The 57,671-nt window shown below is 55.8% G+C and carries 45 protein-coding genes (2 of these 45 running past the window's edge); 8 read left to right on the plus strand and 37 right to left on the minus strand.

Annotated elements, in window-relative coordinates; all coding sequences use genetic code 11:
- The 19 genes from ACWGKN_RS06910 to ACWGKN_RS07000 form a co-directional block, all read right to left on the minus strand.
- Nucleotides 1-541: the 5' portion of a glycosyltransferase family 2 protein gene (locus ACWGKN_RS06910; RefSeq protein WP_452094924.1), read on the minus strand. It extends 506 nt beyond the left edge of the window; only the first 541 of its 1,047 coding nucleotides appear in the window; the start codon lies at nucleotides 539-541; its stop codon lies beyond the left edge, outside the window.
- Nucleotides 528-1,517 (minus strand): glycosyltransferase family 2 protein, encoded by a 990-nt coding sequence (locus tag ACWGKN_RS06915; RefSeq protein WP_035227543.1) that lies wholly within the window; start codon nucleotides 1,515-1,517, stop codon nucleotides 528-530. The genes ACWGKN_RS06910 and ACWGKN_RS06915 overlap by 14 nt, the downstream gene beginning before the upstream one ends.
- Nucleotides 1,518-1,796: 279 nt before the next feature.
- On the minus strand, nucleotides 1,797-2,441 hold the full coding sequence (locus ACWGKN_RS06920) for a hypothetical protein (RefSeq protein ID WP_452094925.1): 645 nt from the start codon (nucleotides 2,439-2,441) through the stop codon (nucleotides 1,797-1,799).
- Nucleotides 2,442-2,517: 76 nt separating this feature from the next.
- Nucleotides 2,518-3,759 carry an ABC transporter permease gene (locus ACWGKN_RS06925; RefSeq protein ID WP_452094926.1) on the minus strand — a complete coding sequence of 414 codons (1,242 nt, stop codon included), beginning with the start codon at nucleotides 3,757-3,759 and terminating at the stop codon, nucleotides 2,518-2,520.
- Between the two features lies 1 nt (nucleotide 3,760).
- Nucleotides 3,761-4,438 carry an ABC transporter ATP-binding protein gene (locus tag ACWGKN_RS06930; RefSeq protein ID WP_035227537.1) on the minus strand — a complete coding sequence of 226 codons (678 nt, stop codon included), beginning with the start codon at nucleotides 4,436-4,438 and terminating at the stop codon, nucleotides 3,761-3,763.
- A gap of 14 nt (nucleotides 4,439-4,452) precedes the next feature.
- Nucleotides 4,453-5,889, minus strand: coding sequence for an efflux RND transporter periplasmic adaptor subunit (locus tag ACWGKN_RS06935; RefSeq protein ID WP_424254064.1), 1,437 nt, complete (start codon nucleotides 5,887-5,889; stop codon nucleotides 4,453-4,455).
- A complete protein-coding gene (locus tag ACWGKN_RS06940) occupies nucleotides 5,886-7,367 on the minus strand; it encodes a TolC family protein (RefSeq protein WP_035227533.1) in 1,482 nt (493 codons plus the stop codon). The genes ACWGKN_RS06935 and ACWGKN_RS06940 overlap by 4 nt, the downstream gene beginning before the upstream one ends.
- Nucleotides 7,360-8,700 carry a Coenzyme F420 hydrogenase/dehydrogenase, beta subunit C-terminal domain gene (locus ACWGKN_RS06945; protein WP_035227531.1) on the minus strand — a complete coding sequence of 447 codons (1,341 nt, stop codon included), beginning with the start codon at nucleotides 8,698-8,700 and terminating at the stop codon, nucleotides 7,360-7,362. Before ACWGKN_RS06945 ends, ACWGKN_RS06940 begins: the two co-directional genes overlap by 8 nt.
- A gap of 40 nt (nucleotides 8,701-8,740) precedes the next feature.
- Nucleotides 8,741-9,820 (minus strand): lysylphosphatidylglycerol synthase transmembrane domain-containing protein, encoded by a 1,080-nt coding sequence (locus ACWGKN_RS06950; protein WP_035227529.1) that lies wholly within the window; start codon nucleotides 9,818-9,820, stop codon nucleotides 8,741-8,743.
- Between the two features lie 443 nt (nucleotides 9,821-10,263).
- On the minus strand, nucleotides 10,264-12,138 hold the full coding sequence (locus ACWGKN_RS06955) for a DUF2142 domain-containing protein (RefSeq protein ID WP_452094927.1): 1,875 nt from the start codon (nucleotides 12,136-12,138) through the stop codon (nucleotides 10,264-10,266).
- Entirely contained in the window at nucleotides 12,138-12,404 is a 267-nt protein-coding gene (locus ACWGKN_RS06960; protein WP_424254071.1) for a hypothetical protein, read from the minus strand. Before ACWGKN_RS06960 ends, ACWGKN_RS06955 begins: the two co-directional genes overlap by 1 nt.
- On the minus strand, nucleotides 12,385-14,439 hold the full coding sequence (locus ACWGKN_RS06965) for an HAD family hydrolase (protein ID WP_035227526.1): 2,055 nt from the start codon (nucleotides 14,437-14,439) through the stop codon (nucleotides 12,385-12,387). Before ACWGKN_RS06965 ends, ACWGKN_RS06960 begins: the two co-directional genes overlap by 20 nt.
- Before the next feature lie 37 nt (nucleotides 14,440-14,476).
- Complete coding sequence (locus ACWGKN_RS06970) at nucleotides 14,477-15,388, minus strand: glycosyltransferase family 2 protein (protein ID WP_424254075.1); 912 nt, start codon at nucleotides 15,386-15,388, stop codon at nucleotides 14,477-14,479.
- A gap of 181 nt (nucleotides 15,389-15,569) precedes the next feature.
- The gene (locus tag ACWGKN_RS06975) at nucleotides 15,570-17,954 is read right to left on the minus strand and encodes a glycosyltransferase family 2 protein (protein WP_424254077.1); all 2,385 of its coding nucleotides are present in this window, start codon (nucleotides 17,952-17,954) and stop codon (nucleotides 15,570-15,572) included.
- A gap of 201 nt (nucleotides 17,955-18,155) precedes the next feature.
- Nucleotides 18,156-19,043: a hypothetical protein gene (locus tag ACWGKN_RS06980; protein WP_452094928.1), complete on the minus strand. Its 888-nt coding sequence runs from the start codon at nucleotides 19,041-19,043 to the stop codon at nucleotides 18,156-18,158.
- Nucleotides 19,044-19,783: 740 nt separating this feature from the next.
- The gene (locus ACWGKN_RS06985) at nucleotides 19,784-20,761 is read right to left on the minus strand and encodes an adhesin (RefSeq protein WP_452094929.1); all 978 of its coding nucleotides are present in this window, start codon (nucleotides 20,759-20,761) and stop codon (nucleotides 19,784-19,786) included.
- A gap of 13 nt (nucleotides 20,762-20,774) precedes the next feature.
- Nucleotides 20,775-21,116 carry a hypothetical protein gene (locus ACWGKN_RS06990; RefSeq protein ID WP_424254083.1) on the minus strand — a complete coding sequence of 114 codons (342 nt, stop codon included), beginning with the start codon at nucleotides 21,114-21,116 and terminating at the stop codon, nucleotides 20,775-20,777.
- A 497-nt stretch (nucleotides 21,117-21,613) separates the two neighbouring features.
- Nucleotides 21,614-22,969 carry an HlyD family type I secretion periplasmic adaptor subunit gene (locus ACWGKN_RS06995; protein ID WP_424254085.1) on the minus strand — a complete coding sequence of 452 codons (1,356 nt, stop codon included), beginning with the start codon at nucleotides 22,967-22,969 and terminating at the stop codon, nucleotides 21,614-21,616.
- Between the two features lies 1 nt (nucleotide 22,970).
- A complete protein-coding gene (locus tag ACWGKN_RS07000) occupies nucleotides 22,971-25,295 on the minus strand; it encodes a peptidase domain-containing ABC transporter (RefSeq protein ID WP_424254087.1) in 2,325 nt (774 codons plus the stop codon).
- 48 nt (nucleotides 25,296-25,343) lie between these two features.
- Between ACWGKN_RS07000 and ACWGKN_RS07005 the strand changes: the two genes are divergently transcribed.
- On the plus strand, nucleotides 25,344-25,640 hold the full coding sequence (locus ACWGKN_RS07005; protein ID WP_452094930.1) for a hypothetical protein: 297 nt from the start codon (nucleotides 25,344-25,346) through the stop codon (nucleotides 25,638-25,640).
- Nucleotides 25,641-26,137: 497 nt separating this feature from the next.
- On the opposite strand, the gene ACWGKN_RS07010 is transcribed toward ACWGKN_RS07005, so the two are convergent.
- Entirely contained in the window at nucleotides 26,138-27,826 is a 1,689-nt protein-coding gene (locus ACWGKN_RS07010) for a glycosyltransferase family 4 protein (protein ID WP_452094931.1), read from the minus strand.
- Nucleotides 27,827-28,368: 542 nt separating this feature from the next.
- Between ACWGKN_RS07010 and ACWGKN_RS07015 the strand changes: the two genes are divergently transcribed.
- The 5 genes from ACWGKN_RS07015 to ACWGKN_RS07035 all read left to right on the plus strand — a co-directional run bounded on the left by ACWGKN_RS07015 (nucleotide 28,369) and on the right by ACWGKN_RS07035 (nucleotide 33,770).
- Nucleotides 28,369-30,003 (plus strand): calcium-binding protein, encoded by a 1,635-nt coding sequence (locus tag ACWGKN_RS07015; protein ID WP_424254094.1) that lies wholly within the window; start codon nucleotides 28,369-28,371, stop codon nucleotides 30,001-30,003.
- 159 nt (nucleotides 30,004-30,162) lie between these two features.
- Nucleotides 30,163-30,345: a hypothetical protein gene (locus ACWGKN_RS07020; protein ID WP_424254096.1), complete on the plus strand. Its 183-nt coding sequence runs from the start codon at nucleotides 30,163-30,165 to the stop codon at nucleotides 30,343-30,345.
- Nucleotides 30,346-30,849: 504 nt separating this feature from the next.
- Nucleotides 30,850-32,091, plus strand: coding sequence for a calcium-binding protein (locus tag ACWGKN_RS07025; RefSeq protein WP_452094932.1), 1,242 nt, complete (start codon nucleotides 30,850-30,852; stop codon nucleotides 32,089-32,091).
- A 531-nt stretch (nucleotides 32,092-32,622) separates the two neighbouring features.
- The gene (locus tag ACWGKN_RS07030; protein ID WP_424254100.1) at nucleotides 32,623-32,790 is read left to right on the plus strand and encodes a hypothetical protein; all 168 of its coding nucleotides are present in this window, start codon (nucleotides 32,623-32,625) and stop codon (nucleotides 32,788-32,790) included.
- Entirely contained in the window at nucleotides 32,784-33,770 is a 987-nt protein-coding gene (locus ACWGKN_RS07035; protein ID WP_424254102.1) for a calcium-binding protein, read from the plus strand. Before ACWGKN_RS07030 ends, ACWGKN_RS07035 begins: the two co-directional genes overlap by 7 nt.
- A gap of 119 nt (nucleotides 33,771-33,889) precedes the next feature.
- Here the strand turns inward: ACWGKN_RS07035 and ACWGKN_RS07040 are convergent, their stop codons facing one another.
- The 16 genes from ACWGKN_RS07040 to ACWGKN_RS07115 all read right to left on the minus strand — a co-directional run bounded on the left by ACWGKN_RS07040 (nucleotide 33,890) and on the right by ACWGKN_RS07115 (nucleotide 55,327).
- Entirely contained in the window at nucleotides 33,890-34,675 is a 786-nt protein-coding gene (locus tag ACWGKN_RS07040) for a class I SAM-dependent methyltransferase (RefSeq protein ID WP_452094933.1), read from the minus strand.
- Between the two features lie 31 nt (nucleotides 34,676-34,706).
- A complete protein-coding gene (locus ACWGKN_RS07045) occupies nucleotides 34,707-36,944 on the minus strand; it encodes a hypothetical protein (protein WP_452094934.1) in 2,238 nt (745 codons plus the stop codon).
- The gene (locus ACWGKN_RS07050; RefSeq protein ID WP_452094935.1) at nucleotides 36,944-38,227 is read right to left on the minus strand and encodes a glycosyltransferase family 2 protein; all 1,284 of its coding nucleotides are present in this window, start codon (nucleotides 38,225-38,227) and stop codon (nucleotides 36,944-36,946) included. The genes ACWGKN_RS07045 and ACWGKN_RS07050 overlap by 1 nt, the downstream gene beginning before the upstream one ends.
- A gap of 495 nt (nucleotides 38,228-38,722) precedes the next feature.
- Nucleotides 38,723-39,100 (minus strand): hypothetical protein, encoded by a 378-nt coding sequence (locus tag ACWGKN_RS07055; protein ID WP_452094936.1) that lies wholly within the window; start codon nucleotides 39,098-39,100, stop codon nucleotides 38,723-38,725.
- Nucleotides 39,101-39,152: 52 nt separating this feature from the next.
- Nucleotides 39,153-39,830: a hypothetical protein gene (locus tag ACWGKN_RS07060; protein ID WP_452094937.1), complete on the minus strand. Its 678-nt coding sequence runs from the start codon at nucleotides 39,828-39,830 to the stop codon at nucleotides 39,153-39,155.
- Between the two features lie 403 nt (nucleotides 39,831-40,233).
- Nucleotides 40,234-41,106 (minus strand): acyltransferase family protein, encoded by an 873-nt coding sequence (locus ACWGKN_RS07065; RefSeq protein WP_452094938.1) that lies wholly within the window; start codon nucleotides 41,104-41,106, stop codon nucleotides 40,234-40,236.
- Between the two features lie 178 nt (nucleotides 41,107-41,284).
- Nucleotides 41,285-42,406 (minus strand): hypothetical protein, encoded by a 1,122-nt coding sequence (locus ACWGKN_RS07070; RefSeq protein ID WP_452094939.1) that lies wholly within the window; start codon nucleotides 42,404-42,406, stop codon nucleotides 41,285-41,287.
- A gap of 64 nt (nucleotides 42,407-42,470) precedes the next feature.
- Nucleotides 42,471-43,385 carry an NAD-dependent epimerase/dehydratase family protein gene (locus tag ACWGKN_RS07075; RefSeq protein ID WP_035232252.1) on the minus strand — a complete coding sequence of 305 codons (915 nt, stop codon included), beginning with the start codon at nucleotides 43,383-43,385 and terminating at the stop codon, nucleotides 42,471-42,473.
- Between the two features lie 4 nt (nucleotides 43,386-43,389).
- Nucleotides 43,390-47,031, minus strand: coding sequence for a rhamnan synthesis F family protein (locus ACWGKN_RS07080; protein WP_452094940.1), 3,642 nt, complete (start codon nucleotides 47,029-47,031; stop codon nucleotides 43,390-43,392).
- A 14-nt stretch (nucleotides 47,032-47,045) separates the two neighbouring features.
- Nucleotides 47,046-47,333 (minus strand): hypothetical protein, encoded by a 288-nt coding sequence (locus tag ACWGKN_RS07085; RefSeq protein ID WP_035232253.1) that lies wholly within the window; start codon nucleotides 47,331-47,333, stop codon nucleotides 47,046-47,048.
- A 60-nt stretch (nucleotides 47,334-47,393) separates the two neighbouring features.
- Nucleotides 47,394-48,662: an ABC transporter ATP-binding protein gene (locus ACWGKN_RS07090; protein ID WP_452094941.1), complete on the minus strand. Its 1,269-nt coding sequence runs from the start codon at nucleotides 48,660-48,662 to the stop codon at nucleotides 47,394-47,396.
- Nucleotides 48,663-48,741: 79 nt separating this feature from the next.
- Nucleotides 48,742-49,935 carry an ABC transporter permease gene (locus ACWGKN_RS07095; protein ID WP_452094942.1) on the minus strand — a complete coding sequence of 398 codons (1,194 nt, stop codon included), beginning with the start codon at nucleotides 49,933-49,935 and terminating at the stop codon, nucleotides 48,742-48,744.
- A 437-nt stretch (nucleotides 49,936-50,372) separates the two neighbouring features.
- Nucleotides 50,373-51,794 carry a beta-barrel assembly-enhancing protease gene (locus tag ACWGKN_RS07100; RefSeq protein ID WP_035232256.1) on the minus strand — a complete coding sequence of 474 codons (1,422 nt, stop codon included), beginning with the start codon at nucleotides 51,792-51,794 and terminating at the stop codon, nucleotides 50,373-50,375.
- Nucleotides 51,778-52,782, minus strand: a complete 1,005-nt coding sequence (locus ACWGKN_RS07105) for an NAD-dependent epimerase/dehydratase family protein (RefSeq protein ID WP_035232257.1) — start codon at nucleotides 52,780-52,782, stop codon at nucleotides 51,778-51,780. Before ACWGKN_RS07105 ends, ACWGKN_RS07100 begins: the two co-directional genes overlap by 17 nt.
- A complete protein-coding gene (locus ACWGKN_RS07110; RefSeq protein ID WP_452094943.1) occupies nucleotides 52,779-54,407 on the minus strand; it encodes a fatty acid CoA ligase family protein in 1,629 nt (542 codons plus the stop codon). The genes ACWGKN_RS07105 and ACWGKN_RS07110 overlap by 4 nt, the downstream gene beginning before the upstream one ends.
- Complete coding sequence (locus ACWGKN_RS07115; RefSeq protein WP_452094944.1) at nucleotides 54,404-55,327, minus strand: alpha/beta fold hydrolase; 924 nt, start codon at nucleotides 55,325-55,327, stop codon at nucleotides 54,404-54,406. The genes ACWGKN_RS07110 and ACWGKN_RS07115 overlap by 4 nt, the downstream gene beginning before the upstream one ends.
- A gap of 369 nt (nucleotides 55,328-55,696) precedes the next feature.
- On the opposite strand from ACWGKN_RS07115, the gene ACWGKN_RS07120 reads away from it, so the two are divergent.
- Nucleotides 55,697-55,897 carry a cold-shock protein gene (locus ACWGKN_RS07120; RefSeq protein WP_035230307.1) on the plus strand — a complete coding sequence of 67 codons (201 nt, stop codon included), beginning with the start codon at nucleotides 55,697-55,699 and terminating at the stop codon, nucleotides 55,895-55,897.
- A 162-nt stretch (nucleotides 55,898-56,059) separates the two neighbouring features.
- Nucleotides 56,060-57,109, plus strand: coding sequence for a KamA family radical SAM protein (locus ACWGKN_RS07125; RefSeq protein WP_452094945.1), 1,050 nt, complete (start codon nucleotides 56,060-56,062; stop codon nucleotides 57,107-57,109).
- Between the two features lie 102 nt (nucleotides 57,110-57,211).
- Here the strand turns inward: ACWGKN_RS07125 and priA are convergent, their stop codons facing one another.
- Nucleotides 57,212-57,671 carry the end of a replication restart helicase PriA gene (gene priA / locus ACWGKN_RS07130; RefSeq protein ID WP_452094946.1) on the minus strand. It continues 2,063 nt past the right edge of the window, so the window shows 460 of its 2,523 coding nt (coding positions 2,064-2,523); its start codon lies off the right edge, out of view; it ends in the stop codon at nucleotides 57,212-57,214.

The following is a 57,671-nucleotide window of genomic DNA, read 5'->3' on the forward strand; positions in this document are numbered from 1 at the left end:
CGACCCGGTCGAACAGGTCGCGGCGGTAGAGCGCAGCACCGGCACAGGCCCCGAAGACGTCGCGATCCCGGTCGTAGGGCGGCCCGTCCACCTCCATCGTCCCCAGGCGATAGCCGGCCCCGCCCCGTAAAATTCCGTCGCCGGCCCCGTCGACGTAGGACCGCTGATGGAAGTTCATCATCTTCAGGGCGAAGAAATCATAGCCGCTGTCTCTCTCGATCGCCTGCTGCAAGGCGGCAAGGCAGTCCGCCTCCACCTCCATGTCATTGTTGAGCAGGAGGATCCATGGCGCCGCCGCCTGCTCTATCCCGGCATTGACCGCCGCGCTGAAGCCCCTGTTCTCCGGCAGGGCGATACACCGCACCTGCGGATAGTTCGCGGCGAGGAATGCCACGGAGCCGTCGGTCGAGCCGTTATCGATGACGGTGACGGCAAAATCATCAACGGTTTGACGGTGCAGCGAATCGAGACAGTCTTGCAGCAGCTGCCTGCCGTTCCAGTTCGGGATCAGGATCTCGATGGTCGGCTCATTGCGGGGCATCGTTCTCCTGGGCTGAATCCTGCCCCCGGGCCGGTTCCTTCCGGTACACCGATCTGACGTAGTAGACGGCCTTGCTCTGTGACTCGTGATAGGTGCGGGCCTGCAATTCGGCGATCAGACCCAGCGACACGAATTGAAATCCGATGAAGATCAACACGATGGCCAGAAACAGCAAGGGCCGGTCGGCCAGCGGCACGCCGAAGAACTGACGCTGCACGGTCATGATCAGGGCCAGCAGGAAACCGATGCCGCCGGTTGCGACGCCCATCAGGCCGAAGACCTGGATCGGCCGGGTGGAATAGCTGAGTAGAAACTTGACGGTCAGGAGATCGAGGATGACCCGGATCGTCCTTGATATCCCGTACTTGGATGAACCGAAACGCCGTGGTCGATGGTTGACCTTGACCTCGGTGAAATCAATGCCCATGCCGCTGGCGATGGCCGGGATGAAGCGGTGCATCTCGCCGTAGAGCTTGACGTTCTTGATCACGTCGTGGCGGAAGGCCTTCAGGGTGCAGCCATAGTCATGGAGATTGACGCCGGTGGTGAACGAAATCAGCTTGTTGGCAATGATCGACGGCAGGCGGCGGTTGATGAAGGTGTCCTTGCGGTTGAACCGCCAGCCGGTAACGACATCGTTGCCGGCACGGATCTGGTCGAGCAGCAGCGGGATATCGTGGGGATCGTTCTGGAGATCGGCATCCATCGTGATGATGACGTCGCCGCGGGCATAATCGAATCCCGCCGCCATCGCCGCCGTCTGGCCGAAGTTGCGGCGGAAACTGACGACGACGACCTTGTCGTCGGCGGTCTGAAGGCCCTGAAGGATCGACAGACTGCTATCCTTGCTGCCGTCATCGATAAAAATTATCTCGTGATCGTCTTCCAGGGTGGTGAGGACGCCTTTCAATTCCTCGTAGAGGAAGCCGATATTTTCTTCTTCATTGAGAAGTGGAATAACTACGGATACAAGCAAGTGATGATCTCCATTCATTCAAAAAGACATTTGGCGGAAGAGCCGATTGCGAAATGACAAAATAACACCGTACGTCCAGAGTGCATCTCGGAGGGCGGGCATGCTTCATGCTGTCATTTCGAGCGATAGCGAGAAATCTCGGTTTTCAGGACGATGAGATTTCTCCCTCCGGCCGAAATGACAGAAGCTGCAGCTGTTCATTTTGCATGAGGCTCAGCAACTAACCGGTATTCAAAGGATACTTCATTTACTGGTGGAAATGGCGTTGCCATCGCGACTCTACTCTTTTGAATAGCGCTCCAGATACAACCTGTCTAGGTCTTTATAATTATTAACAAAATCATATAAATCAATCATATTCCACCGCGCTAAATCATAATGGGTCGTCCAGATTTCCCCCGTGTCCTGGTCTTCGACTTCTATGTAGGCGTCTTCATCGATCGTCCCGATAAATTTTCTTCCATAGCCCTTCGAAGTTGAGGTGGTAATCTCCAGGTCGGAACCATTCTGCCTGACCGTGGCGGTTATCGATTCCCTGATGCCATCATCAGCCAGGGTGAGGCTGCCGACCCAGTTGGTGCCATTGAGGTCAGCCCCGACCGGTTCCTCCGTCGGTTCTGCCGGTACTGACTCTTCCTCCTCCGCCGCCGAACTGGAACCCCCGCCGCCCGAACCGGCCGCCAGGGCAACCGCACCAACGACCGCCGCGGCGGCAATCCCGCCGTAGATCAGGGTTTTCCTGGCCGAACCGCTGGTGGTCGTCTGCGGCTCCGATCCCTGGGCTTTTTTGGTAATGTTTTCGACCTGATACTCCGCCGCCACATCCCTGGCTTCCTGGGGCGTTGCTGTCTCCGTATCATCAGCGGCCGGCGTAGCCTCACCTGAGGCCGCTCTCGCCGCCAGTCCGGTGTTGAAGATCGTCATGCTGACAATCAGCAGAAAAATACCCCATCCATGTACATACCGCCGAACCATACTGTTCCTCTCTTCGATCTCAAATCTATAGTGTTCGCAAGGCCTTGATCGGATCAAGCCGTGCCGCCTGCAACGCAGGATACAGTCCGAAAAAGACCCCGGTCATCACCGCCAGAATAAACGGAATAAGCATCGATCCGATCGTGATCCTGATCGACCAGCCGGTCAACATCTCCATGACCACCACAAAAACGATGCCGCTGACGATGCCGAGAATCCCGCCGGTGACCGTGAGCAGAATCGACTCGGTCAGAAACTGGATAATGATGTCTTTCCGGGTGGCGCCGACCGCCCGTCGTATTCCAATCTCCCGCTTGCGCTCCGACACCGTCGCGAGCATGATATTCATAATACCAATTCCGCCGACAAGCAAAGAAATTCCACCAATTACGGCGAGAACGATATTGAAAATGCGTTGCGTCTGCAGCGACTGCCGCAGCAACTCGAGCGGGACGACGACCTGATAGTCCTTGACCGTGTTATGGGCGACGTCCATGATCCTGTCGATCAGCCGGGCGGCAGGGAATACGTGCGCCTGGGAATCGACCTGAACGATGATCCTGGTCAGATGCGCCTGCGTCGTCTCTTCGGTGGAGAGGACCTCCGCACCGGTTTGAGAAAAGGGGAGGAAGATCATTTCGTTGAGATTGTCCCGCGCGATCTTGATCTTTTCCGGCCTGCCGATGTCCTGTTCGGCGAGGATCCCGACGACCTTGTACAGGGCGTCACCGATGCGCAGGGTACTGCCGGTTCTCCCTTCCCTGCCGAGGGACCGGGCGATCCGGGCCCCGAGAACGCAGACCATGGACCGTGCGGTCATGTCCCGATCGTGGAGGAACCTGCCCTCGGCCAGGGTCAGCCCCATCACCTTGGCATAGCCGGCGGTACAGAGGACGATCTTCGGCAGGATGGTCCGTCCGGTGCCGAGCGGGGTGGCCGTCACCTCCCGCAGGGCGGCAACCTCCCTGAAGAACAGGCCGCTCTCCTGCAGCCGGCCGACGTCGAACCAGGACAGGCCATAGGATCGTTTCTCCCGAGCCGATTTCAGCTGTTCTTCGGTCAGGGCCAACCGGTTGATATAGATATTGGTAATCCCCATCTCCTCGATCTGTTGCAGCACCTCCTCCCTGGCCCCTTCCCCGGTCGAGATCATCGACATGACGGCCATGACGCCGCAGACGACGCCGAGGACGCTGAGGAACGACCGCAGCTTGTGGACGAAGAGCGATCGCCGGGCGACATCGATGAGCAGCAGGATCTTCGACATTTCAGGAGGCCAGCAGGAGGCCATCCTCCATGGTCATGATCTTTTTCGAGTACGAGGCGACCCGGTGGTCATGGGTGACCATCACGATCGTGGTCCCCGACTCGTTCAGTTCCTGGAACAGATCGAGTATTTCGTTGCTGTTGCGGGTGTCGAGATTTCCAGTCGGTTCATCGGCGAGGATCAGCTTGGGGGCGATGACCAGCGCCCGGGCGATGGCGACCCGCTGCATCTCGCCGCCGGAGAGCTCCATCGGTCGATGCCTTTTGCGATGCCCGAGCCCGACCCGTTCGATCGCCTCGTCGACCCTCCCCTCGCGATCGGGAGGCAGGGCGTGGTGGTAGAGGAACGGCAGGGCGACATTGTCGCGGACATCGAGTTCGGGCAGCAGGTCGAAGGTCTGGAAGACGAAGCCGACCCAATGGGCCCTGATCCAGGACAGCTCGTCATCGGAGAGGGTCAGCATATCCCTGTCACCAAAGAGATACGAACCGCTGTCAGGTCGCGCCAGTCCTCCCAGGATGTGGAGCAGGGTCGATTTGCCGGAGCCGGAGGTCCCCATGATGGTGACGAAGTCCCCAGCCGACACGTCGAGATCGATGCCGCGGACAACCTCGATCTCGCCGCCCCCGAGCATATAGCTCTTCCTGATCTTCCTGGCCTGCAGCAGCATCGTGTTCATGGTGTGCCCAGCCTTCAATCCGCCTGGGGCAGGACCAGACTGACCTTCTCCCCCGGTTCGAGGCCTTCGGTCACCTGTACCACATCCTCGTTCTCCACCCCGGTCTTGATGCTCCTCTTCTCATATGCCCCCCAACCGGTGCGGACGTAGCAGAAGTCGCCGCCCTCGGCGGTGAAGATCGCCTGGTTCGGGATGACCACCGCCTGCTTCACCGCCTGGGCAATGATCGATACCCGGCAGGTCATACCGGGACGCAGCCGGCGATCGCCGTCGATAATGGTGAAGACGACCTGAAAATATTTTTCCTGCCCCGATCCCGGGGCCTCGGAGGTGGCCAGGGCGCCGATGAAGGTCAGGTCGCCTTTGAAGGCCGTGTCGGGATAGGCATCCACCCGCACCACCCCTTTCTGCCCCAGGGAAAGCTTGAACAGATCGACCTCGCGTACCCTGGTCTTGACGATCATCTTCGAAATATCGGGGAGATAGAGAATAGGCTGGCCCATGAAGACCGAGTCGCCCTCCCGTGGCTTGCGCTTCTCGCCGTCCCGGAACGTCTCGTAATGAATCACGATCCCATCCTGCGGCGCCTTGATCACCGTTTTTTCCAGTTCGATCCGGGACTGATCCAGCGCCGCCTCCCGGGCCGCGACCTTGCCGGCGATCTGGCCCAGCGTCGCTTGAGCCTTGGCTACCTTGTGCACTCCGCCCTGGCGATTCTGCTCGAGCATCAGCAGGGCGTTCTGCTTTTTCGCCCGGGCGCTCTCCAGTAAGGCCGGGTAGACGTGTTCTTTGTAACTCTCGAACCGGCCGTTCGCCTCCTTGTGCTGTTCCCGCAGCACCGCCACCTTCTCCTCGGCGGCCGAGATCTCCGACTTGTTGTCGAACCCCTCCTTCTTCAGTTGCAGGAGATCGTTGTAGAAGGCCTCGTAGCGCTGGAGCTCGAGCTTCGCCTTCTGCCGCTCCTCCTGGAGCATCGAGATCTTCAACGGGCCGTCTCCCTCCTCGAACTGCCTGAGTTCCAGGCCGGCGACATTGAGGCTGTATTCGGCGTTGGCAATTTCCTGGCCGACCTGATTCTCCTCGAAGGCCACCATCTGCCTGGCCGCCTCGACTGCCGCTTTCAGTTCCGCGACCTCGGCCTGCAGCCCTTCGACCTGTTTCTGGTACGGCAGCGGATCGAGTTTGACCAGAGTATCGCCCTTTTTGACCCTGGCCCCGTCTTCGATCAGGTAGATGATCTTGCCTTCCGTGCCCTTGATCTCGGAGGACAGCATGTGCGACCGGGCGGCGTCGAGTTCGCCGACGACGTTGATCTCGACCTGAAAATCCCGGCGCTGCACCTCGAACTCGACCGGGGCGGCCTCCTGTTTCTTCTCCCTCCCGCCCAGATAGGCGGCAGCGAGCGCCAGACAGACAAGGGCAAGGACGATGGCAACTGATTTCTTCATCATTTCACCGCTGCCCCGCTTTTCGTATCAAGGAGCGTTCCCAGTGAAGATCGCAGCCGATAGGTGCCGATAATGTAATTGATGGTTTCCACCATATGGTCGGTTGCGGCCTGCTGCATCTCGGTCTGGGCCTCGAGCAGGTCGAAGTTGTTGGCCAGGCTGTGCCGGAATTTGCTCTCGGCCAGGCGGAGTTTGCCCATCGCCTGCCTGGCCTGCTCATCGCGGATACGGATTCTCTCCTGCAGCTTCTCCAGGCTGTTCAACCGGAAACGGACATCCTGGATGATCCGCTCCTCCTCGCCCTGCTGATTGAGCTGGACCTGCTGCAGCTCAATTTTGCTCCTGGCATACTCATTGCGCTCGGTGGTGCGCAAGAGATCGGTATCGCTCGACAGGGCCACCGTCCAGCGCTCTTCGGACAGGACGTCATAATCGTCATCCCGGTAATTATTGTAGCCCAGGCGCAGGTCCAGCTCCGGCAGCAGTCGGTTCTTCGCCACCGCCACCCGTCGCTCCGTCTCCCGCACCTGCATGGCGCTCAGGACCAATTCGATCCGGTTGGACACCGCGATCCGCTGCGCTTCTTCGAGGCCGATCTCGACCGGGGTATAGGCGACCGGAGCGGTGACGATGATCGCCTGCTGCTGCGACACGGCGAGCAGGTCCTTGACCTCGTCGGCGTTATTGGCCAGTTGCTCCCGGGTCGAGGTCAGTTCCTCCTCGACATTCTGGATCCGGATCTCGGCCCGGTACAGGTCCATCGCGCCGATGATGCCGCTTTTTTCCTTGATCCGGGCCAGCGACAGATGGCGTTTGAGTTCGACCAGCTGCTTTTCGAGAAAGGTGATCTGCTGCTGGGTCTGGATGCAGCCGTAGACCGCCGACACCGTCTTCAGGATGGTGTCCGTCTGTTGCTGGACAAAGGAGAGTTTCTCCCGCTTGTTCGAGTAGAGACTGCTGTACAGGCCATCGAGGGCGTAATCGGATCCGGCCCCCTGCAGCAACGGTACGGTCAGGGCCACATCGACCTCGCTGTTGCCGCTCCCCCCGGATTCGCCGAACAGCGGCGTCACCGACAAGGTCGAGCCCTGGGCCAGCTTTTTCGACACCCTGGCCCCTGCCTGCCAGTAGCTGTTATCAGTAGCGGAGGAATATCTGGTCGCCCCCTGCGGGGTGATTTTGACGTCGAATTCGGATTCCCTGGTTTGCAGCGACAGGTCGCTCGAGGTCACATCAAGTGCCGCATTCCTCAGGGTACGATTGTTCTCCATGGCGATCCGGATCGCCTGTTCGAGGGAGATGGTCAGGGGCGCCGGAGGCTGCTTCTCCCCTTTTCGATCTTCGACCGCAGCGGAAAGACCGCCGGGCATCATCGAGGACAGGGCGGCGACCCCCAGAAGGACGAACAGTATCCAGCACGCACCCGCCCGGTTCAGCCGATGCGGGGCCACACGTTTTTTGCGGGCAGGCCAATCAGGCATGGTAATCGATCAGGATCTTTTTCCTCAACGTGTTGACTCTGTAGGCGAGAACACCCAGAGGGGAGAACAGCAACTTCAGCACCACCATTCGGAACCATCGGTGTTTGATCCGTTGAAACAACCTGAACGACCACACCTGCCACCTCTGTCCGGCGGACGGCCGGGGGATCGCAAAGTGATAGGCCGGATGCGGCCTGTCGCCGGCCATCGCCGCGTGGAGACCGACATAGGCCCTGTTTTTTTTCCCCCGGGCCATTCTCAGGGTTCTTTTCGGGTTGCGGGATCCCGGAAGGGGGTGGACGACGAACCGGCCGCTCCGCTGCACCTGTCCCATCAACTCCCGGCCGGCGGCGGTGCGTTGGGACACCAGGGTGCAGCGCTCAAGACCCGCCATATCCCCGGCGAAATCGAAGGCCCAGAAATCGCCGAAACTGAGATCGGCATATTCGGACAGGGCATCGACGCAGAGCAGGCATCGTTTCGGTCCGTAAAGCCGGAACATCACATTCATCACATCCTTGTGCTGTATCCTTTTCTGCAACGGGATCTCGGTGCCATCCTTCTTGATGACAAAAAAGCTTCCCGGCCATCCCCCGCCGCGAAACTGGAAGGCGGCGACCTCCGCCAGCGGGATGCCGGAGGCCTCGATCGCCTCCTCAGGGCCGTTGACCTCCATATTGCAGTGGCAATAGAGTCCGAGGATATACCTGATCCTGGAGGCCAGCCCCCGGTCGACGAGCTGCATCTTGCGCAGGGCATGGACCTGGCACGGGAGGGCGACGACGGCGTAGCGGCCCTTGAGACGGCGGAGCTGCCGCAGGACCGCCAGCGAGGGGGTGACGCAGTACTTCGATTGGGCACAGGCCTGGATCTCGGCGCCGGTTGTCGCCAAGACCCCCCTGGTTTTATACGGCAGCAGGCTGTCCATCCCGACGATGACCGCGCCGTCGATCTCCCCTGCAGTCAGGAGATGGTCGAGGATGCCGGTGACCATCCCGCCGCTGGCGCCGGCGTCGCGGATCGTGCTGTCGTTCGGGTGGGCGACATAGAGCTGCTCGACATGCCCCTGCAGCTCCGCCGGGTCATAGGTTGCATCGAAGACCTGCCGGGAGAGCGCCGGGTAATCGACATCCAGCCCGGGGCAGCAGGCAGTGCAGAACCCGCAGCTGACGCATTCGCCGACGAGGACGGGATAGGCGGCCGCAGCGATATCCAGGACCCCGTGCGGACAAACGCCGACGCACATCCCGCAGCGGGTGCACATTTCCGGCCGGATGACATTTTCCAGCAGGAAGGTGAAGGATTCTTTCCGAGGTTGCAGTGTTTCACTCATGGTTGTGGCGACAGAGGCGGCGGCCCGCCGTCAACTTTCATCATTGTCTGGTAAAATTTTCAAGGCCTTCCAATTCTTCTTTTCGGTTGTGAGTGTAGAACAGATAAACAATATACCCGAGAACCCCCATGGTCAGCATCTTCAATCGCAACAGCAGCCCCATGGCCAGGGTTTCCTCCATGGGAATGCCGACCAGCAGGAAATAGACAACGAATACCGACTCGAAATACCCGGCATTACCCAGCAGCGTCACCGGCACGTGGGCGGCGAAGAGGATCGCCGGCACCAGGGCGCAGACATGCAGGAAATCGGGGGTAACACCAAAGGCGCGAAACGAGACATAGACGTTGACCCAGGTCAGAAAATAGAATACCACGGTCAGCAGGAACACCCGCAGGAGATAGATCCGGTCCTTGCGGAAGGCGTTCACGGCATTGTCCAGTTCGATCCGGACCCGCTGCAGCTTGTGCAGGATGAAACCGCACCCCTCTTCCAGCAACCCGACCCCCTTCCCGACCAGCCGCGATCCCGTCCAGGCGCTGAAGCCATGGAGCAGGGCGAAGGTCAGCTCGAGCATCCTCTTCGGCAACGCCAGCGGGTCCCTGACGCGCAACAGGAACCAGGTGATCGCGAGGAGGACCAGCCCGGCGGCGGCCGGGACCTGGATATACGGCGACCGGTACAGTTCGGGGGCCAGCAGCGGGGCGAAGGCGACAAGGAAAAACAACAGCAGGATGCCGGTAAACCGCTCGACGAAGATACTGACCGCGGCCAGGGCCTGATTGTCGAGCAGCCGGCCGGCATAGTAGGACCGGACCACGTCGCCGCCGACCGTCGAGGGCAGGAGGTTGGAAAAGAAATAGCCGACCGCGTAGATGCGCAGCAACCGGATGAAGGAGATATGACTCCCCTTATCCCCGAGGATCACCTTCCATTTCAGGCAACTCGCCGACAGCATGACCGGGAGGAGCGCAAACGACAGGGCAAGATACCACCAGTCGATTCGCCTGAACATCGCCAGCAGCTTCTCTCCCTGCACAAAGGAAAACAGAACGGTGATAAACGCGCAGCTGATCACGACCTTGACCGCCCTGACATACTGTTTGCGGGTGAATTTCATACCTGAACGTCCCGGACTCCGATTTCTTCCCGGCAACCGTCTGCAGTTGCCGACTGTTTGATTTTTCTGCCTGGCCGTACTGCCAAGCCCGGCGCCGATCCTTGATGTATTCCTGCATCTCCGCCGGGCGCCGGCCGTCGGAGTCGATGCGGGTCCGGATCTCGACGTCGATCAGACCCCGGCTCCTCATTGTGTGGTTCAATTGCTGTGACGCAGGCTGGTATCGAGCGCCATCTGGATAGAGTCATGAAAAGAAATGCCGCCGCCGCAGACGGAGTCCGCTTTATACTCGAATGGAGAAGACGATGCACCCAGCAATATCAGCCAATCGCTGCGGTGCGGACAGCGACGCGAAACCGTCGATCGAACTCATCCATGAAGATATTCACATAGTACAATGAGCCGGGATACCAATGGGCTGCCGGCGAATGCGGCAATGTTCGTCAGACCCGGAGCAGGCGCGGGATTTCAAGAAGCCCCAGACAGATGAAGGAGTAACTGGAAAGCAGAAACATGCATAGTGTGAAAATAGTCATGATCTTCACGCTCAGATACTCCTTCCCCTGGGCACACAGAACTCCCAGCATCGGCAGAATGGGTATCAGATACCGTCCCTGCGGCTGAAAATCCTTTGTCCACGAGTGGTACAGGGCAACGGCTATGAGCGCGACCGACAGGCCGACCACCGCCAGGGTCTGGAGATTGACATACACCCCGGCCCGGACCAGCAGGGAAACAAGGACCAGGGCAAGAAAGGACAACCCGGTCCAGCGGACGAGATCGTAGTACCCGAATCCGGCCGAGATCGTCGTATAGCCATAGACGCCGAAGGCGCTGCGGAAGGTCTTCTCGAACCACCTGTCCTGATGGATTATCCGCGCCAGGGTGATCCCCCGTTGTTTCATGGAGAGATTGGCGTGCTGCTTCTCCAGAGGCGTATGTGGACTGTAGAGAGGCAGGGCCAGTTTGTCGCGCATCTCCAGGATCTTCTCTCTTCGATCCAGGCCGTTGACATGGTAATCGGCCCCAATCTTGACGGCCATCAGGGACAGACCGACGAGGCAAACGGCGACGGCCCGGCGCAGGAGGACGCCACGGTTTTCCTTCTCGGTCCTCAGCCAGATCTTGAGCAGGATCACCCACAACAATAACGCGGTAAAGACCAGAAAATTCTTCTTCAGCAAAAACAGCAGGCCGAAGCTGAAAGCGGCGATGAGCAGGTAGCCCAACTGCCTGAACCCTTGCCGCATCAACAGGAACCGGTTGAGGGCGCTGCTGCGGATCACGACCTGGCAGCCGGCGAAAAACGCCACCGTGATGGCAAAGGCGTCGGAGTTGCAGTAACTGAACAGGTACCACACCTGGGGACTTATCAGCAGAGGCACGGCGACCAGACGGGAATCCGGTTCCCGCAGAGTGAAGAGCAGGATCAGGCCAAGCAGCAATAGATTAAAAACACGACAGGCAACATATTCGGAGAGTTCCAGGGGGGCTATGATCTTCGCTGTCTTGCCGCACAGCAGGTAGTAAATCTCGTTGGTATTCAACCGGGAAAACCCATAGACGCTATACGTCTCGGTCACCGCCGGATCGCCGATCTCCGGAGGAAACCAGTGATCCTGATAATAGCGTGCAGCGGCGATATGAACATATTCATCCGGGTGAACGTTCCGCTCGCTGATCAGCGCCATGATGACGACGAAGAGAAAGACCGCAAACAGCAGGACCGGAACGTAGCGGTAGGCGAAGCCGAGATGGTGCGTGGAACTGTAGACCACAAGGATGACCGTCCAGATGAAGATGCAGCCGGCAATGACGCTGCCCCAGTCGAATGGCTCGGCGACGGCATGAACTTCGAGGAGAAAATTCGGATCTATGCCGGTGGAGACAGTCACCAGCTTGTCCTGGGCGGTCGAATAGCCCTCGATCTGTTCAAGCGGTTTGAGCTGGTCGAAATCTTTGCTCGAGGTCAGAACGATTTCCTTGACGCCGTTCTGCCTGATCCGGATCTCCTCGATCTCGCTCTTGCCCACATATTCCTGCGGATCGATGCGAAGCCGGTCGATCTGCTTGAGATTGGTCAGGTGAAAGCCGTACTGCTGGATCTCGGGCTTGACCAGAACCCGGGTCATGTTGTTCTCGGAGAAGTTTTCCCCCGCTTTCGCCCAGTAGATCTTGAAGACCGTCCGTTTGTCGACGTGGATGGTCAGGTCGACATGGGCCTTGCTGATGAAGAAGCTGTAGAACGCGGCACAGGCCGCAAGACAGACGACAAAGATGAATATGTGCCGCCAGGGCGAGGTGATGATTTTATCCATCAACGTCTATTTTTCTGATTTTTCAGAAACATATAGAGCGAATGCAATCGTTGTTCGTAACGGATCAAGATCGTGAACAGCGGCCGGCCAAGCAGATGCAGGACGGCCAGCACCACCAGACAACGCACCCCTCCCCCGCCGCCGAAATTGCCGATGGGGATGATCCGGTTGAGCATCAGCAGCCTCGTCACCCGGAGGCAATCAAACCCGGCGAGGTCGAAACGCCTCGACATGACGGATGATTCGTTATTCTTTGATGCGTTCACGCAGGTGCCTCAGAAAGAATCTCAACCGCAGGAAGGGGTCGATGGCCAACCGCCACAGGGGGGAATCCCAGAGATGCCGGCTCCCTTTGACATGTACCTTTTTTGGCACGTGTCGGCCATAGAAATCATCGAGATGGTGCCGGTGCCGGATCCTGGCCACTTCTCTTCGGCGTGGAAAGGCAAGTTTCCCGGCGAGCAGGCAGTTCAACCACGACTTGTAATCCGGCAACGAGTAACCGAGCAGGGCCGAGGCCGCCCCATATCGTGCGGCGGCATCGAACACTCCCTGCTGCAGCGGTGAAAAATACCGGTCCTGCTGCTGTTCGGCCTGGCCGGTTTCGTCGTCGGTACCGCGAAACTGCAGGGCATACCCCTCCGCGGTGAGTCGGTAGCCGTTGAGCGTCGGATGCGGGGCGCGGCAGGCCTCTTCGAACAGGTCGCGGGCATAGAGGATGGTGCTGCCGGCCATATCGAAGCGGTGGCGGTCGTAGATCACCCCCTCGATCGTGTTCCCCGTCACGGTCGGATAAGGGATGCCGCGGGTCGCGGCAAAGAGGAATCCATGACAGAGCGGGCAATCACTCCGATGCTGCACCGCCTCGTAGAGGAAGCGCTGGATCGTCCCGAGCCAGCCGATATCGACCAGGGCCACATTGCGGTGGCTGAAAAAGCCGACATCGGCCAGATAGCGCTGCAGGGCCTCCCCGGCGTCGGCGACCTGCCTCTTGATCTCCTCCTGAAAGGCCTGATCCTCCAGCAGTTCGTAAAACCGCACCTTGTCCCAGGGGTCGAACCCCTCATGGAGGTGGCTGAGGCAGGTGTCGATCGCCAGGTCATGGCGATGGAGGTGCGGCGCCAGCGCGGTGACATCGAAATTGAAGATCCGGCAGAGATCGCGGAAATCGCGGTTGCCGGGAGGGAGAAAGGCGATATCGGCATTGGCGCGGGTCAGGCCCTGGTGGGCGCAGCTGGCCCCGGCCAGGGCCATCCGGCTGACATACAGATACTCGATCTCCGGCAGCCTGCCGTCGGGGAAGAGATACGGCATCGATTGTTCCCAGAACCGCTTGAAGGTCCAGCCCTCGCGCGACAGAAAGAACACCTTGCCGATGCCGCGGGCCCGGCACTGTTCGGCGATGTGCTGGACAAATCCGCCCAGCAGGGGCGCGAGAAAATTGAACCCCTCGACATAGAGTTCGGGCCGTTCGCCATTCTCCCCTTCGAGCGGCTGCATCAGCTGCTGCAGCGCCCGTCCCCGCCAGAAAGGGCGGCCGCCGCTGTAATTGACATAGCGTTTGACCACCGCCTTGCGGTGCTTTTCCGTGGCGTCATGGAGCACCAGGGCGGTGATCCCGGCCTCGGCCGGCCGCAGACCGTCGGAAACCGGGTTGTCGCCGACATGCAGCCATTTTTTGCCGGCCAGGGCGAACCGGTCCCTGACCAGCTCGTAGCCCTTGCCCGAGGCCTTGGCCAGAAAGGTATCCGCCGAGGAGATCACATCTTCAACTTGATGAAGAAAACCGGCATGGTCGACCAGGACCCGCAGATGCGTCGCCGGCAGGTAGATGTCGGACATGATGAAGATTCTCTTTCCCTGGGCGGACAATTGCCGCAGCCAGTCGACCATCTCGCGGCGGGGTACGAGCATGCTGTTCTCCATCAACAACTCGTAGTCCGTCACCTCCGGCACCAGGGCGCCCCCCTTCTCGGCGCCGAAGATCGTCACCAGGGTCTCGAGTATGAACCGCGGGTAGCAGGCCTCGTGATCGACGAAGGTCTTCGCGGTCTCCTGACGATGCTTCTTTTCGACGTCGTCCCGGAGCTTCTGGACCTTCTGCCAGGGCCAGGGATGCCCGGCCTCGACGGTCCTGGCGGCGATGAACCGGGCCACCGGCAGCTTGACCAGGTCGGGATCATGGATCCGGCGGACCAGCAGGGTATCGAAAAGATCGAAGGAGACGACATCGATTCCACCCGCCACCTCCCGCCCTCTTTTGATCAGAGCATCAATGGAATAGAATTTGTCGAAGCTCATCGCAACCCGGCCTGCGGTGTGGGGGGATCGACAGCAATCATGCCAGCCTTTTGCGCAGCCAGGTCTTCAGGCTGCGCGCCAGTTGCCGGGCGGCCGGACGCACCCCCTGCTCCCCGTTCGGCTGCAAGGCGGCCCGGACCGCCTGCAACTCCCGTTCAAGTTCCACCAGCCGATCCGCCCCGGCGGCGACATAGCCCCGCTGCGCCGCCGGGATGACTTCCAGCAGGTATCTGCGGATCAGCTCCTGGTCCTGCAGCCGCCCGGCGATGGCCGCCTCGCCGAGGGTATTGCCGGCGTGAATGCGGTAATACAGCAGTTTCTCGTCCTCGAGGTAGTGCACCCTGCCCGGATTGGCCAGCATCATGCGGAAGATATAGTCGTAGTCGTGCAGGTAGCGGAGCGAACAGAACTTCCCCACCGCCCTGACCGCCCTGGTGGTCATGAAGAGGTTGGAGGTCGTGACCATGAAATTGCCCTTCAGGAAGGCGGTGTAGAGATCGCCGCACTCCCGGTAGAACGCCCGGTTCTTACGGTGCCACAGGTTCCAGCCGAAGGCCGGGTCGGCAAATTCCTCACCCTCGTCGGAGATCGGGATGACATCGGTGAACAGGCATTCGGCCCCGGTTTCATCGCGGCACTCCACGAGGCGTTGCAGCCGGTTCAGCGCATAAACGTCATCCGAATTGAGGATGGCGGTATATTCGCCCCGGGCCAACCCCAGGCCCCGGTTGATGGTGTTGTAGGCATCCTGGTTTTCCTGGTGGTAGTAGGACAGGCGGGGATCGGTGTAACTCTGCACCACTTCGCCGGTGCGGTCCCGCGAGCCGTCATCGATGACGATCAGCTCGAGGTCGGCGCAGCTCTGGCCCAGGACACTCTCGACGGCGGCGCCGACGAACCGTTCGTGATTGTAGGCAGGGATGATGACGGAAACAAGTGGTGCGGACATAATTCAAAACTATCGCTCTGGCTGGGGGATGGTCAACAAGGAGAAAGGCTGTCCCTGAATCTGTTCAATCTTCTCCCGACGTGGTGGAGGCAAGTCACGGAATGGGCTCTTCCTAATGAAATTCAGCCTGGAAGTCAAGCTCTTATTGGGGGAATGCCCCAATCTCCGCCTCCTCGCCACGTTAGGAAACGGCTCCGGCAAACCACGCCAGGAACCTCGCCATGTCGATTCCCGCCTCACCAACTGTTCCCCGGTTGTAGTACGGATCCCCCTGCACCAGCTCCGATCGCCATCGGTCCTGGAAGGCCTGCTGCTCCCTTTTCCACGACTCTTCCGTTCCCGTCGGGATATATCGCCTGTCGTTGCGCAGATGCAGGCGGCAATACGGGGTATAGTAGGATTTGAATCCGGCGGCCAGACACTTGAACCCGAGATCATGCATGGCGAACAGATCGGGAAATCGGTCGGCGTCGAAACCGTTGCAGGCATCGAATAGATCCCGGTTGACGGCGCAGCAGTCCCAGGATGGGCACCAGACGTTCTGGGGACAGTGCAGGCCGTTGAGCAGGATGGAGGCCTGCTGCACAAACTGGGCGTAATACCAGGGAGAATCATTGTCGATTTCGGGAATCGGCGTGACCTCCGGAACATCGATCGCATCGCCTTCCACCCGCCCGGCGACGATCCCGGCATCGGGCCGCTGGCAGTATTCCACCAGGGCCGAGAGCCAATAACCGTCGTCGATGTCGAGATCGCCGCGGACACAGACGACATAATCGCCGTCGCAATGCGGTAAGGCGTGATTGTAGTGCGCGGCAAGCCCTGCCGGCTGGTCGGCGATCACCAACCGGACCGGCTGATCGACGGACAGCAGATGCTCTTCCAGCCCGGCATCTATGATCTCGCGATCGACAATGAGGATCACCTCGTAGTTCGTGTAGATCGTTCGCTGGAGCAGATCCTGCAGCCAGGACCCGAGCCCTTGCCGATCGCCGTTCCAGCGGACCACCACCGACAGCAGCGGCAGCAGGTACAGCTCCCTTTTCACCCGATAGAAGTATTTCAGATCGGTGGAGAGGACCTCGGCCTCGATGTCCCGCCGTTGCAGGGCATCGATCACCGACCGACGGCCGGCCTCGTCGGCATACTCCTTCTGGCTGTGGTCGATGCTGGTCGAGGTCTCCGAGGCCCGCCAGTGATACAGGACGATGGGGATGTGGACGATCTTCCGGGCGCCTTCGGCCAACCTGAGGAACAGGTCATAATCCTGAGCTCCCGATCTGTCCTCGGTGCAGCCACCGACCTCGCGCCACAGGTTTTTTGCGGTGACGACGAAGTGGGTGACATAGTTATGGCAGAGCAGCAATTCCGGGTTGTAGTCCGGCTTGTGGAAGATGCTGAAGCGGCGGCCGTCGTCGCCGATCAGGTCCTCGTCGGAATAGAGCAGGTCGGCGCCGGTGTCTGTTACTGTCCGTGCTATTTGAAACAGACATTCGGACGCCAGTTCATCGTCATTGTCGAGGAAGCCGAGATAGTCGCCGTCGGCCAGGGCCGCGGCGGCATTGGTGGCGCCGGCGATGCCGCGATTGGTCTCGAGAAAGACGACCCTGATCCGTTGGTCTCTGGCCGCCCACTCCTCGAGCAACGGCCGGACGTGCGGCAGGGTGCTGCAGTCATCGGCGAGACAGAGCTGCCAGTGGGGATAGCTCTGGTAGAGGACGGAGCGGATGCAGTTGTTGAGGTGATGGGCGGCGACATCGTACACCGGGACGACCACGGAGATTGTCGGTTTCTGCGGCAGATCGGCGGTCTCGCGGTTCGGGTACAGCCCGTTGAACACCCCCTCGGTGAGATAATGTCCCAACGGAGAGACCGGGCCGTCGTCCAGATATCGCTCGTTATAGTAGACTGGATCGAACCAGGCGCATGGACGACACCCCTCTTTCTCCCCTGTCCTGAGATAATGGGCGAGCGGATCTTCCGCCTCGCCGAGTTTCTCTGCCAGTCCGGCTCGATAGAACAGTGGGTCGAACACCGGAATCGGGCTCTTGCCTTCACGAATTCCATACTCAAGATAATGGCGGAGCAGATCGTCTGCCTCATCCGCCAGAATCGGTGTGCGATCGAGGTACCATTGCGGATCAAAGAACGGTGACGGCTGTCTGCGTTCGCTGCCTCCATGCCGTATGTAATGAACGAGTGGATCACCCCCGTATTCAGTGATTTCCGGATATTTCCGGAGATAGAAATGAGGGGAAAAATAAGGAATGGGCTGTCGCCCCTCGGTCGATCCGCTTTTTATGTAATGCGTGAGAGGATTGACGCCGGAAAAATCGACATCGTCATTCACTTGCGCATAGTACAGGGGATCGAAGTATGGATTCGGCTTCCTGCCCTGCCGCCATCCTTCGGTCATGAAATGGGTCAGCGGTTCGACATCGATCTTCTCGTCCTCTGGAAACTGGCTGAGATAATAGCGAAGGTCAAACAGCGGCCCTGGCGATCGTTCCTCGCGCCAGCCACCCCGGATATAGTGTACCAGCGGATCTTCTCCCTGGGATGCCACGTCAGGATGTGTCTCGTAATAATAATCCTGATCAAAGATACCGGAATTTTTAATTTTCCGGTATCTGGCACTGGTCAGGAAGAACAGTGCATTGAAAACATTCCGGCGAATTGTATTCATCGTCAGTGAAGATGGGTGAAGTAGAGGGCTTGATCACGCATTCGAGCCGACACCTGAGGCGAACGTAATCCGAACAGGTTTTTACTCTTCAAACAGCAATAAATTGATGACAGGGCAGGAGAGACAGGGGCGAACAGCGGTGAAACTCCAGCAGGGGCTCCATTGCCCCCATTGCGCATAGACGTTCTGGCCCCTTACCTGCCAGTATGTTACGCTATCTGGTACGAGTTTGGTCAGAGTGTACTGTGGCGACGGAGTCGCGTACACCGTCCCGGCGTTGCAGGTGCTGCCCAGTCGGACCTGGTAATTCACCGCCGAATCTACAGCGTTCCAACGGAGCACCGTTTCCTGTGGATTTGTGGTGGTGCCATCCACCGGCGAAACCAGGACAGGGGCTGCGAGCGGGGGGGGGGTGGTCGTCCGGGTAAGGTCGACGACGTTGAGTGTCTTATAATACGGAGGGTCGGTGAAATCCATGATCTGGATATGGGTGGATGTGGCGGTCAGCGAATACGTTGTCCATAACTCGTCATCGCAATCGTCGTAAATATGGATAAAACCGGATGTATCAATATCGCCGTGGCTGAAATAGTCCTGGCCCGGGCATTGATGGGTTGAAATCGCGATGCTCACGTTGCCGTTGCCGTCATGATAGACGGTTGCCGTCAAGGGACTTTTAGCGCTGAGAAGATTGCCGCTATTATCGATGACATAAAAGTAGCCGGACCAATTGGCCCCGTCGATATCCGGGTAATTTGTCGCAATAACCTCCTGCTCGAACAGCACCTGCACCTCGGATGACGCGGCGGCGGCGAAGGACTGGTAACCCAGGGTCGGAGAAAGATATTGAGCGTTCAGGCCAAAGGCCAGGCCGCCGATCAAACCGTATCGATATCCCGTCTCTTGGGCCGAATCATAAATTCCGGCCTGGGTGCCGTACTGTTTGCTCGCAGAAACGATCGAGTACACCGGTTGATCGGTTTATGCAAAAGTGGCGGCGGATTGTTTAGAGATTGGTAGTTCGGTTTTTACAGTGACGATTTCCTTTTGAAGGACGAAGGGCTTGACACGATTTTTTGGAGGCCCAGTTGTAGAGGCATAAAAAACGCTTGATCTCACAACCTGTGTCTGAGAATCCACAGCCACGAAGACATATTCGATCTGATTGACATGGTTTGCCGGAACCGGAAGCCAACATTCGAATCCCTGTTCGGTTTGTGTCATCTTGACAAACAGATAGGGATTAGCGGCTTCGTATTTGAAATAGCAACGGACCTCAGTCAAATTTTCGGACTGGCAACGCGGGCGTTGAGATGAACTCTTTGACCTTGCACCAGTGCCGTTGGGGGCGAGTGTTCGATTCGGACATCAGGAACAAACCTGGCATCCGAGGCGGATGGTGAGAATAAAAAACAGATGAAAAGAAAAATCCATCCTGCATGCAACTGTTTTGTGGTCACGGGAGAAAGGCCATACATGAGAAAAGCTCTGTTAAGTTAGAGTGATAAGGAGAAAGATCCGACACAGCCCGCATGATAATTTGATAATTGCAATAACCTGCAGCGCTGATCACGAAAATTGGCCGGGGTGGGTGGCTCGCGCTTGTCAGCCACAATGATTATGATAACCGATTCCAGATCTTGCCGGATGATGGGGTGAAATGCAATCAAGGGGCAAAAAAAAATCGTTCGGAATACTACCATTTTTTCCTATTTATTTTCGAACCATTTCTTCATTTGATAACGGAAAGGATAAGGGATGGGTTCGTTTTGTGCGGCAGAGTCAACCACTTCTTTCTGCTCTCGAACATCGGTAAAATCACTGAGGAGGGGCTCGGATTTGGTCAGGGTTTTTTTAATGATGATCGGCCCGGCCCAAAGAATAAACTGCTCGTTGTATTCGGCCTCGGCGCTTGCTGCAGCCGGCGGCATCACCAGACGGCCGGTGAGGCTGTCGACAGCCAGCACCTCGAACGAGGTCTTGGCCCGGAGGATCTCGTTGTTGGCCAGAAACCATTCCACTCTGGTGCGGACCGTGCCGAAGACATCGACGGTGATATAGACATCGATCTCGGCCTCGGATGGCGGCACGACGTAGACATCCTTCAGATACAGATAAGTCTGGAGCAGCGCGGAAAGATACTGCAGGTCGTCGGAAGGTATTTCCGTGGAATTCAGGTAGGCCCCCAAGCCTTCATACTTCACGCCGCCCTGGACAATACCGCCGCTCCCCTCCTGTTCGGTGGTTTTCGATTCGGGATAGGGCAACAGCGTACTGGTCTCCGTCTCACTGGAAGTGGTCGCAGTGGATGTGGTGGCGAACGATTCCGAGGTGGTGGTGGATTTCGTCGTATTTGTTGCGGTGTAACGGGGAAAATTCGAGGTCTCGGTGGTTACCGGGGACTGGACGTAGTCACCTCGCAGTTGTGAGACGATCGAGAAACGCCCGCCGGTCATGTTGCCGGCACCGGTATCACCGATGGCATTGACGAAGAGGTTGACCTTTTTCCCTCGAATCGTCGAGAGATCGATCTGCTTGATCGCGCCTCTTGTGGCGGCGGCAACCAGTTCCTGCTCCACGGCAAACCGCTTGCCACCCCCATGACCAGGCAGACCGGTGAGCGTGCCGCAGCCTCCCAGCACCATGACAACAGAGAAGATGAGAAAACAGGGAGGAACCACGCGCAAACGATTCTGCTTATCACCCATAATTGCTGTATATTGAAATCCCCTCTAAAAGTCTCAAGTCGCCATCCGCATCAACACGGTGACATAGTATGAACCCTGAAATACCGCCCTGGGTTCCGGCACTGCCGTTATCTCGCTTCAGTCCTTTGAAACCGGTCTTGAACATCAAGCCGTCCCCGTAGTATCCGACAATTCCGGCAGCCGATTTCGTCCGCCCCGAGAGACGACGGTTGATTCTGCTTGGCGCCCCGGTGCCCCCCCAGACCTCGGCGAACATCTTCCTCCCATTTTCGCGGTTGATATACCAATTGAGGCCCATAGTCAATCTCTCGTTGGTTTCCGGATCAAGAAACATTTTCCCCCGTCTTGGCCCGGGCTTCTCCAAGGAGACCTGAGGAATACATGAAGGTGCAGTACCGTTTCTTGTCGATATCGGCAAAACAAAATCAGGGGCTGAGCGCTCGTCTTGGACAGGACGGTGTGACCGAGGCGATGCGGCAGGTCAATCGTGACCAGAGGATGAATATACCGGGCGCTCCGCTTAGTTCTTCATCAAGATGGGTCGGATATGTATTTAAGTCCATTGAGCGGGAGATGCAGCAATGTCCAATTACGGCCCATAGTCTTTGTTTGCTGAGAAGTACAATCTGGCATGACCAGGTCTTAAATCCGGTTCATCCGACTAAAGCGTACATTTGTGTAACTTCCTGGATTTGAAATGTCATATTGGCGGCTATTGCTCTATGTTGGACGAAGACTTTCAGACAGAGCCTGTTATCAAAAGGGAAACAGGCTCTTCCTGAAGATCAAAATGGACACCTTCAGGTATCAAATCCTGGAGGTTAACATTCATTACGGTTCGCGCAGGCTCTCATCAAGAGCCCTGATCACCGGGTAGAGGAAATACGAGATGACGCTGCGCCGGCCGACTTTTATCTCTGCCCTGACCTTCATTCCAGGCAGCAGGCGAAACCCCTCCGGCGCATTGCGCAGCTGAGTTGAGAGCAGGGTGATCCGGGCACGGTAGAAATCATCTGCGGGCACCCGTTCAGACGGAGTCCGCCCCATGATATCCTGATTGTTGCGCTGGAAGGAATCCTCGCTGATGACCCTGACCTTCCCGGGCAAGGTATCATGCCGCTGAAAGGGAAAGGCATCCAGCTTTATCCGGACCGAATCGCCTGTGCGGATCCTGCCGATATCCTTGGAACCGATATCGACCTCGACCTCGATGTTGCTGTTGAAAGGGACAAGCGTGATAAAGGGCTCGGCCTGCTGGATAATTGAGCCGATCGAACGCTCCGCCATCTTGAGGACGATGGCCTTCTGTGGCGCCCGCAGAGATACCAGTTCATGCACTCTTCTGGCCTTGAGAATCTCCTCGCGGACCTTTTCCCACTCGTTTCGCAACTGCACCTCCTTCTCCATCAACTCGCCGTTGCGTTCCTCGACAAATCGCTGCCAATCCGACTGTGCCTGCTTCAACTCATTGATCGCCACCTGTTCCTCAGCCTTGAGGTTCTCGATAGCGTTTGCCGTCTGGTATCGGGCTTTCTGGGCATCGAGCAGCCTGAGCCGGTAATCGGGGTCGTTCCGAGGAAGTTTGGCCGTGGTCCCCTCGATATCCCGCAGCAGTTTGACCTGCTGTTCCTGCCCCTGAAGCTGTACTCTGATCATGTCGATTTTGGCATGGAGCGCGGCGATTTTGTCATCAATCGTCCGTTTGCTCCGCGCCAGGATGACCTTCCTCTGCTTCAACAGCTGTTCCTGCAACCTGCCCTCCTCCCCTTCCCCGGGCTGGGCCGAGAAGGGCAGATTTGCCAATTCCGCCTTGATGCGCCGCAATTGGACGTCCAGAGCCAGGCTTTGTTTACTGAGCTGATCCAGATCGGCGCTGGCAAAGGTGGCATCGAGGGTGACGAGAACCTGGTCTTTCTCGACAACGTCGCCGACACGGGTATTGATGGTCCGAACAATGGAGGTGCTCAGGGGCTGGACAACGATGGTCGGCGTGGTCGTGATCAACCTGCCCTGGGCCACCACGATTCTGTCCACTTTGAACACCACCGATCCCACCACGGTGATGACCAGGGAAAACATGATCAGATACAGCACCCAACGAATTTTGCCGGGTACCGGCTTATCTTCGATCTCGACGGCATCTGGCTGGTATTCCAGTATTTCTTGAGAATCTTTTGAATCTCTCATTTCAGGTCAATTCCATCTGCTGGCGCCATAGTGTACGATACAGTGCGCATTGCTGAAGCAGGTGGTCATGATTGCCGCTGCCTACGAGTTCACCCTGCTGCAGGACAATGATACTGTCAGCATCTTTGAGCATCGACAAGCGGTGCGACACGATGATCACAGTGCGATTTTTGGCGATTTGCGCCAGATTTTCCCTGACAATCCGTTCGCTTTCCGGGTCCAGTGAACTGGTGGCCTCGTCAAAAATCAGGATTTCGGGGCGGGTCAGCAGAGCCCTGGCAATTGCAAGTCTCTGGCGCTGACCGCCGGATAGATTTTTCGCTCCCTCCTCCAGCATCGTGTCATAGCCTTGCGGCAGGTTGACGATGAATTCATCGGCCCCGGCCAGCAGCGCTGCGTGGATGATCTGTTCGCGCGAGGCGATCGACTGGCCGGCCCGGATGTTGTCCGCCACCGAAACGTTGAATAAAAAATTCTCCTGCAGCACAACGCCCATGTTACGGCGCAGGTGCGCCGTATCGAGCTCGTTCAGGTAGCAGTCGTTGATCCTGATCGTGCCGCTGGAGGGAAAACACACCTTCTGCAGCAGGCGTGTCAGGGTGGTTTTGCCCGAACCGCTGGGGCCGACCACCCCCAGGGTTGTCCCCGTAGGAATAGTAAGACTTATGTCCTTGAGAACATTGGGAAGATCCGGGGCATACCGAAACGTCACCCGATCAAAGACAATGTTGCCCCTGAGCGACGGGCGGGCGCCATGCCGGTCGGCCCCCCACTCCTGCCTGGCATTCATCACCAGACCGAGTTTTTCGACGGAGAGAGCCGCCTCCTGGTACTGGTGCACCAGGCCGACCAGCCGCACCAGCGGCGAGGTCACCCGGCCTGCCAGCATCTGGAAGGCAATCAGCGCGCCGACGGTCATAACGCCGTTAAACACCTGACTGGCCCCCAGCCAGACCAGGATGATCGTCATCAGTCGCTCGAGAAATTTGGTCAGCGATTTTGCCGTGATGGAAATCTTGCCGACCCGGAACTGCATGCTGACGGCCCTGGCGACCTTGTCCTCCCACTGTTTGCGGAGGAGCGGCTCGATGGCCATGGATTTGACGGTCGCCATGCCGTTTATCGTCTCGACCAGCATTGCCTGCCGATTTCCTTCGGCATTGTACAGGGCGTTGAGACGTCGCTTGAACGGGGACATGAGGACCGCAATCACCAGGGCGATAAGGGAGGTGAAAACCAGGACGATACCGGTGAGGGGCATGCTGTAGATAAACAGAAAGGGAAGAAAGACGAAGAGTGAAGTGGCCTCGAGGATGGTGAGGAAGACGCTGCCGGTGAGGAATTCCCGGATTTTCGCGGTCTGCTGCATGTGCTGGGTCAGCACACCGGCGGCGACGTGTTCGAAAAAATCGAGGGGCAGTTGCAGCATATGCCGAAACGTCTTGCCCGTGACCCGCAGGTCGATCTTGTTTGAGGCATGGAGCAGCAGATAATCACGAAGAAAATCAAGTCCGGCATTGACCGCCAGGGCGACCGTCATGCCGAACCCCAAAACGTGCAGTGTGGTGAACGCCTGGTTCACCAGCACCTTATCGATGACGATCTGAAAAAAAATCGGGGTGACCAGGGCAATGGCATTGATGAACAGCACAGCCAGACCGATATCGACAAATGTCAGCTTCTGCCGCAGGATCTCGGGAATGAACCAGCGCAGGCTGAACGGCTGGGTTTCGTCGCTGAGTTTGTAGGTACGTTTGAAGAGGTAGATTTCACCGCTCCAGACGGCCTCGAACTCCTCGCGGGTCAGGCGCAGATGGCCGCCGCCGCTGCCCGCCAAAGGATCGTAGCAGGCAATCATCGTTTCCTGCTGCAGGTCGCCATGTCCGTGGGTGATGCCGACCAGGATCATATGCCGGCCGTTTCGCAGTTTGGCGATCGCCGGATAGGCCTTCTTCAGGTTGAGGAGGCCATCCCATTGCAGGTTCAGCAGCCTGGATTTGAGACCGAGGTCCTTCGCGATCCGCAGGAGCTTGACCGTCGGGATTTCATCAAGACCCAGGTTGTACTCGTGGAGGAGACGATCCCTGGTTATCTCGATCTTGTGTTCGCCGGCGATGATGGAAAAACAGACGAGCGCGGTATTGATTTTCTCGAAATAGAGAATGGCGCCGGTCGAGGCAGAAACGAAATCCTTGAAAGAAACCTTGATGTTACGGAGATTTCCGGACGACTGAGGTTCCGCGAGATGGATGCCGAGTATTTTGCCGTCTCCACCTGTTTCAATGCCTGTGATGACCAGCCAGCGACCGTCCCGCAATTCCGTCATTACGGGCAATACCGGGACGAGTCTTGTCAGATGTGCCGGTTCAGGACGGTGAACTATGGTCTGCAGCCCTTCGGTTCTGGCAACTTTTATTATACTTTCGAGTGTTTGCTTCCTGCCATCGGGGCCTGGTTTTTCGGTCAGCAAAGCAAGCCGCTCGTGAAATCCATCCTGGCCGGTCCGAAGTGCCAGATGGCGGCAACAGCCCAGCAGGCCGCTCTGGTGTTCGGACCCATCCTCGCTTGGTTGACTTGCCATTTTACCTTGAGTTTCCACAAAAAACCGTTCTCGAAAGAGATGAGCAGCCTGGTCCGAGCCCTAAACTTTAATGACCGCAGAACCCTGTAAAATTCAGGCGATACATCGTCTGAATCCGGATTGCATTGGCCAGAAAACAGACGACACGCGCTACCATAGCAGAACCATTCACTTCAATTCCAGAGAAATCGCCCTGTTCCGTGATTTGAATCCCCCTGGCGTGGTTGTTTTTCCGGTTTACATACTCCCCCCGGGTTCAATGCATCAACAAAGGTGTATTGTGATGCTGCCTGGCCATGGCCTTGATCACTTTTTCTTGAACCTGTTGCAAAACAACAAAATCACACAGTACGTCTTACTCGCATTTCGCCTGGACGAGATAATTTATGGTGTCATTTCGAGCGATAGCGAGAAATCTCGGTTTTCAAGACGATGGGATTTCTCCCTCCGGTCGAAATGACAGGAGCAAGTCGATATGACAGGAGCGAGTCGATATGACAGGAGCGAGTCGATATGACAGGAGCGAGTCGATATGACAGGAGCGAGTCGAAATGCCAGATCCTGCATCTGTTCTTTTTGCAGGAGACTCACTTTAAAACGTTCCGGATCAGATCGAATTTCAGCAGATATCCGAGGGTTCGAAAAAAATGGGCGTTGGAGGGAACGACACCCTGCCTCTGGGCCAGTTGCTCGAGCAGGGTGCGGGCCGAAACCGGCTCGGAAGGACTGAGGAGCACCAGCAGTTGATCAACGGCAGCGACAGGCAGCCGCTTGTTGCCCCCGTACTGCGTCATCCAGTCGGCCGCCAGCGCCTGGCGCAATGCCGGCGTGCAGTTCGGGCTGAGCACAAACAGTGATTGTTCATGGAGATGCAACGAGGTGTAATGCGAAAACATGGCAAAAGGATCCTGACACAGCGGATGCGGGGCGGATCCCGCCGGACCGGGGACCACCTCGTCCATCCCCTGCCGCAGTTCGGCAAGATTTTCCCACAGCCTTTCGTAGGCCGGGATGATGTTGTTCCAATCGTACACGTTCCTGGCCCGCTGCCTGCCGGCCTCCCCCATCTTCTTCCGCAGATCCGGCTGCTCTATCAGGGTGACGAAGGCATGGGCGCAGGCCTCGATATCCACGGCAGTCGCCATGCACGGATGGGCGATATAGGCGCTGTAATTCGAGCGGTTGATCAAGTAGTCTTCCGCCAGGTCCCGGCCGGCGCCCGGCGAAGGCATCGTCACCGGAATCTTGAATCCTTCCACTCCATCGTGCATCAACTCCCGGTAGCCATTCCAATCGGCAAGCACCACCGGCAATCCATTGGCCATCGCCTCGATCGGGGTGAGGCCGAAGGTCTCCTGGATGTTGTCGGAAAGCGAGACGAAGATGTCTGCGGCCGGCCACAGGCCATAACGCACCTCCGGTCGCCGTCCATCGAGAAAAAGGCAGTTGACGCTGGGACAGAAATCTGCCGGAGACTTCAGGAAGGCCTCTTCTTCCTGCTTGTTTTCAAACCATCCGGCCTGAATCAGGTGTATCCGCCTGCCGCTGACCCGGGCGGCCCGTTCCAGCGCCTGATACATCGGCACCGGATGGGCCTTGCCGTAAAAGATCAACCGTCCCATGAAGAACACGACAATGTCCTCCGGGGCAATCCCCATCCTCCTTCGAAAGGCGGCGCGCACTTGATCGGCCTGCTCGCCCTGGGGGAATGAACCACAGTCGATGCCCAGGGGAATGACGGGGAGCTGCACCGGGTTCACCGGTCTAGTGCCGATCCGCTGCTCGAGGTACCCCCCCCAGTCCTCGAGTATTTTCTCGTACGCCTGCTTAACGGCTTTCGAGGCGCAGATCACCGCATCCCAGGGCTGGACAGGACTCAGCATCAAATCTCCGATCATCTGCTGCATCTGTTTGCCGGCGATGGTATGGGTGACCCCGCACAGACTGTATGCCCGCTGGTCATGAAACCGGCGCTGCCACGCCAGTTCGCCGATGTTGGGATCGGGCCGGTACAGTGTGCCGGCCCTGGCGAGGCCGGGAAGATCGTGGGCGGGCAGCCAGACGATTTTTCGCGGCGTAGCGGACCATGGGGTCACCTGCCGGCAGAAGGCGTCAAATATTTTTCTGGTCCTGGCACAGCAGAACAGCGGCTCCGCTTTGCCGGAACGGACAAGCCCTCGCAAGAATCCCTCGCCTGCAGCCTGACGTCCCAACAGGCGTTTTCCCGCGGTGCCATAGGCGTCTTCTTCGTAATAAACGGCAGCAGTCGTGTTCATCGCATCCCTGGCGCTAAAGATTGATTTTGGGGTTCGGCCGCAGGTCGCAGGCCTATATTTCTCCACTCCAGGTTACCATACCGCATGGGTCCACAGAGTTTCAATGAATACGGGAGGATCTCGCGGCCGGCGATTCTTCCGACCGCTTTACAGAATGTTATTGACAACTTGAACTGCATCTATAAGATAATATAGTATACAACGTATTTGCTTGCGATCATTATCACTTCGATACAGACAGGGCCCCGCGAACAGACGCCGGCAGAGGGTCGGAACATCGGCATTGCATATCCGACTGCCATGGAGGCTCGTTCTCTCTCGTACTACGGCTGGTAGAGACAAAGTCGGGGATATCCGGTGCAACGATTCATTCTCCGGATATCACCATTCCATTCATTTCATTCATTTCATTCAAACCAGGCAATCTCCATGAGGTCAGAGGGGGCCATTTGTTTGCTGGTACATTTCAATTGCAATCATCGCATCAAGGTAGAACGACAGGTCGCGTCTGATTTCAATGACAAAAAGAGGAGGGACAGATTATGGCAATCATTTATGGCAGCACGGGCAATGACATACTGGACGGCACCGCGGCTGATGACACCCTGTACGGGTATGCCGGTGATGACGACATGGATGGGGGGGCGGGCAACGACACCCTCGACGGCGGGCCGGGCAATGATATCCTCGACGGCGGGTTCGGCATCGACACCATGGTCGGCGGGGCCGGCAACGACTGGTATGTTGTCAACAACCCCGCCGATGTCACCAAGGAAGAATACTCCACATACGGAACAGCTGATGTAGTTTGGACCACAACCACCAAGCACATCCTGGGGGATTGGATTGAGGGTTTGGTCTTTCTCGGCACCGCCGATGCCCTCGGCTACGGCAACATCCTCAACAACGTCATTGTCGGCAACATCGGCAACGACCTCTTCTACGGCTACGGCGGCGACGACGGCATCCTAGGCGGCAATGGCAACGACACCCTCTACGGAAGCATCGGCAATGATACCCTCAACGGCGGCGAAGGCAACGACTCCCTGTACGGACAGTCCGGCAACGACGCCATGAACGGCGGCAACGGCAACGACACCTACGGTGTCAACTCCACCTTGGATACCGTTACCGAAGACAGCGCCACCGGCGGCTATGATACGGTCAATTCGAAGGTATCCTTCACCCTGGGAGCGAACCTCGAGAGGTTGAACCTGACCGGCACCACCGCCATCAGTGGCACCGGCAATGCCCTCGACAACTATATCACAGGCAACAGTGCTACCAATTTTATCTACGGGGGAACCGGCAATGACACCCTCGATGGCGCAGAGGGCACCGACTACCTCTATGGGGAAGCAGGTAATGACTACCTGTATGGTTGGACAGATAACGACTCCCTCCATGGTGGCGACGGCAACGATTACCTCTTTGGTGAGTCGGGTAATGATTACCTTTCCGGTTCGACGGGCAACGACACCCTCAATGGCGGATCGGGCAACGACAACATGTACGGTGGGGCCGGCAACGATACCTATTATGTGGATTCAAGCACTGACCTGGTCGTTGAATACACCGGCGAAGGCACTGATATTGTGTACAGCTACATCAGCGGGCTTACGTTGGGCGGCAACGTCGAAAACCTGACACTTACTGGGACTGTCTACGCCGGCTACGGCAACACGCTGGGCAATACCATGGTAGGAAACTCTGCAGCCAACTATCTGCACGGCAATGACGGTTACGACAAACTGTATGGCGGATCCGGCAACGACACCCTCATCGGCGGGAACTCTTATGACGACATTCATGGCCAGTATGGCAATGACGCCTTGTACGGTGGAGCCGGTGATGATTATTTCATCTTTGATACCGCTTTGAACGCGGCAAGCAACAAGGATAACATCGCTGATTTCAGCACTGCAGACGGCGATTTAATTCGATTGGATAACGATGTGTTTACCAGCCTCGGGTATACCGGGACGTTAAGTGCGACTGATTTTAAATCTGTAACAAATTGGGGTCAGGTTGACAGTACCGACCACATCATCTATTGGCAGAGTTCGGGCAACCTCTATTACGATCCCGACGGCAGCGGCACGGCGTCAGCCGTCATGTTCGCCACATTGTCCAATAAACCTACAATTGACAATACCGATTTTTACGTAATAGCCTAATTACGCAAGCTGAGGAAGCCTTCCCTGTCATGAAGCCGGGGGAGACTTCCTCAATTTTGCATTCGCCTTTTCGTTCCAGCCGCGTTTTTTTTCTCCTCCCTGCGCATCGATTCAACCCCGCCTGAACTGAAGGCGATACACCGAAAAAACCAGACCAAGTTGGCGGAAACCACCGGATCGGCAGCGGAAAGCAACAACTACGTCCTCTGCAGCACCAGCAACAAGACCCTCTCTCACGACGCCGACAGCAGCGGTGGAGTGCACGGGAAGATCGCTTTCGCCACCTTCGCATGGACATCGCAAATCTGCATCATTGCTACAGATTTTGCCGTTATCGCCTGATCCTGCAGTTCCCGCAGTGTTTTAAGGTAGGCCCCCTGAGTCAAGACAAATAACGACAGAGGTTAAACTGTACATTCGACCTTATTCGCAGCTGGGCGGCGCTGCTCCGGTGCTGTCTTTGCTCGAGTGGTTGCCGTTGCGGTGGAGGATTGCCCTGTTCCGCTATGCTCCACAGGACAATCCTCCGCTGCGCGCGGAAATTTATCCACAAGTACCGCCCCACCTCCACTTGCGGTCCGGCACACAACATCGGGCTTGATCGCGGTTGAAAATTTCAGGCCTGCTCTCGCCTTGAATTCAGGGATATGGAACTCTCTCTTATTCGTTTCGCTCATCGTTGCTCTTTTTTTATGATGGCGTACAGCTTAAACTACTGTCTGGAATTTGGGGTCCACTATAGTTTGACGACAGGGCCTGCTCGATTTTAATAACAAAACAAGGGAACAAAAGATTATGGCGATTTTGTATGGTACCGCGGGCGATGATAAATTAGTTGGTGGAGCGTTGAATGACACTTTGTGGGGATATGCCGGCAATGACACCCTGCTTGGAAACGCGGGCAATGATACCCTCTACGGTGGCCCGGGCAACGATATCCTCGACGGCGGGTTCGGCATCGACACCATGGTCGGCGGAGCCGGCAACGACACGTATTTCGTCAACAACCCCGCCGATGTCACCCTGGAGGAATCCTCGACGGACGGGACATTTGATACGGTATATACCACAACCACCAAACACATCCTGGGAGACTGGATTGAAAACCTGGTTTTTTCAGGCACCGCCAATGCGGTCGGTTACGGCAACATGCTCAACAACATCATCATCGGCAACATCGGCAACGACCTGTTCTATGGCTACGGCGGTAACGACTCGATCCGTGGAGGCGGGGGCAACGACACCCTTTACGGCAATATCGGCAATGATTTCCTCGGTGGCGACAACGGCAACGACTATCTGTACGGACAGGCCGGCGACGACCTCATGTACGGGGGGAACGGCAACGACACCTACGGCGTCAACTCCACCTTGGATATTGTTACCGAAGACAGCGCCACCGGCGGCTATGATACGGTCAACTCGAAGGTATCCTTCACCCTGGGAGCGAACCTCGAGAGGTTGAACCTGACCGGCACGGCCTCCATCGGTGGCACCGGCAATGCCCTCAACAACACCATTGTCGGCAACGATGCCTACAACTACATCGACGGTAGAAACGGCAACGATTACCTCTTCGGTGGAGGCGGCAACGATTACCTGAATGGACAGGTGGGCAACGATCACCTCTTTGGCCAGTCAGGCAATGATACCCTCTCGGGTGAATCCGGTAACGATTACCTCTCCGGTGCGACAGGCAACGATTACCTCAACGGCGGAACAGGCAACGATACCCTCTATGGCGGAGACAATGCGGATCTCTTTGTATTCAACACCACCCTTGGAGCGACCAACATAGATACAATTTCCGATTTCGATTGGAATGAAAACGACCAGATATATCTCGATAACGATATCTTTACCAGCCTAGGATATACCGGATACCTTTCCAGCGATAATTTCAGAAAATCGGCCACCGGAACAGCGGCTGACAGCAACGACTACATCCTCTACAACACGAACAACAATTCGCTCTATTACGACAGGGACGGCAGCGGCGGAGCCTATGCCCCAATCAAGTTCGCCACCGTCAATATCCTCAGTGCCGATGACGATATTATTAATAATGATTTTGTCGTTATCACCTGATCAAGAACGAAACACCAGCCTTCCCCGTCTTTTCGGCGGGGAAGGCTGCCCCTGCCGTTCCTCACCTCTTCACCCCCCGCTGGGCGCAGTCGCCGCAACCCGGCATGCCGTGGCGCGGTGATCAAACTGCCGCCCCTTCATCTCCGATCTTGAGAGTGAGACGGAAAAAGCCTGCCACCAGGACAGGGAAGCGTTCGGCCAGCCGGCTGTCGACGGTCATCGTATAAGCCGGAGCGGTAGAACAAAATATCCGGGACCGATCCCATCGATACGATCGCCGCCGTCTGCTTTGCCATCCCCCGCCTCGGGCAGAGCTCAGGCTCAGGGCCTCAATGAATCTGATTGAGTCACGCCAGCCGGATATTCCATTTCCAACTCAAGTAAAACAGAGTAGATTCCGCGGCCGGCGGCTACCGGTCCCGCAGAGTATTACTTCCCCCCATCTCCACCCGGAAGAAAATACATCTTCGCATCGATGCCGGAAGGCAGGTTTGGCGTGATTTCCAATAACAAAAAAGGAGAGGAGAGGTAATGGCACTGATTCATGGTACCGGGGACGACGATTATTTGACCGACACCGCGGCAGATGACATTCTGTACGGGTATGTCGGCAACGACACCCTGGTGGCGGCACCGCCGGCTATGATACGGTTAATTCGTCGATCACCTATACCCTGGGAACGAACCTCGAGGTGTTGATCCTGACCGGCACTGCCCCCATCAATGGCTTCGGCAACACGCTCGACAATACCATAACCGGCAATGATGCCGACAACTCCCTCTTCGCCGGAATCGGCAACGACTCCCTCTACGGCGGTGGCGGCAACGACATCCTCTACGGCGAAATTGGCAACGACATCCTCTACGGCGGTGGCGGCAATGACTACCTGGATGGACAGGATGGCGATGACGCGATGAACGGGGGGAACGGCGACGACCTCTACTTTGTCAACTCCACAGGCGACACCGTCACCGAAGAAAGCGTCACCGGCGGCTATGACACGGTCAATTCGTCGGTCACATTCGCGCTGGGACCGAACCTCGAAGTGTTGATCCTGACCGGCGCCGCTCCCATCAGTGGCCACGGCAATAGTCTCAACAACGCCATAACCGGCAACGGTGTGGACAACTTCCTCCACGGCTGGGACGGCGACGACACCCTTTACGGCGGGGGCGGCGACGACTCCCCCTTCGGCCCCATTGGCAACGATTCCCTCGACGGCGGCACGGGGAACGACTTCCTCCGGGGGGATACCGGCGACGACATCCTCAATGGAGGGGCCAATGACGACATGCTTTATGGCGGCATGGGCAACGACACACTCACCGGCGGCGACAATGCGGACAAATTTGTCTTCGATACTCCTTTGGGACCGGCCAATGTGGATGTCATCACAGATTTCTATTGGGCGGAAGGGGATAAGATATATCTCGACAGGGATATCTTTACCGTCCTGGGCAGCTATACAGGCACCCTTTCCGACGCCAACTTCTGGAAGTCCAATTCCGGAATGCCGGTAGGTTCAGACGATTATTTTCTTTACTATACGGACAGCAATTCGCTCTACTATGACCAGGACGGCAGTGGCGGAGCTTATGCCCCGGTCAAGTTCGCTACCGTCAATTTCCACGTCTCAGAAGACAATCTTTACGCTGAAGATTTCACCATCATCGCCTGATCTAGTGCGAAACACCGACCTTCCCCGTCTTTTCGACGGGGAAGGTCGGCCTGTTCAGTCCCGCCCTCGTTCAGATCCACAGGATAATCGCCGCAACCCGCCATGCCGAGGTGCGGCGTTCAAACAGCCGGCCCTTCATCCCCGACCTTCAGCGTGAGACAGAAAAAGCTCGCCACCAGGGCGGGGAAGCGATCGGCCAGCCGACTGTCGACCGTGAACATCATGTTGTAGAACCAGGACGGCAGCGGAATCTTCCGGGCTACACCGCCGGTCATCATATAGGCAAGCGCGGTATAATAAAACATCTGGGATTGATCCCATCGATAATTTCGCCGCAGTTCGTGTTCCCATCCCCTGCCGCTGCAGAAGATCAGGTAGGGTATGGCCATGTTGGCCGTGGACAGCGGGCCGGCCACAGCCGGCAGCCGCGGGGATTGTATGCTGAAATCCGAGGGTTCGTGATGCAGGCGGGTGTAGATCTGCCTCGATAACCGGGAATAGTACGGCTCGACCAGGATGATCCGTCCGCCGGGCCGGAGTCTGCCCCGGGCCTTCAGCAGGAAGACGATCGGGTCCCGCAGGTGGTGCAGCACATTCGTCAGGGTGATCACGTCCAGGCTTGACGGCGCGATCTCCGTGACGCGATCGATCCGATGGGCATCGAAAACATAATCGACGTGATCCAGCGGCATGATATCACTGGTGATGACCGTCGGATAGAAATGCTTCAGCGGCGACATCCCGCTGCCGATCTCCAGAATCCGCAATTCGGAGGCCGACTGCGGATCGCCGAACAATCGTTCGTACAGCCTGTCATACCAGTACAGCAGGTTGGGCTTGGTGAACAGTGCCTCGCGGTTTCTCAATGTCGCAACGAGATCCTGTTCGAATGCCTGATTTTCCATCACAGTTTGACTCAACGCAGTTTGAACCCAGCTATCTGGCGGCGGTCACCGGCACGATTATCCGACGACGTCCGCTCCACTTTATTGAATCTTTGCCAACCGCCAGAAACCCGATTTGACGGTTTGGGTGGGATATGCCAAAGGCCAGGGATACTATTTTCGGATCGATAGGGTACGGAAAGGTGATGGTATCATATCGCCATCTCCGATCCGGGTGGGTAATTTCATAATTCAATTCAACCTGCTGATTATGAAATATTTTTCCTTGAGCGTCTATTAAGTGAAAAAACATGAATCGCCGGCTGTTGTTCTCATCGGGCTTCAGTTCCTCCCACCATATCTCTATTTTCAGCCCATCTGCTTCGTGCTTTATCATCAGCGCATGGAGCTTATACAAGTCGCCGAACCGAATTTCTTCTTCTAAAGCTGTCCGAATATAAGATGCTGCCTCGGAAGCCCTCCAATAACGGTGGGGATTCTCCTTGTTGAAAGCCGCATGCCAGGAACGAGCGGCAACAAACTTTTCAACGTCGCGCTTAAGCTGCACACCATCTATGATTTCCAATAGCCGCACACGAGATTCTGAAACGACTTTAACACCGTTTTTCTCTGTCAATCCACTGAGCCATGCTTCAAAAACCCGATTCTCCAGCTCGAAGCTGTCAATGGCCTGAATCTGGAGGATTGTTTGCCTTGCATCGTCATCTTTTACAGGACGGAAAAGGATATATTCAGAGGATAATAAACCACTAAGACGCGTCACAAATCCATCTGTCCAACTTATCTGTCCTCTCGACAAAAAGGTCGGGAAATCAGGTCTTACGGTCGCTTCATATTGACCAACACTCGCAATTGTTGTTGCGGCAATCCCTGACTGGAACGCATAAACTACTGCATTCTTGCCAGTTTCACGTATTTTTGCCAAAAATTCATGGGCCTGATCCTCTTCCATGCGTAACGTCCCTATAGAGACATTTACTCCCATAGCCATTTGCCAGGGAATAGGAGGGTTTTTCTGCATCAAAATGCCGGCCAAATTCACTGCCGGCAAGAAACAAATCACCATAATCACTGTTCTGGTTCGAACTTTCGCATACTGCCAGACCTTTATAGCTATGGGAACAAGGTAGATGAACCCGATCAACGCAAAAGGGAAAAAATACCTGATTTGATTGCCACCCACCTGCACAACCAACCAGTACCACACACCACCGACCCAAACCAGACAGGCCATTGTCAACAAGACAGGTATTTTTGGTGAGTCGTGTTGTTCATGCAGATCACTGCGACAATACCGACTGGCCCCGTAGATTGAAATAATTGCCATGGCCCAAATGATGACCACTTCGCCGATGCTCCGGTGAATGAACACTGGATATCGAGTTAAAGGCCTGCTCAGTACATCTTTCATTATTACCATTGCCTGCTTGGCATATTCAAAATTTGCTGGGGAGAAATATTCCGACGATACGCAAATAATGACAAAGGATGTAAAGATAATCACCAGTTGGAGAGCACCATATATCAAATAGCGACGCAGTTCGAATGTCTCGCTAGGGTTCCGAAGGGCTGTCCACCATGCCCACATAGCCAGCATAAACCATGACACTCCCAAGAGGGCCATGACCATGAGCCCCGACGGTTTGATCAAGAGTGTAAAGGAAGCCAGTACGCCCCCCAGGCTTAGCCAACGTTGCGACCCCTTGCTCAGGCTTCTCATAAAAGCTGCTGCTGCCAAGGCGGCAACTCCTGCCTGGAAAGTATCGACCATCCCCCAATGCCCGGGACTGAATGATTTCTCCACCCTTTCAAAATGGTAGAACATTGGCAGGGAAGAAAAGAGCAGCGCCACACCCGCCACTCCCCAACCCGCTGTCAGGGCCCGGGACAAGCCAATCGTCATGTAGACGGCCATAACCACACAGACGATTGGAAAAAAAATGGAGCGGAAGTGAAAACCGTGGAAATCAGCTGAAAAGCCAACAGGGAAGGACATCAGGATGGTTCCTGGGGGACGCACTGTCGGCTGAATATTTAGAGGATTGACCCATATCCCATGCTCAATATTTTCCCAGAAGGCTTTTCCCTTCTGGAAGTAGGTCAAGGAATCATAAATCGGTGGCTGCTGACTGTCTGAAGCATGCAACCACAAGGAAATACCAAGAAATATAAGCCATACGATTACTACAATATGTGGAAGCAACGTGATCAATTGATCACGTGGTGACTCGTTCTCCATTATGCCATCTTGTAACTTCTGATATTTCATCAAATGAACCGAATACGCAGTGCGGCAAAGAGCAACATCTTCAGCAGGATCAAGCCATGACGCCAACGCGAAATATTAGTGGTCCCGTATACCCGATCTCGATAGCAGATAGGGACTTCAACTATTTTCAATCCCAGCCGGGCGGCACCGAATAACAGATCAAAATCGCCGAAAGGATCGAACTCCCCAAAATACTTGCGGTGTTTGGCGAGTTTCTCATAATGGTCGCGGGAAAGTACCTTGGTTCCACAGAGGGTGTCACGGAATCGCTGGCCCAGAACAAAAGAAAAAGCCACAGCAAAGAATTTATTGCCGACCATGTTCAAAAAGCGCATGGCCTGACCTTCCATGGGATACACCAGGCGGCTGCCATTGATGAATTCGCCATGGCCGCGAACAATCGCATCATAAAATTTGGGAAGATCTTCCGGCGGAACAGTCAGATCAGCATCGAGGATCATAAGAACATCCCGGGTCGCCAGGGAAAACCCCTTCCTCACAGCGTCCCCCTTTCCTTTTCCAGATTGCTGCGCAATGAGAATATTCCGGGTTGAACCGTATCGTCTCTTTATTTCCTGGATCATCTGCCAGGTGTTATCTGTTGAATTCCCTTCGACGAATATCAACTCATCATCCGGCCCCATGGCCGGCAGACGTTTGACGGCATTCTCGATGTTGCCCGCTTCATTGCGCGCCGGGACGATAACAGAAACGGAAGGCTGAGCCGACGGCGTTCCAGCGTCCGGCAGTGGCCGAACTGTCAGAATATTCAGCATGCTCAGACTTCTGAACAACGGCAACGGGGCAACAAACCGATTCAATATGGCACTGACCAGGGGGATGTAAACCGGGCATAAGATTCTATTATCTGTCCTGACCGGTTCATATCCCGACAACCGTACAAAATTCTCAATGTCTTCCGGTGCCAGCCAATTCTGTTCCGGGGTTTTGATACGCAGGTTCAGTCTTGTGGCCAGGTTCAGCAACGGACGCCAGAGTGAACTGTAATAGGTGATGATGACCCGTGTCGACGAAGTGCAATGATTACGCAATTGCTGCAAAAACGATTGGATGTCGCGCTCGTAATGGATGCAGCCGCTCACCACGACATAATCAACTGTACTGTCGGTGTCAGGTACTCCGGAATCCCATACGCTGCTCTCGGGGAACATGGCCGGCAATAAATCGGAACTGCTGCAGACCAACGCCATGGTGTCGCCCGGTCGCACATACAACCGAATGCTCTTGGCAATTAATTGGTAAAAATATTCGCGCAATCCCATCAATTCATTCCCGCGACAGATTCCGACGCTTACCGCCTATGATAAGTGAATCCGGGGTATGGAGATTATTCTCAACGTCATGACTCAAACCAAAGATATAGTTCGAGTTTGTTTCCCGCCGGCCATATTATGGTAAAAGATGAACCACATGGAGCATCCCGATTGTGTTGGTCTGCATGTCAGCGCAAAATGGAGGAAATGATTATCCGTTAGCACTGCAAGTCCATACGGGTGCATTCCTCATGTGAAGATGTGAGAAGAAAAGATCCAACAAAAGAATCCCTATCTTCACCTGGAACGGAGGAAAACAGGTGGTTGAGGTGAGTCATTCGTAGCTCATCTCTTCCACAAATTCGTGTTCGATTTCAAAAACGCGCCAGGATCTCTCTGGCGATACTGCAAAGGCTGCATCCACAATTATCTGCTGAAGAACAAAGTATATTGACGGATGTGTTCTCGACAGTCTATTGGATAATCGGAATCACTTCCATGATATTATTGAGGAACCTGGGTTGCCGCGATAAACTGAAGCAATGAACCATTGACCGCTGTCCCCGAAATGTTAACTATAATTTTTGTCTTATTGCTCAAAGATGTAAGAAGAAGCGCCAGACCTTGGTTGCCAAGTGATTTGGAAACGTAGAAGGCTCTCGTGGTGTTGTTGGCCCAGTCAGTTGCAGGTATTGTCGCCCCTGTAGTGTTTCTTAACAATGCCAGGACGCCAGTATGAGTGGTCGTAGGTGTGGACATATAAACAGATTCGATTTTCACCTGACATATTACTTCGGCATGAGACGTTCCAGCCGTTGATAAAACCATCAAACACACAAAACATAAGACCAATGCAGATATTCTCGAATTCATTTTAGCCATGGTTGTTCCTCCATTTCAATTGGGACGGTTAGAGCGATCAATAATGTTTGAATTATTTCACTGGTTGATTCAATTCTTTGGCTTGTTTCTCATGCATTTCTTCAAGTTCCGCGAAAGACAATCCGGTAAGAGGGTCGACAGTTGTGGGATCGTTGTGTTTTAGTTGTAGCTCTTTCTCCTGTTGGACATGCAGCGCTTCAGTATTCTTACTTGAAAGGCCGGTAAGCATCAGTAAGGGATCGGTAGGGGGTTTGTCCGATGATGCGGGATCAACCTCTGCTACTGGAGGGAAAATTGTTTCTGGATCATTGATTTCTGCCGCTATCGGTGAAGCCGTTGCCGCAATTTTCGAACCATTGGAAAGTTGAACTTTATCACCCAACGAAATCACCGAAATCGACTTATCCAGGTTGTTAATCGCAACTGAGACATTATACCCTTTCAGTAAACGTGTAAATATTTTCTCTACAGTAACATTACTATATTCACCGCTAACCAGAAACGACTCATCAATGAATTTGAGTTCTACCTTATATCCTGTCTGTTTCTGGACGAGATGGACAACTTCTTTCAAAGGCCTGTTCTTCACAGATATTTCGACACGCAAGTCACCGCCCGTCATTGCGGCTTGCAACAACCCGCTGCAGCAGAGATTGCAAATAACGAAAATAAATATGATCACAAATATCGATCTTGAGCAAAATACAGTACTATGCTTCAATGGGTTCATTATTTCCTCTATCGACGTTTCGTCTTTTACATTGCGGCTGTTTTCAGTGCAAATTATCAAATAAGTGAACAACTGGGAATTGAAATAGGTTCCAGAACAGTTCATTCAATTGCTAGCCAAGATTTCTTTGTAATTGATGATATAAAATTCATTAAAAATTTATACATTATTTCTAGCTATTTTTTTGATATTGAAAATATTGTCTTAAATACTGCGAACAAGGTATTTCGATAAATTTGTATAAAAAATATGATAAAATCAATGTAATGCCAGAAGCTATCAATACTAAAATAATATCATTGACATTGTCAAATAACGCTAACAGCCTAAAAACAATCTGATGGGAGAGATAAATCGAAAAGCTTAATTCTCCTAAAAATATAAGTGGTTTTTTATCAAAAAATCAAGATATCAGTCCATTTTCCAAACCGCAAATAAAAATAAATAATCCACTTAGTAGAGGTGTCAATAAATATACATCGATAAGTTGACGAGTAAGTAGCTGAGGGATATTGAAGTTAATACTAATCAATGGTACAAGTGCGTTGAGTACCATACAGAAAGAGAGTCGGTCAAAAATAAATACAATTAATAACAGTTCAATACAACTGGCATAAAAATTATTTAAATTCTTCAACTTATCGAACATTAACATAAATAGTTTCGCTAACGCCATCCCCAACAAAAATGCCATAATTCGATTTGTCGGCAACATATGAAGCAACCAATGCATTTGAAACCAATCACTGTTATTGTCCACAATATAGATAACGGATATAATTAATGATATTATGGAGAAAAAAAACATGATCAAAAAGTTTTTCCGAAAGTCGAATTGTATAAAAACAAAAGCAATATAAAAAAAGAAGAGTGTTGAAATTGCCCAACCAGCAGCATTATAGGCAAAATGAATATTTATCGAACTGAACCAGGACTGCAGGAGCAGGAGATTAGCCATCGTACTGACATACCCTGTGCCTGACCATAAATTACGGAAGTAAATTACTGCAAAGCTGAGAAAAAATGTTGCAAGATATAGCGGATAAAGTCTTGCAAATCGACGCCACAAAAATTTGACAGCGTCTTGACGAGTAAGGATTTTTTTATAGTTAATTGTTAAAAGAAATCCGGACAAAACGAAAAATAACGTAACCCCAAGCGTAGCCCAACCCGACTTTGGTGTCCATCCAATCAGTTCCCGAAGATGCTGAACAGCTACCGTCATAATCGCGAAAAACCTTAACGATGTGAGGCTGTTCATTTTTCCAATGTTCATACCTTTTGAACTTCCCCAATCTTGCTGTTGACATCTACGATCAATTTACTGCCCATCTTCAATATCTCGTATAGCTTCTTCCTCAGTCGTCCAAGCAGTAAGCGTAATAACTAAACCATAACCCGTGTACTGACTGGATACAATTATATATTTGAGTATATCAGGTCCGAAATATCCATTATGGAATATTGTTCATCTTCTTTTCCAGTTCTCCTATCCGCAGCGCCTGGGCCATGACAATTTCCGTCAGAGTCTGCAAAATGATATCTGTATTCACTCTTGGATCATCTGTCGCATAGCCGTCTGATGCAATCGGATCCAGGCCATGGTTTTCCAGATACTCATTCATTCTGTCCCTATCCTGTTTGAAAAGCTCGCCTACAAAACGTAGATCTTCATTATTGGGAAGAATGTTCTGGAGAAATTGGTTCGGAGTCGAATTCAATGTCAGATATTTTTTGATGCTGTTATCAAATCTGTCGGGCAAAACCGGATCTTCTATCCGGTTATTGAATACCGCACGCAGATAGATCTCCTCAAGAGCAGGCGATTCATAGATCCTATGTATTTCCATGTCTGCAAAATCTATGTGGCATACCTTCAGAAAATCTCGTGTGGTATCGCCAACGGCATCCATATTTCTTACCGTGAGAGACTCGGGTGCATCGTCGATAATCGGTTTCAGCAATTCAAAAAAATTCACTTTCCGCCGTTGTATCCATTCCCGAAAAGGGATAATCCGGCCGGGATTTGTTTTATGGTTGATCCCCCATTGAATATACGCCGACTTCGCCCATTTTTCATATTGGCGTATGTACACTACAATTCGGACCGTGACCCCCAGTTCCTCAATTTTCTTGAGGGCGCCTCTCGTCTTTTCAATCCTGCCAAGAAATGATTCATTACTCCATATCAGGGTATGTATTCCATTCCGTCTTGCATTTTCAATTGTGTCCTGAAAAATCTGATGAAGTGAGTTTTCCGTTTCTTCTGCTGTAAGCTTATGAAACTCTTCGATCAAAGCCGGTTTCTGCCATGAATAAAAATTGTTGTACGCCCCTTCCAGCATCAACCCTAAATACTTGAATCCCTGTTTTTCCAACAACTGCTGATTATGATGCAGGGTATATTGTATCGAACTTGTTCCGGTCTTGCCGGCACCTACGTGCCAGATCAGATTTATTTTGCCGTTATTTCCTTTCGGTGGTTTTTTTTTAAAAAATGAAAGCATCAATTTTCTCGCATGATCGACTGTGAAAAGACCGTACAGACTCCTGTACCAAGGGACAGAGAAAGCCATAATTGTACCTTTCAAGGACTCTCACAAGCCCAATCAACGCACTGATTCGATTCCCGGCCATACCTTACCCCTTCGCCCATTTCCAATACCGCTCGCACCCATCCCGCAACGACACCTCCGGTTCCCAGTTCAAGGCCTGGCGGGCCTTGGTGATATCCAGAACGACCTTCTTGACATCAAACCCGCGGGGAGGAAGATATTGTATCTTCGCAGTGACACCGGCGATATCTTCAATGAGGGATAAGACTTCCCGCAGCGATGCCCCCTGTCCGGATCCGACATTATACACCCCGGCGAGGTCCTTTTTGATGCTCTGGACAATAAACGAAACCAGATCGCTTATATAAAGATAGTCCCTGACATTTGAACCGTCACCCCAGATCCGGATCTCGTCGCCCGCGATAATCCGCTGGAAGAATGTCGGGATAACCCCCTGAACCCCCAGATGTCCCTGGCGTGGGCCGTAAGGATTGGACACGCGCAGCACCAGTGACCTCAGACCGTACTGATTGCCGAACATCTCGATGTAGTTCTCGATGGCGACCTTCACAATGCCGTACGACGAGAGTGGATTTCTCTCGTGGTGTTCGGGGATGGGGACATATTTGGTGTTTCCATAGACCGTACCTCCCGATGACAGGAACACCAGGCGGTTGATCCCCATGTCACGCATCTGCTGCAGCAATCTGACTGTCGACAGCAAGTTGCCATGGATATCGGCGACAGGGTCCAGATTGGCGGTCGAAGGAACCGTCGTGCTGATCAGGTGAACGACGATATCCACATCGACAAGTGCCTCGGCCACGCTTGCCGAGTCGGCAAAGTCGGCATATTGATAATCGACTCCATGCAGCGGTTGAATCTGCTGGCACCCTGATTTAGCCAGCACGCGGACCCGGGCTCCACCTGCAACCAGGGCCTCCACCAGATGAGAGCCGATAAAACCATTTCCGCCAAGAACCAGAATCCGTACGTTCATCGAATTATCTCGTTATACCTGGAACATTGGTCATTGCTAAGCGATAACCGGTTTTTTGAGCGACAAAGGGCAACAGCCTTTCGATCGCATGGAGCATAGTGCCGTCGTAAGGAAGTGGTTCCTCGGGGTAATCCTCCCAACCGAATTGTCCTGCGAAAATGGGACGAAGCGCGTCAACCCTGGCCCAGAACATGGTGCCGACGGGAAAATTGAAATGCCGTTCGGGCAGTTCCCGGATGTCGAATCGACGCGCCAGACTTTCGGCGATGGCTTTATTTCCTGACCAGTCGACCACCCAGGGATCATCGGGGAACACGAGCCCCAGTTGCTCGTTGTCGGCCATTCGGGCAAGAATGGTCGAGGCCATGGGAGATTGTTTGCCGAGAAGGTTCTCCAGCAGAAATCCGGACCAGATTTTCCCCATGTTCGCGTCTTTCACATCACCGCTTTTTTTCGTATGGACATGGCCTATAATTTCATAGTTCTTCGTGATTGTTTCGGAGAATTCGGTCAGCAACGGTCCAATATCACGTCCCCGATTCGGTACGATCCGGATATCGACCGTTCCATTCGCGTATCCGTTCGTCAGAGCTTCAACTTCTCTGGCTACGTCAGCGGTGGGCACACTGATCAACAGATCGAGGGCAAGAGGCTGCCCCTCAAGCCTTTCAAGAATATCTGTAAAGAGCTCGACGAAGAAAACGTGTACATGCAGCGCCGTTCGCAATGGTTTTGAAATGTCCCCGGAGGAGGAGGCGGGGGGTTGTATCAGCTCGCACACCCATGGTCCTTCAGGTTTTCCGGCTTCTATATACGCTGCCAAGGGGTTGGCGCCCGGCTGGGATACCCCATGGCTGTCAGCATACATCCCGGGGTGAAACCCGGGGAAAGGTTTCCTCCTGTCAACGCCGCTTGCCCATGACCGTACAAAAACTCGCACGGCCTCCGATCGATTGCGAGCAGGCCAGAACGGCGGTGAGTAAAAATCAGGATCAAAAGAACCATCCGCCTCAATCACGGAACAGTCGTTCTTTTCGTTCTGTTGCTGGATAACGGAATCCAGGGCCTGCCGTTCCAGGGAATCGACATACGTCCCCATGTTGAACAGCTTCTCTCCGACCTGCCTGCATTCCTCGCCGAGGCTGGCCCTCTGGTCCGCATCATCGATCAGGGCAGCGAGACGGTGTGCGGCCCGCTCGACATCCAGATAGGGGACGACACAACCTTCACCGAGTCCGTTTTCCTTGAGGAGATCGGCAATTCCCGTGGTGTTGTCAAAACAGATCACCGGCAATCGGTACGTCATCGCATCGATCGCCACATTGGGGAGCGGATCGAGCCGTGAACTCAGAAAAAGAATGTCCGAAAACTGGTACGCCAGGTCTATCTCGGGAATCTCCCCGGTAAAAAACACGTAATCCTTCAGACCGGCCCGGGTTATCTGATCCTGCAGATACACCGAATAGGCCATATCCGTATCAGGCCTGAATCCATCGCCAACCCAGACGAAGCGAAAAGGAGCCGCAGGTTGAAGAGCGACCACCCGAGCGGCACAGGCCAGAAAGAGATCAACGCCTTTGCGTAGCTGGACGGCACCGGCACCGAGTATGACCACCGTGTTGTCGGGGATCGAGTCGGGCCGCAGCAATGTGCGGATTTTTTCCCCTTTGGTGTCATCGACACTCAGCTCCTGTCCGGCCGGCACCTCGCATCTCCCCTGAGGCAGGATAACTGAACGGTTTTCCTTCAGTTCATCACATTGAGCGGCGTTGTTCTCGTAAACGATCCGGGCCGAAAATACGATCTGGCTGGCCCACAGCAGTACCTCACGGATTGCATTTCTGGGGTGGGTATATGAGGCAAATTCATGGACAAGACAAAGGGTGGGAATGAAACATCTGGCCAGGACCGGCAACACAGCTCTGGATACGATGCTGTTGACCACCGCGAATTTCAGCCCCAGCCGGGGCAGCAGTCTTTCCAGGACTGCCGCAGCAATATACGGGTTGTACGCCTGGGGAAACGGCTTCAGCACAACATCGCATTTGTCCTCGAAATCAGCCATCAGATCCCCTCCCCTGAGCGAAAGGGCGATGACGTTATACCGGTGATGGAAATGCTCAGCTATATTCAGGGCAAGGATCGGCGCTCCGGATCGGCTCGCTTCGTGACTGACGATCAAGACCGTCTCTTTTGATCGATCAAGCTTTTCCAATCCATCGATCTCGAGAAGATCAGGGGCGCAGGGAAGGCGTCCCTCTTTTTTTCCATTTCTGATATAATGAACGTAGGGATCCTGGCCGCGAATATCCGGATACGCCTTGCTATAGAATTCAGCATCGAAATCGGAATCCGCTATAACCGCCGTTCCTTGCCGGTCGCCGGGACCTGCCGGTCCGATGGCAGAATGTGAAGCGGCACCTTCATTCAATCTCCGCAATTTTCCCGGCAGATATCGGCGAAAGGTCCGCAACGGTTCAGTGAGTCGCCAGGATTTTGAATTCAATATTTCCGCCACCCTGGCATCACTGTCCTTCAATCTCTCGACCACCCGGGACAGCTCCCGGATCTGCCGATCCTTTTCAATATCGGAAATTTGAACAGCAGTTAATGATGTATTCAGTTCGGCAATCAATCCGTCTCGTTTGATTATTTCCCGATTGCGTTCGGCGACCGCCTGGTTGAGCGTTGCGATCCGGCCGTTGCGTTCGACGACCGCCTGATTGAGTTCGGCAATCCGCCCAACTTTCTCGGACACCACCTGGTTGAGAGCCGCGAGCCGACGGTCATGCTCGGCACGGATCTCGGTCAAGCGCTGATGACGACCACGAATCAAGCTGATGGCCCTCAGCGCGACTGCCAACTGCTCGTCTGAAAATTGCTCCTTCGCCTCGGGTATTTGAGCATCATATTGAAACAGGTCGAAATCCTGGGCGTATAAACTCCGAATCCGTTCTGCCGCCTTCTCCGTTATGAACTCAGGCAAATACGGAATCAGGCTCTCGTTCATGGAGCGGACTGCAAACGGGTCAGGGATTTCAGGGCCCAGGTGTGCCGCCAAGGCCTCTCTGAGTTCCTGTACATGTTCAATCTGGACCAGTTTTGAGTAAGAAATCAGATCCGGTCTCAGCAGCATCGCCTGGGGGGACCAGTGTGCATCCCAGTAGTTAGGCGTTTCCCGGGAGGCAAGGTGTTCGAGAAAGGCTTCGAAGGCACGAGCGATGTCGGCTTTGTTCTCGATGGCGAAATAGAGAAAATCGCAATTCACATACGGCCTGATCTGCAACGGTTCCCGCAACACCAGTTTCGATTGCCAGGCAGAGAAGATCCGTTTGTACGGGTTCCGTACCACCGCAAATCGAAAATAGTCATCGGAAGTCAGAGGCTCGGCCAGCGCTTCCGGCGTCAACCCTGTCACATCGGGCGCAATTTTATGAAAAACATCATGTATGACCAACTCAGGCGAGGATTCAGAACTGTCTGTCGCTGTTGACAAAACTTTTGAATACCCCTCCAGCGCGGCGAACCACCACTTCAAAGTGGTGCAGGCGACCTTTGGCGTGGCGATGTACAACAGCTTGAAACGATGGGAAAGATAACTATTCCAACGGAGATATTTCAGCAGCTTTTCGTCTCTGATTTCCAAATCAAATCTCATTGTCACTTTATACGTGGATCTGTCATACGTTTTCGTATGACAGCAGTCTTGTTTACCGAGATCACCACCTCAAAATCGCCGGAAGCCGTCGATTGATCAATCAATTTTTGAGGCTCAAATTTATAATCAGTCGCATCATCAAATACAATACGTGCATCAATGCCCAAATGCGGCAACCCACACTCGAAATCCCGTCTGCCCCTTTTCATAACCATGATCCCCATCGATCCGGAGAAGGGCACGGCCTTGTCCAGCCTGGCTGCGACCAGCGCCTCGGTAAAATTGATCATTCCCTCGGCGCACTCGAAACAGGATATAGACAATCGAGCGTCGATCCGGCAATCGGTTCTTCAGAAAATTTCAACCTCGGATTCCCTGGATGAGGCATCAACATACCCGAAAGAATGGATTTTTGGTTCTGGTTTCAAGCGAAACATGAGTGCATCCAGGATACGATGGCAACATGTCTGTTCCTTTTCTCCGGCAGACCAGATACCGCCTCCGACAAAATAGACACCGGGAAGCACTATCATCCTGAAGTGAAATTTTATCCTGAAATTATTCGATTTATCTATATGTTCAATATATTTTCCAATCTCCGGATATCGTTGGCCGGTAATGACCGCGCCGGAAATAGAACGGATATGGATCCCGAAGTACACCCGTTGAATATCGGCCAGGAATCGGCCTGTAACCACGAACTGATATTCTCCGCCCAACCGCAGCACATTGACGGCCCGCCCTTCAGTATCCAGTATCTCGATGGCCTGAATCTCCGCTCCCTGTATGGGATAGACGGTGGTGGTCTCCGGCACCAGCCCGGGATCGAAATGGTCCTGGGCGAGTACCGCGGAAGGGCTATCAGGCACCGAGTCTTTTTTTGCTGAAATTTTAGCCCCCGACTCCTCCCCCGCTACCTGCCGCTGATCCATGGCCTGATATTCCTGAGCCAACCTGATCTGCTCTTCCCGAGGGGCGTAGATCAGTTTCTGGTACGCCCGAACGACCTGCATGGGCTTTGCGCACATCAACCTCCTGCCCTGTTCCAGGAGGATGGCCCGATCACACAATTCGACGATCTGGGGGCCGGAGTGAGAGACGAAAAGAATTGAGGTGCCGTTGTTTTTCAAGGCTTCAAGGCGGGCGAAACACTTTCTCTGGAATTTTTCGTCCCCGACGGCCAGGGCCTCGTCGACAATCAGGATATCCGGTTCGATCGTGGCCTGAACCGCGAACGCCAACCGAACCATCATGCCGCTGGAATAGGTCTTGACCGGCCGTTCGATAAATTCGCCGATGTCGGCGAATTCCGCAATGTCATCAAAACAGGAATCAATCTCGTTTTCACTCAGTCCAAGGACCGCCCCGTTGGTGTAGACATTTTCACGCCCGGTGAATTCAGGGTTGAATCCGGAACCGAGTTCCAGCAGGGCGGCGATGCGCCCACTGGTGCGAATACTGCCGCTGGTGGGATTCAGCGTGCCGCAGACCATCTGCAGCAGCGTCGATTTACCGCTGCCGTTGCGCCCGATGATACCGACCGTTTCGCCTTTTTGAATTTCAAAAGAGACATCTCTCAGGGCCCAGAATTCACGATAATACTGTCTGTGACCTCGCATCAGCATCTGATAAAGACGATCGCGTGGTTTTTCGTATATCTGGTAGCACTTGCAAAGATTCTCTACCTTGATGACGGCATCAGAGGACATCGGCAAATCCTTTCCGGGTCTTCTGAAACCAGGCAAAACCGAGGCAGGCCACAAGCAGCGAACAGATCAGGTAGATGCTCAGCAATTTGAGATCCGGCACCTTTCCCCAGAACAAAACATTTCTTGTCTGTTCGACAACAGGCGTTAACGGGTTGAAGTGCATGACGAACCTGTATCTTTCCGGCAACCTCTCCGCCGAATAAAAGATCGGAGACAGGAAAAGCAGCGCTGTTGTTATGATTCCAACAACCTGCGATACATCGCGCAGATACACGCCAAGGGCCGATAACCACCAGGATAAACCGGCCGTAAACAGCAGCAACGGCAATATCACGACCGGCACGAACACTACTGTCCAATGGGGCATTCCGAAAATTATAAGATACGCCAGCAACCACACCATGAAACTCACCATGGCGTGAAAGAGAGAACTTCCCAGATTGACTACAGGAAGGATCTCCAGCGGGAATATCACTTTCTTGACATAAAGGATATCCCTGGTCTGCTCGATGATCGGGGTCAAGGGGTTGAGGTGCATGATCATTTGAAATCTCTCGGGAAGGCTTGCCGTCGAGTAAAAAATCGGCGAGAGGAACAGCAGCGCGGTGGTAGCGATACTGATAACCTGGGACACATCGCGCAAATACACGCCGATCGAGGCCAGCCACCAGGAGAATCCGGCGGTCAACAGGATCAGCGGCAGAAGGACCACCGGGAGCAGTAGGACCGTGAGGTGTGGCGTGCCGAACAGGAAAGTGTAGGCCAGCAGCCACACGGCAAAGCTGATGATCAGATGGAACAGCGCCCCGCCGATATTGACCAAGGGGAGGATTTCCAACGGAAAAACCACCTTCTTGACATAGCTGGCATTGGCGAGAATGAGACCGGGCGCCCGATTGACGCACTCGGCAAACAGGTTGAATACGATCAATCCGGCGAAGAGGATCAGGGCGAATTGGGTTTTCGAATCACTGCCGGAATGCCATCGTGCCTTGAAAACCACGCTGAAGACAAAGGTGTACACCGTCAACATGAATACGGGATTAAAGAACGACCACAGGATACCCATGAAGGAGCCACGATAACGGCCGACGACTTCCCGATGGATCGAGGTCTTGATGAGATAGCGATTGCGCCACAGACTGGCGACCATTTCCGTTGGGGCCATCGAAAATTGCTGCATCAGGACAACTCCTCCTCCTGCGACCGGCTATCCACCACAACGACATTGAATGCCCCAAATACGGCGTAACGATGACCCAAAATACCTAAAACCGATTTTTCCATAACAGATTTTGTCACTTTCTCGTTGATTTACGGATGTCACTTCGGAGTCATGGGCTCGATGGGATACTCTCCGCTCTGTTGACACGTGGGATATATGTGTTTTCTGCCGGGCGTTGAGGATTACATCATAAGGACATATTTTACAACCGCATGATGCAACGTACGAGATTTCTCGTTATCGCTCGAAATGACAGGGAGAAATCTCCTGCATCAAAAGACGAGATTTCCCGCGATAGCGGGAAATGACAGAGGCGCTCGAGATGACAGGAAACAACCTCTTCTCCGGTTTTTCCCACCAACAGTCTCGTACTGTTGCAAGCGGTTCACCGATGGTCACGATTCCTCAACCCGCTTGACGGTCTCGAGCAGGTCCTTGCATTCCTTTTTCAGGTCCGGCGGTGTCGAGCCGTCCCTGATCGCGTCATTGAAGCTTTTGCGGGCCAGTTCCATCTTGCCGCCGTAGAGATAGTGCTTGCCGAGGTAGGCCGCAGCGATACCGTTTTGCCCCTGGTTGGCGGCGATCTGGCCCAGTTCGAAATAGACCTGGGGGTACTCCGGCTGTTCGACCACCAGTTCCTTCAGGTACTTTTCCGCCTCTCGCTGTTTTCCCTGCTGCAGCAGGGCCTTGGCCATGGTAAAGACGGCATGCATATTCGTCCGGTCTCTGTTCAACACTCCTTCGAGGGTCCGCTGCGCCTGTCCCGCCTGACCGGCGGCCAGTTCGATGACGGCCTTGTCCACCAGCAGTTCCGGGTGCTGCGGCAAGGCGGCGATGACCTCGTTGATCAGACTCAGGCTGCTGTCGAAGTTGTTTTCCATCCGGTCAACCTGGGACAGACCGTATTTGGCCATATTGACGGCAAACGCCGTTGACCGGGGATTGGTGATGACACTCGTCAGGTGGGTCCGAAACGATGCCTGGTCCGCAGTCTGCGACATCACCCGGTACTTGAAGCGGAAAAATTCGAACTCGTCGACCGGCGGCGCCGCCGTCGCCCCCCCCTGTTCATTTTCGAGCAGCGACTGGACATAGCTGAGCCGGGCCTCCGAATCGGGATGCGTCAGCAGATACTGCGGCAATCTTTCGCTCCGGTACCGGGCGACCCGGCGCATCGTCTGCAGCATCTGCTCCTGGCCTTCCGGGTTTCTCCCCATTTTCTGCATCCAGCCATAGGCGAGCAGATCGGCCTCTTCCTCATCCTGGCGGCTGAAATGGAGAGAGGCGCTCTGGCCGGCGGCCAGCGACCCCATCATCAACGTCGGCGCCGCCGTGCCGCTGCCGAAGGCCAGGGCCGCCAGGGCCATGCCGATGGAGGCGATGCCGACGATCTTGCCCTTCTCCATCCGCGAGGCCAGGTGCCTCTTCGAGATATGGCCGATCTCATGGGCCATGACCGACAGGAGCTCATCCTCCGAATTCATCATCGAGATCAGGCCGGCATAGAAGAAGATCAACCCGGACGGCGCGGCAAAGGCATTGAACTCGTTGTCGTTGATGACGAAAAAGCGATAATCGAAATACTGGATGCCGGTGACCTTGAGGGCCTGACGGCCGAGATCGTTGATATACTGGGTCACATCCGGATCGTCGACCAGTTTGAAGGCCGAGCGCACGGTAAAGAGGAGCTTCTCCCCCACCTCCCGCTCCTCGCCGATGGTGAAGGCGGCGGACCGCTGGACCGGCACCAGGCTGCCCAGGGTACTGAGTGTGACGATGACGACCAGCGCAATGAATCGCTCAAGATATCTTTTCATGGGCGTGTATCCAGGAAACGAGATGGTCGAGCCCCTCAGCCGTCGTGACGATGGGGGCGTAACGAAGATCATTTTTTGCCTGCTCGATGGAAAAATAATGCGATTTGGCCAATTGTTCAGCAAGAAAACGGGTCATCCGCGGTTCCAGGGCCGGCCGCAGCCGCCGATGCAGGACCTCGAGGATCGCGCCGACGCCATAGGCCACCGGAAACGGAACCGATTCGACGACCTCCGCAACCCCCAGCCGGGCGAACAGGGCGTTGATCCACTCCCACAGGAAGACCGGCTCGCCCTGGCTGATGAAATAGGCCCGGCCGCCGGCCGAGCCCTCGCCGGCAAGGTTCTCCGCCGCCAGCAGATGGGCGTGGGCGACATTGTCGACATACGAGATATCGACCAGGTTGCCGCCGTTGCCGACTCTCTTCAGCAGCCCCTGCCGGCCGCTGGCGACCAGCCGCGGGATCAGGTGGGGGTCGCCGGGCCCCCAGATCAGGTGCGGCCGAATGGCACAGGTCTTAAGCGCCATGCCGTTGGCCGCCAGGACCAGCTTTTCCGCCGTGGCCTTGGTCCGGGCGTAGTGGCAGAGAAACCGGGTCGCATAGGGGAGGTCTTCGGTACCGCCGACGATGTCGCGGCGGTCGAAGACCACCGACGGCGTCGAGGTGTAGATCAGCCGGGCGACGCCGTTGTCGCGACACGCCTGGAGGACGTTCTCTGTCCCCTGGACGTTGATCGAATGGTACTCTTCCCGTTTGCCCCAGATCCCGGCCAGGGACGCGGTATGGAACACCGTGTCGATGCCGGCGAAGGTCGGCCGCAGCCGATCGCGGTCGCGGATATCGCAGGCGATCGATTCCGCCCCCAGCGCCTCGACCTCGGGATAACGGTGGCGGCCGACGACCCGGCAGGGTATCCCCCGTTCGGCCAGCATCCGGACGATGACCTTGCCGACGAAACCGCCACCGCCGGTAACCAGTGCTCGGTTCATGCCGTCTTCACCCTGGTTGCGGCCCAGACCGCCAGTTTTTCCCTGAAGATCTTGGCATTATGCCGGATATCGACCGGAAAGTCATGGTGAATGAGGAAATGCCGGATATTCCGGGTCAACGGATGCCGCCCGGCAAGCTCGCGGACCTCGCCCAGGATCTCGGCCTCGGGGCGGGACGTCCGGTGCGGTTCGACTATCATCACCGCCTCTTTCACCGCCGGGTCGGCGGCGCTCGGGATCCCGACCAGGGCGGAGCGAAAGACATCGGGATGCTCGTTGACGATCGCCTCGCAGGGGATGGTGTACAGCGTCCCCTCCCCGGTCACGACCCGGTGGGCCTTGCGGCCGCAGAACCACAGGCGGCCGGCCGCATCGAGGTAGCCGGTATCGCCCATCCGGTGCCACAAGGTGTCGCCGTCACGGATCTTGGCCCGCCGCGTCTCCCGTTCGTTGTTGTCGTAGGCCCGGGTGACGACGTCGCCGCGGACGATGATCTCGCCGATCTCCCCCGGCGGCAGCTCCTTCACCGCACTGACATCGGCAATCACATCGTCGACGAGGCGGATGACCCGGATCTCGATCCCGGGCAGCGCCCGGCCGACGCAGGTCCCCTGGCCCTGCCGGCTCAGCGGCCAGGTGGAGGCCAGAATTTCCGCCCCTTGCATCGACACGATGGGCAGGCTCTCCGTCGCCCCGTAAGGGGTATGGATGACCGCCCCTCGCGGCAGGATGGCGCTGACCCGCTCGAGCAGCTCACCCGGCACCGGGGCCCCGGCCATCAGGACCTTGCGCAGCGACGGCAGGACGATCTTCTTGTCGAGGCAGTAGCGGCTGACCACGTTCCACAGCGCCGGCGAACCGAAGGAATAGGTGACCCGGTGAGCCGTGATCGAGGCGATGAATTTTACCGGGTCGACCTTGGCCGGCCGGGTCGGATCCATGTCGGGGATGATCGCCCGGGCCCCGAGGGCGGTCGAGAACAGGGCGAAGAGCGGGAAGGCCGGCTGATCGACATCGGCCGCGGTAATCCCGTAATATTCGCGGATCAGCCGCAGCTGGGCGGCGAAGATCGCGTGCTCGAACCGCACCCCCTTCGGCGGCCCGGTCGAGCCGGTGGTGAAGATGATCGCCGCCAGGTCGTCCGTCGCCGGGACATGACAGGGAAAAACACCCTCGTCGCGATCGATCGCCCGGCTGATGTCGGGCCCGAGGAGCCCGGCCGAGAAGCCGCAGCAGAAGAAATGGCGGACGGTGGCGAAGGGCTTCTTGAACAGCCGGGCGAAGACCAGGGCCCGGGGGATGCCGATCAGGACTAGGGGCCTGACCCCCTCGATGCAGCGCCGCAGGTTGGCATAGCCCATCCCCGGATCGATCAGGATCACCGGGGCACCGAGTTTGAACAGGGCGAAGGTCAGGCAGATGAAATCGGCCGACGGCCGCACCATCAGCATGGTCCGGTCGCCGGGCCCCACTCCCCGCCGCTGGAGATAGCGGGCGTAGGCCGAGGAGCGCCGGCTCAGCTCGGCAAAGGTCAGCGCCCGGCCGCTTTTCACCTCGACCAGGCCGATGGCCGGGCCCTGAGCGCGGGCCACCCGATCGAGGGTCTCGGCGATATTGACGGTCATCGGCGCCCCTCCTCCCCCATCTTCACGCCGCTGCCGAGAAACTGCCGCAGCAGCGGGGCGATGGCCGCGAACTTGTCCTCGAGGACATAGTGGCCGCCATCGCTGAAGAAATATTTCTGCGCCTCGGGAAACCGCTCGCACCACTCCTGATAAAAGACGTGGTCGAAGCAGAAATCCAGCCCACCCCACAGCAGCAGCAGCGGAACCTGCATCCGCCGCAGGACCTCGAGGCCGTTTTCGACCTTCACCAGGGTGCGGTAACTGCGATCTCCCGGATGCAGGGGAATGTCGCGGACGAATTCATGGACGGCGACCCGGTTGCGCCAGGAGTTGTACGGGGCGATATAGGCCCGGGCCACGTCGGCCGGCAGTTTGGTCGCCACCGCCATCGACAGCGCCGCCCCGGCGAAGCCATTCATTCCCCGGACGATCAGCCGGCCGACGACCGGCCAGCGGCAAGCCCGGATGCGCAGTGGAATTCTGGTCGAGCGAAAGGCGGCGGTATTCATCATCACCATGCGCTCGATCCGCTCCGGATGACGGCCGGCGCAGCCCATGCCGATCGCCCCGCCCCAGTCGTGGCCGACGAGGGCAAAGCGATCGATCCGCAGATGTTCCAGCAGCCGCTCCAGGTTGCCGATATGCCGCTCCAGGGTGTAACTGTAGTCCTGCGGTTTGTCCGACAGACCACAGCCCATGTGGTCGGGAGCGATGACCCGGTGGTCCGGCGCCAGCAGGCTGATGACCTTGCGGTAATAATAGGACCAGGTCGGATTGCCATGGACCAGCACGACGACAGGTCCCTCCCCTTCATCGATATAATGGAGGCGATGCCCCGAAATCTGAAAAAACCGGGAAGTAAATGGATAGTCTGGATACACTGCGATTTTCTCGGCGGCGAATGCATGCCGGCTCTTCACCGGCCCCACATGGTCAAATTTTATGGCAACAGGGCCGAATGATACCCGAGTTCTACCGGCTGTCAATCCTTTTGCCCCGCTCCCGGCGATCTTCGGCGGTTGCGATTGGCCGACAGACCGTTTTCAAGCGGTTTTTCCCACTCCACTCGCCTGAATAAATAGGTTGCTTTTCTCCCAATATATGCTAATATTATTCGTTGCTGTCGTGTTTCTCGGGCTGGTGTATGTTTCCAGGAAGTAGAGCCGGCACCCTAGAAGATCGATTTTTCAGGGGTGCTGCTGCAGACACGACGAGCTGAGATCCGGCCGTTCAAGCCGGGAAACATCATACGGTTCCAGTTGGGGACTGAGTTTAAAAGGAGTAGTAGCATGGCTGAAGGTACTGTAAAATGGTTTAATGACGCAAAAGGTTTTGGCTTTATCGAGCAGGATGGCGGACAGGATGTGTTCGTTCATTACTCCGCCATCAAAACTGAAGGCTTCAAGTCCCTCGAAGAGGGTGCTCGGGTAAGCTTCCAGATTGTCGATGGCCCGAAGGGTCCTGCTGCCGATAATGTCGTCAAGATATGATCATTGAGTAATTAGCAGCACAAAAGGGCCCTGCCTCGGCAGGGTCTTTTTTTTGTCCGGCCCCGGTCGCCGCCTTTTCCGGCCGATACATCTTCGTCACCCCCTGCCGACAGCGCCGAACCGCAGCACCGACGCATAATCATCTCCCCGTTGCCACCGATCATGGAAGACTGGCAGAAGCTCCTGCTGGCGAGCGCCACCACCTGTTCCGCCCTGGATGGGCGTTTCCCCGTTGATACGACGGCCCTCGAGCGGGTGACCGCGGTCTACCCGATGCGGATCAACCCCTATTACCTCGGCCTGATCCGCCATCACGACGATCCCCTGGGGAGGCAGGCCATCCCCGATGTCCGGGAACTGACCGACACGGTCTGCATTGCCGATCCGCTCGCCGAGGACCGGCTCAGCCCGGTGCCGCTGATCGTCCACAAGTACCCCGACCGTGTCCTCTTCCTGGTCTCGAACCAGTGCGCCGTGTACTGCCGCTTCTGCACCCGCAAGCGCCTGGTCGGGACGGCGGCGATGCGCATCACCGACGAACTGCTTCACCAGGGGATCGACTACATCCGCCGCCACCCGGCGATCCGCGAGGTCCTGGTCTCCGGCGGCGACCCGCTGCTGCTGCCGGACGACCGGATCGATGACCTGCTCGCGGCGCTGCGGGCGATCCCGACGGTGGAGATCATCCGCATCGGCAGCCGGGTCCCCTGCACCCTGCCGATGCGCATCACCGCCGAACTGACCGCGATCCTGAAAAAATATCATCCCCTCTATATCAACACCCATTTCAACCATCCCGCCGAGGTCACCGCCGCAGCTGCCGCCGCCTGCACCCGGCTCGCCGACGCCGGCATCCCGCTCGGGTCGCAGACCGTGCTGCTGCGCGGGGTGAATGACGATGTCGAAACGATCCGAACCCTGATGCGGGCCCTGCTGCGGATCCGGGTCAAACCCTACTATCTCTTTCAGGCCGACCTCACCCGCGGCACGAACCATTTCCGCACCCCGGTGCGCACCGGGATCGAGATCATGCGCGGACTGTACGGTCATCTGTCGGGCATGGCAGTGCCGACCTTCGCCCTCGACGCCCCCGGCGGCAAGGGCAAAATCCCCCTCACCCCGCAGTATGTCCTCGAGCATGGCGCCAGCCTCGTCTTCGCCAACTATCGCGGCGAGACCTGCACCTATCCCGAGTCCGGCGACCCCTGCTGACAGGTATTCCCGCCGCCCGGCTTTCTTGCTTGCCTGCCGGCCGTGCCGACACACTGCCGAACCCTGTAGTGCCGCCGGACCGCTGCGGCAACGACAGCGAGCCTACATCATGTTTTCGGGATCGACATCGATGATGAGCCGGCAGCTCGCCGGCACCAGTTCCGACCGGTGCTCCTGCAACTGTCGGCAGAGCTGGTGCAGCTGATCGAGATCGGCCGCCTTGAGCAGGATCTGCCAGCGGTAGTTGCGGTTCAGCTTCTCGAGCGGCGCCGGCGCCGGCCCGAGGATCTCCACCCCGGCCTGGAGCCGTTTCTTCTCCTCGCGGCAGAACCCGGCCAGGCGCTGCGCCCCCTGCCGCACCTCCTCCTCCCTCTCCCCCTGGATATGGAGCGCCACCAGGCGGACAAAGGGCGGGAAGGCCGGGTTGCGCCGCAGTTCCAGCTCCTGCCGGTACAGTTCCTCGTACCGGTGCTGCTGGGCCAGGCGGATCGAATAGTGATCGGGGCGCATGGTCTGGATGATCACCCGGCCCGGCGCCTCGCCCCGGCCGGCCCGGCCGGTG

Source organism: Desulfoprunum sp. (genome assembly GCF_053613775.1).

What these genes read in the sequence shown, in the direction of transcription:
- ACWGKN_RS06920 (WP_452094925.1), bottom strand. Translation starts at nt 2,441, where the DNA reads ATGACGATCTTCAACACCGGACTGGCGGCGAGAGCGGCCTCAGGTGAG.
- ACWGKN_RS06925 (WP_452094926.1), bottom strand. Translation starts at nt 3,759, where the DNA reads ATGTCGAAGATCCTGCTGCTCATCGATGTCGCCCGGCGATCGCTCTTC.
- ACWGKN_RS06930 (WP_035227537.1), bottom strand. Translation starts at nt 4,438, where the DNA reads ATGAACACGATGCTGCTGCAGGCCAGGAAGATCAGGAAGAGCTATATG.
- ACWGKN_RS06935 (WP_424254064.1), bottom strand. Translation starts at nt 5,889, where the DNA reads ATGATGAAGAAATCAGTTGCCATCGTCCTTGCCCTTGTCTGTCTGGCG.
- ACWGKN_RS06940 (WP_035227533.1), bottom strand. Translation starts at nt 7,367, where the DNA reads ATGCCTGATTGGCCTGCCCGCAAAAAACGTGTGGCCCCGCATCGGCTG.
- ACWGKN_RS06945 (WP_035227531.1), bottom strand. Translation starts at nt 8,700, where the DNA reads ATGAGTGAAACACTGCAACCTCGGAAAGAATCCTTCACCTTCCTGCTG.
- ACWGKN_RS06950 (WP_035227529.1), bottom strand. Translation starts at nt 9,820, where the DNA reads ATGAAATTCACCCGCAAACAGTATGTCAGGGCGGTCAAGGTCGTGATC.
- ACWGKN_RS06955 (WP_452094927.1), bottom strand. Translation starts at nt 12,138, where the DNA reads ATGGATAAAATCATCACCTCGCCCTGGCGGCACATATTCATCTTTGTC.
- ACWGKN_RS06965 (WP_035227526.1), bottom strand. Translation starts at nt 14,439, where the DNA reads ATGAGCTTCGACAAATTCTATTCCATTGATGCTCTGATCAAAAGAGGG.
- ACWGKN_RS06970 (WP_424254075.1), bottom strand. Translation starts at nt 15,388, where the DNA reads ATGTCCGCACCACTTGTTTCCGTCATCATCCCTGCCTACAATCACGAA.
- ACWGKN_RS06990 (WP_424254083.1), bottom strand. Translation starts at nt 21,116, where the DNA reads ATGTTTCTTGATCCGGAAACCAACGAGAGATTGACTATGGGCCTCAAT.
- ACWGKN_RS06995 (WP_424254085.1), bottom strand. Translation starts at nt 22,969, where the DNA reads ATGAGAGATTCAAAAGATTCTCAAGAAATACTGGAATACCAGCCAGAT.
- ACWGKN_RS07000 (WP_424254087.1), bottom strand. Translation starts at nt 25,295, where the DNA reads ATGACGGAATTGCGGGACGGTCGCTGGCTGGTCATCACAGGCATTGAA.
- ACWGKN_RS07010 (WP_452094931.1), bottom strand. Translation starts at nt 27,826, where the DNA reads ATGAACACGACTGCTGCCGTTTATTACGAAGAAGACGCCTATGGCACC.
- ACWGKN_RS07015 (WP_424254094.1), top strand. Translation starts at nt 28,369, where the DNA reads ATGGCAATCATTTATGGCAGCACGGGCAATGACATACTGGACGGCACC.
- ACWGKN_RS07030 (WP_424254100.1), top strand. Translation starts at nt 32,623, where the DNA reads ATGGCACTGATTCATGGTACCGGGGACGACGATTATTTGACCGACACC.
- ACWGKN_RS07040 (WP_452094933.1), bottom strand. Translation starts at nt 34,675, where the DNA reads ATGGAAAATCAGGCATTCGAACAGGATCTCGTTGCGACATTGAGAAAC.
- ACWGKN_RS07045 (WP_452094934.1), bottom strand. Translation starts at nt 36,944, where the DNA reads ATGAAATATCAGAAGTTACAAGATGGCATAATGGAGAACGAGTCACCA.
- ACWGKN_RS07050 (WP_452094935.1), bottom strand. Translation starts at nt 38,227, where the DNA reads ATGGGATTGCGCGAATATTTTTACCAATTAATTGCCAAGAGCATTCGG.
- ACWGKN_RS07055 (WP_452094936.1), bottom strand. Translation starts at nt 39,100, where the DNA reads ATGGCTAAAATGAATTCGAGAATATCTGCATTGGTCTTATGTTTTGTG.
- ACWGKN_RS07060 (WP_452094937.1), bottom strand. Translation starts at nt 39,830, where the DNA reads ATGAACCCATTGAAGCATAGTACTGTATTTTGCTCAAGATCGATATTT.
- ACWGKN_RS07065 (WP_452094938.1), bottom strand. Translation starts at nt 41,106, where the DNA reads ATGAACATTGGAAAAATGAACAGCCTCACATCGTTAAGGTTTTTCGCG.
- ACWGKN_RS07070 (WP_452094939.1), bottom strand. Translation starts at nt 42,406, where the DNA reads ATGGCTTTCTCTGTCCCTTGGTACAGGAGTCTGTACGGTCTTTTCACA.
- ACWGKN_RS07075 (WP_035232252.1), bottom strand. Translation starts at nt 43,385, where the DNA reads ATGAACGTACGGATTCTGGTTCTTGGCGGAAATGGTTTTATCGGCTCT.
- ACWGKN_RS07085 (WP_035232253.1), bottom strand. Translation starts at nt 47,333, where the DNA reads ATGATCAATTTTACCGAGGCGCTGGTCGCAGCCAGGCTGGACAAGGCC.
- ACWGKN_RS07090 (WP_452094941.1), bottom strand. Translation starts at nt 48,662, where the DNA reads ATGCGAGGTCACAGACAGTATTATCGTGAATTCTGGGCCCTGAGAGAT.
- ACWGKN_RS07095 (WP_452094942.1), bottom strand. Translation starts at nt 49,935, where the DNA reads ATGCAGCAATTTTCGATGGCCCCAACGGAAATGGTCGCCAGTCTGTGG.
- ACWGKN_RS07100 (WP_035232256.1), bottom strand. Translation starts at nt 51,794, where the DNA reads ATGAAAAGATATCTTGAGCGATTCATTGCGCTGGTCGTCATCGTCACA.
- ACWGKN_RS07105 (WP_035232257.1), bottom strand. Translation starts at nt 52,782, where the DNA reads ATGAACCGAGCACTGGTTACCGGCGGTGGCGGTTTCGTCGGCAAGGTC.
- ACWGKN_RS07110 (WP_452094943.1), bottom strand. Translation starts at nt 54,407, where the DNA reads ATGACCGTCAATATCGCCGAGACCCTCGATCGGGTGGCCCGCGCTCAG.
- ACWGKN_RS07120 (WP_035230307.1), top strand. Translation starts at nt 55,697, where the DNA reads ATGGCTGAAGGTACTGTAAAATGGTTTAATGACGCAAAAGGTTTTGGC.
- ACWGKN_RS07125 (WP_452094945.1), top strand. Translation starts at nt 56,060, where the DNA reads ATGGAAGACTGGCAGAAGCTCCTGCTGGCGAGCGCCACCACCTGTTCC.